The following is a 57,671-nucleotide window of genomic DNA, read 5'->3' as shown; positions in this document are numbered from 1 at the left end:
TTTCGCTATCGTATTGATAAGAAAGGATATAGAAATGGAAAATTTCTTGGTGGAAATAGTTGGAGGTTAAAAAGGAATGCCTATTTTTGTAGCTGAAAAATGACGAATTTAAACGTACGTTTTCGTTAGTCATTTTTCCTGCCTTCCCAACTTGCTATTTATCAATAATTTATAATCATATTTCCCCGATTTTGGCAATGTAAGAATAACAATTTTTAAGATTGGTCAGTTTTGGCTATTCCGTTATTATTCAGTGTGTTAAGTTTTTTGGTTTCGACTGATGAAAAGGCTGTTTTCGGGTATTTTTCGAGCAAGGTAACCCCTCGTGTCTTTTTTTGTTAATTTCCTACGCTTCCATTTGCTTATTTTGTATTATCGTTTTCCGTTCCTATTGGATAATCAAGTTATATCGGGATAAAATCTTCCCTTCCTATGCTGATCCGGCAGAGGGGTTATTGTAGAATATTGTTTCGTTAACAACAAAACACATTCTTTGTGAATAACTGCAAATACCGGTTCTTTATCAGGCAAAAAGGGTTTTTTACTATGAGGTGTGCGGTTTTTTGCCGCAAAGACGGTCGTTATCGCCGCGAGTTGCCGGGGGGATATGCCATGAAGACGGTCGTCATGCCGGTGAAGACGGTCGTCGCGGTGGTGAAGACGGTCGTCATGCCGGCAAAGAGGTAAATTTCTTTTGAAATATTAGGGTCTGCCGGTAACATTCGTTTGCTACAAACGATTCTCCGGGAGTTTGGCTTTTCCATAATGTCAGGATTTTTTACTTTTCAGTGACAATGAGACTTCGTTTTTTCTATTTCCTGCCGACCTCTTTTTATTTGCTGCTTATTAATTCCGGTCAAAAAGAGGGAAACGTCAAACACGAATTGTCCGAGATTTCATTCCAAATAGAAAAACGTCCCAATAAGGGTTATTGTCTGTTTTTTTAATAACCAGATTTAGGAGATTTATTTTATTCTTCATTGATTTGGCAACGAACTTATAGAACTTGTGCAAAATCTCAAAAACTACTGGCAGGAAGAATTCCCGATCAGGCAAGCCAGTATGGAAAGGATATCGAGGCGCACCAAGTGGTTGCGTATCTCGCTCAATGCTTTGGATATATGTTTTTCTACCGCCTTTTCGCTGATTTCCAGTTGGGCGGCTATTTCTTTATTCCGCAAGTTCTTTTCGCGGCTCAGCTTATAGACTGTCCGGCATTGGGGCGGAAGAGTGTCGACAAACCGGTTGATCTCGTCGGTGATCTCTTTCAGCAAGAGCGTGTCATGCTGGTTGTAGCCGAGAATCTCCTGGTTGATCAGTTCGTCTATCGTATCGATGCCTTCGATGCGCTTCTGCATCAGGGCTGAATTCAGGTAATTGATGGAACGGTTATAGACGGCGCGGTAAAGGTAGGGCTTGATCGGATCGTTGAAGTCGATGTTCTCCTTCTTCTCCCAAAGTGACATGAAAACATCCTGGGTGATATCTTCGGCGGCTTGCCAGTCGCCCACGAAGCGGTAAGCGTAAGTGACTGAAATTTTGAAATAGGCCTCAAACAGTTCCCGGAATAGCGACAGGTCATTTGCTCTGTCGTGTCTTTTTTTCAGACTGTATTCTTCCGGTACTTTCATGATATTCTGCTTCTCTCTCTGGATATTTTTTTAGCAAAAATATAATTTTTTTCAATTCGGAGGTAGGGATGTCCGCTTTTGTTTTGTGATAGGTATAAAGAATGCAATCAAAAATGAACGATATAATACTAAAATATTTACAAGGAAATGCTTCGGAAAAGGAGAAGGAAGTTCTTCTTGGCTGGCTGAGGGCCGGTGAGGAGAATAAGAAAGTCTTTTCCGAAATAAGAGATCGGTGGCTGGAAAGCGGTGCAGCTCCGGTCTCGGATCCTGAATGGGTGAAGCGGGCTTTCGGGCGTTTCATGGCCGGGATCGAGGCGAAAGAGAGAGTACGGAAACAGATACGCCTCTCTTATTTCGTGAAAGTTGCCGCATCTGTCGCCCTACTGTTGGCTTGCTCGCTGGGTGGGTATTTTGCCGGACAAAATCGGTTTTTCGATTCTTCAACTCAAGAGCAGTTGGTGATGAACCGTGTCATTATGGGAAAAGACAGCAAAGGGCCTGTGAGCTTGCCGGACGGGACGACCGTCTGGCTGAATGCCAACAGCAGGTTGATCTATCCGGAACGTTTCTCTGAAGATAAGCGCTTTGTGAAGTTGGAAGGAGAAGGTTATTTCGAAGTCGTACGCAATGAAAAGGCGCCTTTCTTTGTGGAGACGGACGGGATGGTCGTCAACGTGTTGGGCACTCATTTCAATGTTAACAATTATGAGAATAAGGAAACGATCGAAACAACCTTGCTTTCAGGTAAGGTGGAAGTCCTTTTGTCCGGTATGAGCAAAGGGATCATCCTGAAACCGAACCAACGGATTTCCTGCAACAGGCAGAACGGAACCTATAGTCTGGCTGAGGTGGATGCCTCCGATTATATCATCTGGATCGGTGACAGATTGGTCTGTACGAACGAAAAGCTGTCGACCATCCTGCACCGGATGAAGCACTGGTATAATATGGATATAGAATGCAGGAAAGGAGTTCCGCTCGATCATCGCTTGTCGTTGACCATCCGGAAAGAGTCGCCGGAAGAAATCTTGAAGTTGTTGACTTTGATCAGCCCGATCCGCTACACGATCAAGGGAGATAAAATAATAATCAGTCCTAAATAGTAATCGATAAATAAATTGCCTATGATCTAAGATTCAGAAAAACATCAAAAAAATCAGGCAGATGTTACCAGCATCCGCCTGATGTAAAACTAAACAAACTGCTCTCAAAGGTAAGAGCGTGAGAGCAAAATGTAAAACTTTAAACATTCAAATGTATGAAAAAAAAGTCCACGAATGGGATAGCTATCCCCATTCTTAACATTAATTTATTCAGGAAAATGAAGCTAATACTTTTATTTGTTGCCATTTCCTTTTTCCAACTGTCCGCAGTGGAAAGTTATGCCCAGAACGCGAAGATAAATCTGAGCCTGTCTGATGTGACGCTTGCAGAAGCGATCCGATCCATTGAAGCGAATACGCAGTTCGTGTTTTTCTTCAATAACTCCGCCATTGATATGACGAAACATGTTAACCTGAATGTCAAGAACGGAAATATCAAAGAGGTTTTGAACCAGATTCTTTCTTCTTATACCTATCGTATAGAAGACAATAAGATCGTCCTGTTGGGCGAAGTGCAGCAGGATGGCAAGATCACGGGTGTCGTTTCGGATGCTTTCGGCCCGATCGCAGGCGCCAACGTGGTGGTGAAGGGCACGACAAACGGAACGATCACCGACATGAACGGAAACTTCTCCCTTGACGTTCCGAAAGGATCCAAACTACAGATTTCATATATCGGCTACATCACGAAGGAACTGACTGTGGGCGATAAAACAAACTATTCCATACAACTGGCCGAAGACTCGCAGGCGTTGGACGAAGTGGTCGTTGTCGGCTACGGTACGGAAAAGAAGGTCAACGTGATCGGTTCGATCGCCCAGATCGGCAGCGAGAAACTCGAAAACCGTTCGACCCCGCAGTTGTCGAATGCCTTGACCGGACAGATGGCGGGTGTGACCGTCATCCAGCGTTCGGGACGTCCGGGTAATAGCGGCGGTGAGATCCGTGTGCGTGGTGTCGGTTCTTTTGGCGGTGAAAGCAACAAATCGGATGCTTTGGTCCTGATCGACGGTATCCCCGGCAAGCTGAACGATGTCAGCTCGGAAGATGTAGAATCCATTTCCGTATTGAAGGATGCTTCGACGGCAGCCATCTACGGTTCGCGTGCCGCAAACGGCGTTATCCTGGTGACGACGAAAACGGGTAAGGAAGGGAAGGTTTCTGTCGGTTATAACGGATATGTCGGTTTCAACACGCCTACGGCATTGCCGGAATTTGTCGATACCTGGCAATATGCGACTCTCTACAATGAAGCGGTAGGCCGTGAGGCTTATACGCAGGAGGAAATCCAGAAGTTCAGAGACGGCAGCGATCCGGATCATTATGCCAATGCACGTTATCTGGATGAAGTTTTTTCCCGCAAAGGTTTGCAGACCGGGCATGACGTGACGGTTAACGGAGGTAACGCACAGAACCGGTATATGGTTTCATTCGGTTATCTGAAACAGAACGGTATCGTGGAGAAAAACGATTACCAGCGCTACAATGCCCGTGTGAACCTGATCAACGAAATCCTGCCGGGACTGAAGTTGACCAGCCGCCTGTCCGGCGTATATGGCAATCGGAAAGAACCGATGGCTCCGGGTGGTGACGATGCCGATAATATGTTGATCCTTATTCAGAAAGCCTTGCGTTTCCCCGGACTTACGCCAACTGTCTTGTCTGACGGTACGTTTGGCGCCGGACGTGAATTGCACGGAACGCCTGCCGGATGGATCAAGAGCGATTCTTTCTATGAGAATCCGGAATTTTCTTTAAATGCCAATGTCCGCCTGGATTATAATCCGATCAAAGATTTGCAATTGTCCGCTATCGGCGCATATACTTATACGAACGGTGAAGAACGCACTTACCGTTCGACGATGAAGCTTTCCGGCGACCGTGTGTTGGGTCCGTCCGAGTTAAAGCATAAGATGGGCAAGACGATTTATAAGACTTTCCAGGCGACTGCCGAATATAATAAGACAATCGGCGGACATACTTTCGGCATCTTGGCCGGTTACTCCTGGGAGCAGGAAGACTATCGTTATGTACAGGGGTCGCGCGATAAATTCCCTGGAAACGACCTGCCTTATCTGAATGCCGGTTCACCGGATAACCAGAAATCGGAAGGAACCGGGAATGCCTGGGCGATCCAATCCGGTTTCGGACGTCTCCGTTATAATTTCAACGAACGTTACCTGTTTGAATCTACGGTTCGTTATGACGGTTCTTCCCGTTTCCCTCAAAGCAAAAAGTTCGGTTTCTTCCCGTCTGTTGCAGCCGGCTGGAGATTGTCGGAAGAAAATTTCTTTAAGGAAAACGAATCGCTGGGCTTCATCTCCAACTTAAAACTGAAAGTATCGTGGGGACGCCTCGGTAATCAGAATATCGGTAACTACCCGTACCAGTCCGTATATGAACTGGGACAGAACTATCCTTTCGGAGATACTTATACGCAAGGTGCCGCTGTCACGACGGCTGTAGATCCGACCATCAAATGGGAAGAAACGGAAACCGTCGACGGTGGTCTGGAAGCTGTCTTCTGGAACGGTTTGCTGAGTGTGAACGCTTCTTATTTCAATCGCCGTACATACGATATCCTGTATAAACCGAGTGGAAGTGTCTCTACTATTTTAGGACAGAAGATATCGGAGATGAATACCGGAGAGTTGAAGAATTTCGGTTGGGAATTTGAGGTAGGACATCGTAATAAGATCGGGGAGGTCTCTTATAATGTGAATGCCAATCTGTCTATCATTAAGAATAAGCTGGTGACTTTAGGTGTCGGTAATGTGGAACAGTTGAACGGTCTGGTTGGAAATGGTAGTGATTTGTTCATCGATTATCCGATTCAGATGTATTACGGGTATGTTTCCGATGGCGTTTTTCTGGATGAAAAAGACATAAAGTCCTGGCATGACCAGAGCAAGGTTACGCCTAATCCGCAGCCGGGAGATATCCGTTACAAGGATATCAGCGGACCGGACGGTGTGCCTGACGGCAAGATCGATCCGAATTATGACCGTGTGTATTTGGGTTCCCGTATTCCGAAATTCACTTTCGGGCTGAACTTGGGTGTGGAATATAAGGGGTTGGACCTGTCGGTATTGTTGCAAGGGGTTGCCGGTGTGACCGGTATGTTGGACGGCTTTGCCGGCTGGGCCTTCAGAGGTGACGGCAATATCCAGAAATGGCAGGCCGAAGGACGTTTTGACCCGGCTAATCCGACCCGCTATCCGGCTTATCCGAGATTGGAGGACTTGAGTAACTCCACGACGCCGAATATCGTCACTTCCGATTTCTGGACTCAGGATGCCTCTTATATCCGTCTGAAAAATATTCAATTGGGATACACGTTCCCGAAGAAGATGTTGCAGGCTGCCAAGATCAGCAACTTGCGTGTGTATGTACAAGCCGAGAATCCTCTTTGCTGGAATAAGTATAAACCCGGATGGGACCCGGAAATCAATACATCCGGAAACTATTACCCGATATTGGCAACTTATACATTTGGTGTAAACTTTAAATTCTAAAAGACATGAAACGAATTAAATATTTTATTTTCACTTTACTGGCGGCTACGACAACCTTCGTATCGTGTGACCTGGACCGGAATCCGCTGGATAAGTTTGCAGAAAATGATTTCTGGACCAGTGAAGACAATGCGGAATTGGCGTTAACCGGTGTTTATAAGGGGAATATATTGTTTAACTCTCCGGAATATACCCCGACGGACTGGTGGTCGTATGGCGGTTTGATTTTTATGGAATTTCCTACGGATAATGCCTACGACCGTCGTGGGACGAACTCGAATTTCCATAAGATGACAAACGGTACTTTGTTATCGAATAATGCTTATACAAAAGCGTATTGGGAGAATTCGTATGCCAAGATTGCCCGTTGCAACCGTTTTCTGGAAGGTATCGGCAACCTGAGCGATCCGGCTGTCGTAGCTCGTTTCACGGCAGAGGCTCGTTTTATCCGGGCTGCCCAGTATTTTTATCTGTCTCAGTTTTTCCAGGATGTACCGCTGGTTACAAAAGTGTTGACGAAAGATGAGGCGAATACGGTAAAGAAAAATACGAAAGCGGAAATTACTGATTTTATTATTAAAGAGTTTACGGAAGCCGCTGCCGACCTGCCTCGTTTCAAGGATTTGAAAGGTTCTGAAACCGGACGTGCGAGCAAGCAAGCTTCTCTTGCGTTCTTGGGACGTACGTTATTGGCTGCCAAGAAATATAGCGAAGCGGCAGCCGCTTATAAAGAGATCATAGACTTGGGCGACAATGCGATCGACCCGGATTATGCTTCCCTTTTCTTGCCGTCGAACGAGAATAGCAATGAAAACATTTTCTCTATGCAGTATCTGCAGGACCAAGCCGGAAATGCACTTCCTCAGCATGCTTTCCCCGTAAAAGACGGAGGCTGGTGTCTGATTAACGTCGCTGCAGGCCTGTTTGAAGCTTATCAGTTCAAGGATGGTACGCCGTTCAGCTATGACAGCCCGCTGTATAACCCGGATAACTTGGGCGAAAACAGAGATCCGCGCCTGGATTATACCATTTATTATAATGGTTCTGCTTTTAAAGGTTCTGTCTATGACTGCCATCCGGATTCTCAAAGCCCGGACAAAGTGATGGGAGGACAGACCACGCAGACCGGTTTTATGATGCGTAAGTATTTTGATGAGACTTTCTCCGGTGACCTGAACAGTTATGGAGGAAACGTTCCTGTTATCCGTTATGCGGAAGTTCTGTTGAGCTATCTGGAAGCCAAACTGGAAGCCGGTGAGGGGATCACGCAAGCCTTGCTGGATGAAACCATCAATAAGGTAAGAGGTCGGGCATCTGTACAGATGCCGGCAATCACGGAAGTGAATGCCGCGAAGTTGCGTCCTATTTTACGGAACGAGCGTCGCGTCGAACTGGCGATGGAAGGTATCCGCTATTGGGACTTGCTGCGTTGGGGTATTGCACATGAAGCATTAAATGGCGATATTTACGGTGCTCCTTTCCCCGGTTCGAAACGCGTAAGTGTCAAACCGGCCGGCGAACCGGACAAATATGGCAGATGGTGGGTGAACAGCCGTGCTTTCCGCCAGGATCAGGATTATAAATGGCCGATCCCGCAATCGGAACAGGATATAAATCCGAATTTGCGATAGGGTGTAGTCATGTGAAGCGACATAAATAAATTATTATCATGAAATCAACAATCGTATTAGGAATAGGGGCCACCTTGCTGGCCTCCTGTTCCGGAAACAAACAAAAGGCGGAAGAGAAAGTAGCGCAGCAGCAGAAACCGAACGTTATTTTCCTGATAGCCGATGATATCGGTTATGGCGACCTGAGTTGCAACGGATCGAAAACGATCCATACGCCGAATGTGGAAAAACTGGCGGCGCGGGGCGTCCGTTTTACGGATGCACATGCGGTAGCTGCGACCAGTACGCCTTCGCGCTATTCCCTGTTTACCGGACATTATGCCTGGAGACGAAACGATACGGGGATTGCCGCCGGAGATGCCGGTATGGTGATCCGTCCCGAACAGCCGACCGTTGCGGATATGTTCCGCGAATGCGGCTATACGACCGGTGCGATCGGGAAGTGGCATTTGGGATTGGGCGACAAGACCGGTACGCAGGACTGGAACGGCTTTATCACTCCGGGGCCGACGGATATCGGTTTCGATTACTCCTATCTGATGGCGGCTACAGCCGACCGTGTCCCCTGTGTTTTTGTCGAGAACCAGCGGATCGTGAACCTCGATCCGAATGATCCGATTGCCGTCAGCTATAAGGAACCGTTTCCCGGCGAACCGTTGGGGAAAGACCATCCGGAACTGCTGACAAAGCTCAAACCGAGCCCGAACCACGGGCATGACATGGCGATCGTAAACGGTATCTCCCGTATCGGGTATATGAAAGGCGGCAAACAGGCTTTGTGGGAAGACGAGAACATAGCGGACAGTATTACTTGTAAGGCTGTCCGGTTTATCGAGAACCACAAGGACGAACCGTTCTTCCTGTATGTCGGAACCAATGATGCGCATGTTCCCCGTTGGCCGCACCCCCGCTTTGTAGGGAAGAGCGGTATGGGTCCCCGTGGCGATGCTTTGCTGCAATTCGACTGGACGGTCGGACAGGTTATGGATGCATTGGACAGAGCAGGCCTGACGGAAAACACCCTGATCGTTCTGAGTAGCGACAATGGGCCTGTGGTCGATGACGGCTATGCAGACCGTGCCGTTGAACTTTTGGGCGACCATAAGCCTTGGGGACCGTTCCGTGGCGGCAAATATAGTATTTTCGAAGCCGGAACCCGCATCCCGATGATCGTGAGCTGGCCGGCGCAGGTGAAACCGGGTGTCTCCGATGCATTGGTTTCGCAGGTCGACTTGTATGCTTCTATGGCAAGCCTGATGGGCAAGACTCTTGAAGCGGGCGCCGGTCCTGACAGCCAGGATTATCTGGATGCTTTCTTGGGTAAAGACCGGAAAGGACGCGACTATGTGGTCGAAGTGGCCGGTTCTCTTTCTGTTTCCGACGGCGAATGGAAGTATATTGCTCCGAGCAATGGCGCCGCCTATCAGAAACTGACCAATATCGAGTTGGGCAACAGCAAGGAAGAACAGCTTTACAACTTGAAACAGGATATCGGCGAAAAGAAGAATTTGGCAGCCGAACATCCCGAAATCGTTGCAAAGTTGAAAGCTATTTTAGAAAAGGAAAAGGCTAAATAGTCTTTTTGCATAAAGTGTGAAAACGCCTGTAGGTAATCTAAAAAACATTCCTGCAGGCGTTTTTTAGTTAAAAAGGACGAGTTCATTTTATTCTGCTCCCGGTTTGCGTTATCTTTGCAAATCATTAGGCAGAAAATAAAAGGATAATGCTGGGATTGATAAGTAAAGGAATTGTGATTGGCGTACTGGTTTCCGCCCCGATGGGTCCGATCGGTATGCTGTGCATACAACGAACGCTGAACAAAGGACGCTGGCACGGGTTTGTCACCGGATTGGGGGCTGCTCTGTCGGACGTGATCTACGCTGCACTGACCTGCCTGGGGATGGGAGTCGTGGTGAATTTCGTGGAGGCGAACCAGGCTCCCTTGCAATTGATCGGCAGTATCGTACTGGGCATTTTCGGCTATTATATTTTCCAGTCCAATCCTGTCCGGAATCTCAAAAAACAACGGGAGAAAAAGTTATCCTTCACCCAGGATTTTATTACGGCTTTTCTTCTTACCTTTAGCAACGTATTAATCGTATTACTATATATTGGTTTGTTTGCCCGCTTTGGCTTTGTCCTGCCGGAACATTCTGTTTGGATGTTGTTGGGAGGCATCGTCTTTATTGGGGTGGGAGCTGTTCTCTGGTGGTTCGGAATCACTTATATAGTGGCTAAATTAAAGAAATGGTTTAACGTGCGAGGTATATGGCTGTTGAATAGGATAGTCGGATCGGTCATTATTGTCTTGGCGGTCATCGGAGTTTTATCCGTATTGCTGACTTCCTATTTACATCTGCCATTGCTCCAAATCTATAATTGAAATGAAGAAACTGAAAGTCCCTTATTTGGAAACGCTGGACGTACTGGACCTGTCGTCCGTAGGCTTTTTGATGGAAAAAGCCCAGCGAGAGTCGATCGACGTGATTAACTGGGAGGAGTATCCCTATAAGCCGATCGTGGCTTTCGATATCGCAAGATCGAAAGTGAATCTGTATATTCGTTACTTTGTAAAAGGCAATTCCCTGAAAGCTCTTTATGAAGCGGATGGTTCGCCTGTCTACCAGGATAGTTGCGTGGAGTTTTTTATGAAGCGGCTGGATGATCCCAATTACTACAATTTCGAGTTTAACTGTATCGGTACATGTGATGCTTCCTATCGGGAATCGCGTGATTCGAAGAAATCGCTGACAGCCGAAGAATATGCTTCCATACGTCGTTTCTCAAGTCTGCCTCATACCGCTTTTACAGAGAAACTGGGTATCTATAGCTGGGAGTTGGTGGTTGCCATTCCTTTCCGGTTGATGGGCCTCGATCCTGACAACCTGCCGGAAAAGATAATGGGCAACTTCTATAAATGTGCAGACGATACGGAATTTCCGCATTTTGTCAGCTGGAACCCGATCGATCTTCCTACTCCGAACTTCCATTGTCCGGAGTTCTTTGGGGAAATCTATTTGTAAATTAAGAATTAAAAATTAAGAATTAAGAATTAAGAAATGAATGCATAAGACACCATTTCTTAATTCTTAATTTTTAATTCTTAATTTTTCAACTCCTTGATTTTGACTTCCGAAATACTTGCATTGCCGGAGGTTATTACGATACGGATATCACTGGCGGTCGTGCCTTTGAACCGGTAATTCTTCAGTTCGTTCGTAGCCTCTACTGTCCCTTCATATACGGTCAGGAACTGGCCTCCGCCACCGGAAAGCTGGATTTCAAATTTTGCATCTTTGCTTTTTTCTTTCCAAGCGATCGCGATGCTGTTCGGCGAGGCGTTGTTTTCAAGTGCGAATGTGATGTATTCGCCTTTGTTGGCTTTCCAGGCTGTGGACAGGTTCCCGTCCAATACCAGCGGGGCAGACGCTTGGGATGAGCTGGCAATAACTGATTTCTGCTGCCGGGAAACTGCCGACGCGCTTGCCTGCTCTTTACCATATTCCACCACCGTGAAACGGTCGTTCAGACGGATATCTTCGGACGAGGCGCCGACCATGACCTTGAAATCTCCCGGTTCTACCACCCAATGGTTATCACTGTTCAGCAGTTGCAAGTCGCGCGGTTCGATCGTGAAGGCAAGCTCTTTCGTTTCTCCCGGATTCAGATGGATACGGTCGAAGCCGACGAGGTTCTTTTCGTAGGTCGTAACGGAGCTTAGGATATCGCGTACATATAGCTGTACCACTTCGTCTCCGGCGCGTTTGCCTGTATTCGTTACCTTGCAACGGACGGTGACCGGTTGAACCTGCGTCACGACAGCAGGCTGAATCGAAATGTCGGAATATTCGAAAGTCGTATAACTCAATCCGTAGCCGAACGGATACAACGGGCCGTTCACACGGGACATGTTGCCGTCCAACCCTTTATTGCGTCCGCCGTCGACCTGTGCATTGGGCTTGGTGGGGAAGTTGAAGGGAATCTGTCCGACTGTCTTGGGGAAGGTGACGGTCAGTTTTCCACCCGGATTATAGTCGCCGAACAAAGCGTCTGCGATGGCCGTACCGCCTTGCGACCCCGGATACCAGGCTTCGAGGATGGCCGGAACATATTTGTCCGCCCAATTGATAGACAACGGACGGCCGTTGATCAGCACCAGTACGACCGGTTTGCCTGTGGCAACGACCGCTTGCAGCAAGTCGAGCTGGCGGCCCGGCAGTTCGAGGCTGGAACGTGATTTGTTTTCCCCGCACGTGCGGTTGCTGCCGCCCAGCACGACAACGGCCACATCGCTCTTCTTCGCGTTTTCCACCGCTTTGTCGATCTCGCTCTGTTCTTCGGCTGTCAGCGGGTAACGGATCAGTTCCGATTCCGGCCAATTGGCATCTACCAGGTCGCAACCTTTGGTAAAGAGCACTTCCGTATCCGGTTTCACCTTGTTCCGAATACCTTCCAACACGGTGGTCACCTCTACGGCAAGCGGACCGTAGTGCGTCAAAGCGTATGCCTCTTCATCGGCATTCGGACCGCATACGGCGATTTTGGAAACGTTGTTTACGTCTAAAGGAAGAACAGCATCTTGGTTCTTCAACAGAACGAGCGATTCTTTCGAAGCCTGCAAGGCGACCTGCTGGTTTTCGACGCTGTTCACCTCTTTATCCGCTTCTTTCAGATCGATCTGGTACGGATGGTCGAACAATCCGACGAGGAATTTGACGCGCAGGATGTCGCGCACGCGGTCGTCGATCGTGGACATCGGCAGCGCCCCTTCCGCGATCAGTTCGCGAAGCGGCAGGACGTATGAATCCGGGGAACGGAACGTACAACGGATGTTCAATCCCGCCAGTACGCTTTGCAACACGGATTCTTTCATATCGGCGGCAGTCCCGTGCTTGGAGAAAAGATACTCGACGGCGTCGCTGTCCGATACCACATACCCGCGGAAACCGAACTCGCCGCGCAAGCGTGTCGTCAGCCAGTAATAGCTGCTCTGTACGGGGAATCCGTCATAATCGTTATAGGCACTCATGACTCCGAGGATGCCGGCTTCCTTGATGACACGTTTCCAGGGATATACATGGATCATCTCGACTTCGCGCGGTGACATTTGCGGGTCTACGCGTGCCATCCCTTCACGCCCGCCTTTGTTGTTGCTGTAAGCGATATAGTGTTTGGAAGTGGCGGCTACCTGATGATCGGTCTGCATCCCTTTTGCCATTTCCACGCCCAATTCGGCTACGAGGTACGGGCTTTCGCCATACACCTCTTCATAACGTCCCCAACGCTGGTCGCGGCCGACATCGAGTATCGGGGCGTAGACGTTGGTATATCCCAACAACCGTCCTTCGCGTCCGGTGATATAACCGACTTTGTGGACCAGGTCGCGGTTCCAGGTGTGTCCCAATCCCAACTGTGTCGGGAAGTTGGTGGCGATGTAGCTTTCCACCCCGCGTATGCCCTCGTTCGTGAAGTCGGTCGGGATACCCAGGCGTGTCTCTTCGATAAAGAACCGTTGCACTTCATTCAAAGCCCAGGCATGGCGCGAAGCCGGCCAGACATACGGGTTGTCGGAAGGGGGAAGTCCCCATTGCTGGAAACCGTTCAGATGTTCGTCGATCGCTCCCATGCCGTCTTTCCAGAGCTGGTTTTTCCATTCCGGCGTCGGCAAGTCGTCTTTCAGTACCCGCTTGTAGCCGTAGAGCGTGACCATCTGACACGTTTTTTCCTCGACGGTCATTTGCGAGAGAAGGTCTTCGACACGTGCGTCGATCGGGGCCGCAGGATCTTCATATACATCCTTTTTCCCATTCTTGTTGAAGTCTATCCAACCGTTCCGGTAGATGGACTTGTTCGTCAATTTGTAGGTATCCGGTATCCGGATTTCCTGTGGCGTTTTGTTGTTTTGCGCCTGCGTGCAGAATGTCCCGGCCAGGACAAGGCACGACGTAAAGACGGCCAGTTTGTTTTTCTTCATGGATTATAATTTGATGTCGTTTAGTTCAACTAATTTGTTAACAATGGCGTAGACGGTCAGACCACTGGCACTGTGTATCTGTAGCTTGCGGGCGATGTTGCGTCGGTGCGTGACAACGGTGTGTGTGGAAAGGAACAGGCGGTCGGCTATTTCGCGGTTCGTCATGCCTTTGACCACGCAGACCACGATTTCCTTTTCGCGTGTGCTGAGCGTCTGTTGTTCTTTGTTTTCAACTTCTTCAACCGGTGGCGTATGGAGGCGTTCCAGCTTGTGACGGATCTCGTCAGGGCTGTCGTAGATGCTGATCTGGTCGTCGTAAGGCCGCAGCAGGGCATGATCGGCGACGGCATAGAGCAAAGCTATGCACTTCATCTCCGTACAACCGGTTTCCTCCCTGAGAAGCTGCAGGGTGTAGCAACCGGGGAGCGACGGGTTGACAATCAGCATATCCGGTCTGTGCGAGCGAAGCGTCTCCTGCAAAAGCTCCGCGGTGGCTATTTCGATGATCTGGATGCGGAATCCGGGAAGCCGCTTCAATACCGCTTCGAGCCCGCTTCGGATGATGGCGGACGGTTCGGCGATCGCTATGTTTAATAGGGTGCTCATAGGCGCATCACTGTATTGTTTTTTCGAGAGCCAGAATCGCCGGCACGAAAAGATAGTCTTCTACATGATTATGGGACGCCAAGTCCTGTTCGGTCGCGAAGATGTCGAACAAGACGCTGTTCAGCAGGTTGCTTCCGGGCCCCGGATAATATTTGATCAGGATGTTTTTCAGCTCGATGATCTTCATCTCGATCTGATCGTGATGTTTCCGGAAGATCGTTATGTTGTATTTCGGATCTTTCACGCCTTTCAGCAATCCCCGTACGTATGGGAATACCGTCTTTTCCTCATACGACATGTGTTTGTTCACTTCCGCGGCATAGTTGTCGAAAAATTTGGTAATGACGAACGCCACGTCTTTCGGGCAGTCGGCAATCGCCTCTGTCAGCTTGCGGCGGATATGGGGCAGCCGGAAGTCCAGGAAATAGGCGTGTGCGTTATGCAGATAAGTGATCAAAGCCTCAATCGACAGGCATTTGTCAATGTTCGTCACCGGCGCGGATACCTCTTCCGTCAGAAAGTTCACGACGGTCAGGAACGTGCAGGGATCGACACCGTTTTGGCGGCACACCTCTCCGATGTTCTTTTCACCGAATCCGAGTGCAATCCCGAAGCGGCTCATGACGAGCACCATCGGATAATTATCGCAGATCAGATCGCTCATTTTATCGGTCTCCCGATATTTACCATTCTTGTACATAGGCTTTTCTCCCTTGTCTTGGTGTTTGAATAGCCAAAGATACATAAAAAATAGATTCCCGCAGGCTGCGCTGACGGAATTACAGGGTAACCGCACTAAAATATTCTATTGTGCAAATGATTCGCAACTGGCAAGACGTAAAACTGAATCAGCCGGAGTGCTTGAATAGATAACACCCCGACTGACTCTACCGATAAAAAACGGTCGATTACAACTCGTTAATTTCTTTCACCGACAAGCCGGTACATTGAGCAATCGTCTCGACATTGATCCCTTGTCTTTTGAAATTGGCAGCGATAAGACGTTGCTCTTCCGCTTTACCCTTTTCCATTCCATGCTTCATGCCTTGTTCGATTCCGTCCTTCATGCCTTCCGCCTTGCCTTTTTCCAATCCTTTTTCCATCCCGTCTTCGAAGCTGGTATCGAGGGCGGCGGAGAGGTCGCGTTCGACGGAAAGGCTCAGTTCGTATTCCAGGCGTTGGTCGGGCGTCATGCGCTCTACCTCCACGATGCTCTTCAGCTTGCGGAATATCTGATTGTTCAGTTCTTTCGGTAATCGTTCCATGATCTCGATGTTGTTTAAGACATATAACCACTTCTTGTAAAGTGTATCACACTCCGACAAAGGTAATACAAATTTCGGCATTTCGATATAGATTTCGTTGAGCGTCTCGCTAAAAGGGATCTTCAATTCCCGGTCCATGCGCACGACATCCCAGCGGTATTTATCAGGACGGGACGGGTCCATGATGTAGTTCAGGATGCACACGACATATACTTTATTGATCTGATAGTTCCAGCGTTTGCGGACTACTTCGTCCGGTTCCCTTTCGAGCCTTTCCTTTACGATCATGGATTGTTGCTGGATGGCGAACGAGGCATAGTATAACACCCTGTCGGAGAAGTACTTCTGCCGGCTCTTCTGCATTTCAACAATAAAGACTTCCCCCTTTTCATTCTCGCAGAAGATGTCGAAAACAGCCCGGCGCTGGTCTTGTTTCAAACCGAGCATCTCGACATTGCGGAACGTGATGTCGACGATGACTTCCTGTTGGATGACTTCATTGAGGAAACTGATGATAAGATCTTTGCTTACTTCACTGCCGAAAATCTTTTTCCAGCCGTAATCAGAGAAGGGATTGATAAATTTGTCCATAATTAATTGTTTTAGTTGCAACTGTTATTACTACAACGACAAATATAGGTAAACATATCGTAAATAAAAGGCAAAAGATCAATTATCTTTCCTATTTCTTAAAAAACAACAACTAAACCCCTGCGATCAATGTCTGCAAGGGATGCTCCTGCTCTGGCACCTGATCGACTACGTCCTCCTTCACGAACTTTGCCACACCATAGAGATGAACCACAGCGATCGTTTTTGGGCACCAATGGACAAGGTCACGGACGGGAAAGCGTTAGAACTGAGGAAGGAGTTGAAGAAGTATCATATGCTGTAAGCCGGATTATCTTGTATCAAAACAATCCGGCCGGTTCAATGGATGGAGCATTAACAGGTTATAACCCGCTGATCTCTTTTAACGACAAGCCGGTACATTGAGCAATCGTTTCGATGTTGATCCCTTGCTTTTTTAAATTGGTTGCGATAAGACGCTGTTCCTCGGCTTTGCCTTCTTCTTTTCCTTTTTCCATTCCATGCTTCATACCTTGTTCGATTCCGTCCTTCATGCCTTCCGCCTTTCCTTTTTCCATCCCGTCTTCGAAGCTGGTGTCGAGGGCGGCGGAGAGGTCGCGTTCGACGGAAAGGCTCAGTTCGTATTCCAGGCGTTGGTCGGGCGTCATGCGCTCTACCTCCACGATGCTTTTCAGCTTGCGGAATATCTGATTGTTCAGTTCTTTCGGTAATCGTTCCATGATCTCGATGTTGTTTAAGACATATAACCACTTCTTGTAAAGTGTATCACACTCCGACAAAGGTAATACAAATTTCGGCATTTCGATATAGATTTCGTTGAGCGTCTCGCTGAAAGGAACTTTCAACTCCCGATCCATGCGCACGACATCCCAGCGGTATTTATCCGGACGGGACGGCTCCATGATGTAGTTCAGGATGCATACGACATATACTTTATTGATCTGATAGTTCCAGCGTTTGCGGACTATTTCGTCCGGCTCCTTTTCGAGCCTTTCCTTTACGATCATGGATTGTTGCTGGATGGCGAACGAGGCGTAGTATAACACCCTGTCGGAGAAATACTTCTGCCGGCTCTTCTGCATTTCAACGATAAAGACTTCCCCCTTTTCATTCTCGCAGAAAATATCGAAAACAGCACGACGTTGGTCCTGCTTCAGACCGAGCATCTCGACATTGCGAAACGTGATGTCGACGATGACTTCCTGTTGGATGACTTCATTGAGGAAACTGATGATAAGATCTTTGCTTACTTCACTGCCGAAAATCTTTTTCCAGCCGTAATCAGAGAAGGGATTGATAAATTTGTCCATAATTAAATGTTTTAGTCGAACTATTGATACTTCGCGGACAAATATAGGCAAATATTATATATAGGAAAGGCGAAAACAAATTTATTTTCACAAGATTCAGTTTTTCTTAAATTATCCTCTAAATCCTCCCAGGTTATTTTATGTAATTAGGGCTCACACTGTTTGGAGACTCGATTTTGAAACCTATATGTTTTGCAATCATAAGAATATCCGACCGTTCTGTTTCCTTCAACTTAAATGGAAAAGTTTCAGCCGAAAAAAAGTTTGAAACTAAAGTTTCATACATTCGCTTGCTTTGAAACTTTAGTTTCACTTAAGGGAAACTTTAGTTTCATCGGTCGAAACTAAAGTTTCAAGCCGTGAAACAAAAGTTTCGACCGTGGAGACTTTTGTTTCGCGGCAGGAAACAATGTCGTTTCACTTATCTTCCTTTTTATCCCCGGAACCTGGGGAGTATGTTGCATAAACGGCATTGTTTTGTTCTGTAACCCATATATTTTGGAAAATAGTGGGCGTTTTTTCTTGTTGATTCGGAAAACCTATTTACCTTTGCAACGATTCCGTAGTGGGCAGCGGCTCACAGTGCGCGGGATCGTTTACATATTGTAAGCATTTTACGAAGATTATTCCTAAGTATAAAATCTGGAAAATTTTAAGCATAACGGGATAATGGACAGTAAATGCTTGCGCTGGTTACGTATAAATTCATCTACCATTCTTATGGGAAAATTGTTTTATATCGTATAAGGCGCGGGCTATTGTTCTATTATTGTTATGCGGGCTTTTCCAGATGCCTATACTTAAATAATAGACAATAGACCCGCGTTTTTTTATGCCCGTTCATAATCATTCGCGGGGAGTTGCTCTCCCCTTCGTGAAATTAGTTGTTGGATTTTTAAACACTATTTTATTAACAATTAATTTTTAATGATTATGAACAAGAGATTTTCTACTCTTTTGGCTGCCGTTCTGGTAGCCGGTGGATTGTCTGCTGTAAACGCAAGTCCAGCGGATTTATCTGCAAAGAAGTATTATCATTTGAAGGAAGCGACATCTAACAAGTATGTTGGCCTGTCTGATGAGACTCTAAAGGCCGATAGCTTGTGCCTGTATGACCCTGCAACTTTAACAGTAAAGCAGGTTGATCAGCTGTTGTGGAGCGTTTCAGAGAAACGTGTTGCTACTGCAAACGGTGGTGTAGTTTATCAGTATGAGTTTACAAACAAATATACTGGTGAAAAACTCTCTATGGACCCGAGTCGTGCTAATCACAACTTAGATGCTACAGCTGCAATGGGTGTTCGTCCGGGTAGTGTAAAGGTTTGGTCACAAAGTACTCAGATTACACAAACAGAAACGAGTTTCAATTTGACTTATACTGTAAAAGCAGATAAGGCTGCAAAAGACTCTGTTTTGTGGTTGGCAACAGGTGCTAACACAATCAAGTTGATGTCTGTTGTAGGTGCTGGTGCAACTGCCACTTCCCCGGCTAATTTCCAATTAGTCTCTCCGGCTCCGGTAGTTTTGGATGCTACTGCTTTGGCTGCAGTTATGTCTTCTGAAGGCTTTAAACTGAACTTCAAGACAAATGCAACTTCGGACGCTTATGAAAATCCGTTTACGAAGTATACGTTGAAGGCTGTGGCTGCTACTGAAATAAATGGTACTCATCCGATTCATGCATTATTGGATCCCGACCCAAGTTTTAGTGCTGCAAGAGATGCTGCACTTGAAAAAATGAATACAGCAAAAACTACTGTAGAAGCTGCTATTTTACTATTAGATCAACGTCTTAAATCGTTTATTAATGGTGCACCTTATAACACAGGTGGTGGTGCTGAAGTTACATTTGGAACGGCAAATACTGATAATGGGTATACTACTGAAAACGCTACTGCAGATAAAAAGGCTCTTGATGCTTTAAAAGCCAGTGGTTCTGCCTATGCATTATTGGGGTCTGGTGATCAGACAAAAATAGACGCTGTTACAGATTTGGCTGCTGCTGTTAAAACACAAGCCGATGGAACTGTGTCTGAAACAGAGTTGGACGCTTACACTGCTGCCGCTGCAAAAATCGCAATAATAACTGCTGATGCTGCAACTTTGACTACTACAGCTGACTGTTTATCTTTAGGAGCTTTATTTGCTGCCCCTGAAGTTGAAACAAGCTTTGATGCATTTAATAATGCTATTTGGGCCTGGAATCCTACTTCTACAACGGACAATTTAACAACAGCGAATCCAGCTAATTTTGTAGGATCAACTCAATATTCTGCTGCCGCTTCTGCTTTAAATGCATTGTTTGATGCAGCGTTGGCTACAGCTGATGCAACGATAGCAAAAGCATATACTACTGCCGCAGGCAAAACGACTTGTGCTCGTGGAGCAACTACATCTACTATTTCAAATGCTGTTTACTTGGAGGCTGTAGGACAGAAATCATCTGATGCAGATGCTGTTCGTCCTCAGATGTATGTAGTCGCTGATACGGTTCGTTTAACACCGACTCAGGATTATGTACGTTTTTCTGTGGATACATTGGCTTATGCCTCTTATGGAACGACGAACACTGGTAATGCTGCTGCAAAAGGAAGAAACAGTTTGTTACCTTATGCATTCAAATTTACAAAGTATGTAGATAATGTAAATGGTGACTCTTTAGCAATTGAAACTTGGGCTCCTAAAGCTCCTTATAATGACCAGTTGTGGCGTGAAGTCTATTTTAATGATTTTGCAATAATAGATCAGGCGGCCGTTGTCGGTTACCGCAAATCTCAGAACCAGATCCAGATCACTCCGATTTTGAAAAACTCTTCAGATTATTATCCTGATAATGTTGCAGACTTCACAACCGTGATCTCTTTCAACATGGGTGATGCAAAAACAGATCTGGACACAAAAGCTTACTACTTCATTATTTCTAAGAATAATGCAGACAAGGCTGATGCAAGCAAGTTGAATGCTAATAGAGACAAAGCATTCTATACTACAACAGCCTTTGGTGATTCTTCTGTTTTGGTATCTCGTTCACAGTGGACTGTTGAACAAGAAGTTGCCGGTACAAACAATTATGTATTTATGAACCGTGAAACAGGTGTGACATTAGGTGGCAAGCTGTTTACTGTCGATGCAGATAATAATATCTATGCGATGGGTTCGGATACGATCCAGTTGGCTGTTGTTGCTCTTCCGGAGGGTGAAGCCGGTAAATATGTTGGTTACAAACATATTACTGATTTCAACCAGGTAAATACAAAATATGCATTGCAGGTTAAATCATTCCTGAGCGGTGATGCTGCCGGCTATATGGTCATGAAGAAAGATTCTTCTTTGGCATTCGTTAAGGGTGAAATTGGAGATGCACAGATGGTTAAGATGACACAGGAATCTATAGAAGCTATGGCAGACGATTCTTCTCATATCGCTTCTTACAGCTTGATGGCAGACGAAAAGTATTATCTGGTTAAAAACACATCGAATCAGCTTGTATTTACAACTGTAAAACCGACTGCTGCTACAGTATTCGCACTGCGTGCAACAAAGAACGAAGGTCAGTATGAAGTATTGGTTGGTGCTGTTGCTGCTAAGAAATTTACTCCTGCAAATCAGCTGACAGTTGATCAGAACGGTAACGTTTCATTGGTTGCTACAACTGCTACAAACGCTTATGTATTCGACATGGTTGAAGAACCGTCTCCTGCTTCTTTGATCACGCTGCCGAAGCATGTAACTATCAAAACATCTACAGGCGACAATTTCGCAATGGATGCTAAGAATAATGGTGTTGCTGTTCGCGAAGGCGACTTGAAGGCTGCATACGCTGAATCTGACTTCGTTTTCTGGTTGGATACTGCAAAATATGAAGACCAGGCTGTTCCTTCTTATTATCTCACAAAGGGTGTTGCTGCTACCGAAGGTGTTGAAGCAAGCCGTCTGTTCATGTACAACGCAAAAGATTCAGCAGCTGTTACAGCTTTGAAGGATAAATATACGGCTTATAGCGCAACTCGTTTTGTATTCCGCGAAGCTAAGACTTATGGCGCCGATTCTCTGATTGTCATGAATTATGACAGCAAGTTGAAAGAAATGGCTCCTGATACTGTAACAATCGATTCTAAAGCAGGTGCCGGTAAGGGTGCAAACAAGACTACATTGTTGAAGGGCATCAATAACTTCCGTTTCGAATTTGTACAGGCTAAGGATGAAGCTGAAGGTGTATACAACGTGAAGAATGTAGCTTCTTCTGATTACGTTCGTAATTTGAATGGTGTTCTGGTTGTAAGTTCTGCTGCAGAAGGTGTAAAAGTAACTGTAGAAAATGCTTCTGCTCCTACTTCAAACGAAGCAATCAACGCATCTGAAGTAGCTGTAATCACTCAGAAGGGCGCTGTAAGAATCGCTAACGCTGAAGGCAAGAAAGTTGTTATCACTAACATCTTAGGCCAGGAAGTAGCTAACACAGTTATCACTTCAAGCGACGCAACAATCGCTGCTCCGGCAGGTGTGGTAGTAGTAGCTGTCGAAGGCGAAGCTGCTGTAAAGGCAATTGTAAAATAATAGAAACAAACAAATATCCCTTGCCGGGGGATTCATCTCCCGGCAACAGGAAGATTTTTATAATCAAATAATTCTAAAGTGTTTGGCCGTGTGCCCGTTAAACGGCAACTACCCTGCGACAGGCGAACAGGCGGCCGGATTTAATATTAATAATACTAAAGTATATTGAATTGAAAAGTTCAATGTAGCCTTTCCCCTGTGAAGGATGAAGGCGTACACAAAACAAGCCTCGGAGGTGGAAACGCTTTCGGGGCTTCGTCGTTTATTTCTCTTCGAACTCTTCCGGCAGATTCACCAGGTAGAGGCGGTGGGTTGCGCGTGTAAAGGCGGTGTAAAGCCAGCGGTAGAAATCTTCCCCAAGCATTTTTTCCGTGATATAGCCGATATCCAGAAAGACATTCATCCACTGTCCGCCCTGTGCCTTGTGGCAGGTGACGGCATAGGCAAATTTGACTTGCAGGACGTTGTAGTGCGGATCGGCTTTCATCTTTTTCATCTTCCCGGCCTTTGTCGGTATGTCGTCGTAATCTTCGAGGATGGTATAGAAGAGCTTGTCGTTCAGCTCTTTCGGCAGTGCGGGGGCATCTGTCTGCAAGGTGTCGAGGAGGATCTTGACCTCCATTTCGAGATCGTAATCCTGGAAACGGATCGATACGTCGGCAAAACGGAAACCGTAGAGCTCGTAAGTCCTTCGTACACGCAGCACTTGTATGATTTCGCCGTTTGCGATGAAGTCCATCTCTTTATTATCGGCAGTCCAGAAATAGTTATTCTTGGCAACCATCAGCCGGTCGCCGGACGAAAGTTCTTCTTCCCGATACAGGATGCGGTTGCGGATACCATTATTATAGATGGTAGCCCGCTTGTTGGAACGCGAAATGATCATGGTCTCTTCGATCCCGTCCCGGCTGTAGGCCGAGGAGATCTCTTCGATCAGTTCGTCCCCGTTTACCTTCCTGAAGTCGGTGAAGCCTTTCAGCCTTAGTTTGGGGAAAATCTCGACCGTCTCGTTTCGCAAAGCATCCCGTAGGCGGGTAGCGTTGAACAAGATCCCGGAGTCTTCGCTTTGGCGTACCACCTGGGTAAGCGTGATTTCCTGTACCTTCAGATTATATCCCCGCAGTATTTCCGGGTTGAGAGCCGGGCTTTCGGATTGCATGACGGGAGGCAGCTGTGCCACATCGCCCATCAGGATCAGGCGGCAGTTTTCACCGGAATAGACATACTGGATCAGGTCGTCCAGCAGGCGTCCGGTACCGAAAACGAACGAGTCCAACCCTTCGTTGGCGATCATCGAGGCTTCGTCCACTATAAAAAGCGTGTCTTTATGCAGATTATCGGCCGGATGAAAACCTGTCGGTTCGTTGGAAAAGGCTTTCTGGCGATATATCTTCTTGTGTATCGTGAACGCTTTCTGCCCGGCATAGCCGGAAAATACCTTTGCCGCCCGTCCGGTCGGGGCGAGCAGGATGCTTTTCTGTTTTAGCTCCGCCATCGTCTTCACCAAGGCTCCGACCAGCGACGTTTTGCCCGTTCCGGCATATCCTTTCAGTAATAAAACCGAATCCGGTTCTTCCGAAAGCAGGAAACCGGATAGGACATTTAATGCTAAAACCTGGTCTTCGGTCGGATTATATGGGAAATTTTGTGTAATTTGGCGGCTTAAATAACTATTTATCATTTTGATCGTAATAATTTTCGCGATAAAGGTAGTGTATTAAATATTCTTTTTTAAATTTGCCGAACGAAATAAATTCAAAAAACATATAAACCATGAAAGTTACATTAAAGATTTTATTGGCTGTGGCAGTATTACTGCTTGCGTACATGTGCTACAGAAGTATTATGACACCGAAGGAGTTTGATGCTGAAAAGGAACGGCGCGAGACTTTGATCAAACAACGTTTGATTGATATCCGTAAAGCTCAGATCGAGTACAAGAACATTCACAAGGTGCATGCCGCTAATTTCGATGAACTGTGTAAGTTCTTAAAGGACGAAAAATTGCCGTTCCTTATCAAGGAGGGTGTGTTGACGGACGAACAGCTTGAAAAAGGTATGACTGAAAAGGAAGCTGTCAAGAAAGGATTGATCAGACGTGACACTATTTGGGTGACAGCTGTAGATACATTGTTCGGCAAAGGCTATAACGTAGACGATTTGCGTAACGTGCCGGAAACAAATGTACAGTTCACTATGGATACGGCTACTTTGACTTCCGGTTCCGGTTATACGGTGAAAGTCTTCCAGTGTGGCGTTTTGTATGATGATTATTTGGGCGACCTGAACAAGCAGTTGGAGTACAACTTGAAGGATAAGGCTGAAAAGATGAACAAATATCCGGGTCTGCGCGTAGGTTCCGTAGAAGAAATCAATAACAACGCAGGTAACTGGGAAGATTAATGATTGCCTATGGCTATTAACCTGTCTGATAAGTTAACAGCTGATAATTCGGAAAATTACATAATGTCCATCCGGCTCCGGTCGGGTGGACTTTCTTTTTCCGCATACAGCCCTTCGGTGAACGAGAGTTTCTTCTATAGAGACGTCGAGTTCAACCGGACAAAACCTTATGTCTCTTCCTTGAAAGAATGTTTCTTCGAAAATGATTTCCTGACCTGGTTCTACAAACAGGTCAATCTGGTTTGTGTCACTCCTCAGTACACGCTTGTGCCGAAAGATGTTTTTCAGGAGAAACAGAAGGCCGAACTGCTCGCCTTCGCGTTTTCTTCCCCCGAAGGACGTTGCCTGAGCAATGAACTGAAGGATGAACAGGCGGAATTGATATTCGGGGTGGAGGAGGAAGTCTATGAGTTTTGTTCCCGTTCGCTGGTCAATCCCCGTTTTGTCCATCATGTCAGTCCGCTGCTTTCGTTGTGGAAGAGGCAGAGCCGTGCACGTTTGCCCCGCCAGCTATATGTCGTGCTGCATCGGCGGAGGATGGATGTGGCGTGCTATGCGCAGGGAAACCTGCTTTTCGTGAACTCGTTCGAGTATGAACATACGGACGATATTTTGTATTATATATTATATGTATGGAAACAGGCCGGAATGGATCAACAGAAAGACCAGTTGCGTCTTTTCGGCGATGTGCCTTTACGGAGTGCTATAACAAGTACGTTGCGGAATTATTTACAATACATCGATCCGCTGGAGATCCCTTCCGAAGCCTATCTGCTGGGGCCGGAAGTGTTGCAGGCTCCGCTGGATCTTATAGCTTTATCATTATGCGAATTATAAGTGGAATATACGGACGGCGACGTTTTGACGTCCCGTCTACCTTTAGCGCCCGCCCGACGACGGACTTTGCGAAGGAAAATATTTTCAATGTGATCTCCAACCATATCGATTTTGAGGGATTGGATGCGCTCGACTTGTTTGCCGGGACGGGAAGCATCTCTTTCGAACTGCTCTCACGCGAATGCCGGAGCGTGACGGCTGTCGAGAAGAATAATGCGCATGCTTCTTTTATCGCCAAAGTCGCCAAGGAACTGAAAACGGATTCGCTGACGCTGATCCGCGGCGATGTCTTCCGTTATCTCCATTCGGCTCCGGCTCAGCGTTTCGATTTCATCTTTGCCGATCCTCCTTATGCCCTGAAAGAATTGCCCGAAGTGCCGAAGCTTGTCTTCGAACGCGACCTGTTGCGGGACGGCGGAATCTTCGTGATGGAACATCCGAAGACAAATGATTTCTCCGGGTTGCCCTATTTCTACCAGCACCGCGTCTACGGTTCGGTGAACTTTTCCATCTTTATCAAAGAAGGGGAGAAAACAGGCGCATGAACGATTCGGCTATGCGCTGCTTGACCGGGCGCTTCAGCCAGCGTGACGGGACCAGCCGTTCGCAACTGTGCATGTCGTGCAGGAACACCTTCTTCATCTGCTGGGCGAAAGAAGGCTGGTAGATAAACGCGTTGATCTCGAAATTATGCTCGAAGCTGCGGAAGTCCATATTGGCGGAACCGATGCAGGTCAGCTCGTCGTCCGCCACCATCAGTTTCGAGTGCAGGAATCCCGGTTTATAGAAATAGACCTTGACGCCCGCCTTTACCATTTCATCAATGAAAGAGTGGGTCGCCATGTTCGCCGTACGCGTGTCCGAACGCTTGGGGAGCATCAGCCGCACGTCGACGCCTCCCAAAGCCGCTATCTGCAAAGCCTGGTTCAGTCCTTCGGTCGGAAGGAAGTAAGGAGTCTGGATAAATACATATTTCTTGGCGTTGGCAACCGTGAAGATGGCCGCTTGCAAGAGCGTACGCCATTGTCCGACGGGCCCGCTGGTGCAGATCTGCATGATGTTATCGTCCGAATAGACCGGAAGCGGCGGATAATAGATCTTCTCGTTCAGGAGTTTCTTGCTGACTACATACCAGTCGATCAGGAAAGCGGCCTGTAAACCGTGCACCCCTTTTCCGATGATCTTGAAATGCGTGTCCCGCCAGGTTCCCCAGCTGGTCCCTTTCGTATAGCGGTCTGCAATGTTCATGCCGCCCATAAAGCCGACTTTACCGTCTATGACCACTATTTTCCGGTGGTTCCGGTAGTTTACCTTGCTGGTGAAGACCGGGAATGCTACTTTCAGGAAAGCATGGACTTCGATGCCGGCATCCGACATTTCCTTGAAGAACTTGTCTTTCACGTTCCAGCAGCCCACATCGTCGTAAAGGACACGGACTTCGACGCCTTCTTGGGCTTTCCTTATCAAAAGTTCTTTGACCTTGTTGCCGACTTCGTCGTCGCAGAAGATATAATATTGAATATGGATATGATGGGTTGCTTGGGCAATCTCTTCCAGCAGATCGTGGAACTTGTCTGTCCCGTTTGTGTAGATCGTGATGTCGCTTCCGTAGAGCAGGGACGACTGGTTGCTGTTGGTCAACAGTGTGACCAATGGCTGGTAGTGGGCCGGGACGGAACAGGTGTCTTGCGGGAGCTTTCCTGCCTGCGGACGTTTCATGATGCGTTTGTAGGTGCGCCGGGAGATGATCCGTTGCTTCCGGTTATCCTGCCCGAAGAAGAAATAGAACAGGAGCCCGATACCGGGGGCAAGCAGCAACACGATCACCCAGGGGATCGTTTTCAACGGATTCCGGTTCTCCGTGATGATAACCAGCACCAATCCTAAAATGGTGACGCAGTATAATATGATGAATATTATACCTACTATCCACTGTATATGTATGTGTATGAGTGCCAGCATTCCGGATGTTTTTATATCTGTCAGTATGTTGTAATTCGTAAAGATAGGAAGCTAAAACGGAAATAGCAAATGCAAAAGCTTTGTTTTTGTAAACCATATAAGGGAAACATTGTTCAATCTTTACTACATTTGACGTCATTAATTAGAGAATAGACTATGATTACTTATGTTATTATCGGGATCACGGTTATCGTGTCCTATATCTGTTTCGGCAACCATGGGTTGTTCCGGAAGTTGGCTTTCATTCCGTATCGTACCGTTCATAATAAGGAATGGTACCGGTTGGTCACGCATGGTTTCGTACATGCCGACATGACGCACCTGCTTGTGAATATGTTCACTTTCTGGTCGTTCGGGACGTATATGGAGCGTGCTTTCGGCTATTTGGGGTTCGGTACGGGCGGCTATTTAGGATTGTATTTCGGCGGGATGGTCGCCGCTTCGCTGTATGACCTGATCCGCAGGCGGAATGATCCTTATTATGTATCGATAGGTGCTTCGGGAGCTGTATCGGCTGTCTTGTTCACTTCCATCTTCCTGGACCCGTGGGGAAAGATTCTGTTTTTTGCCGTACTGCCGATTCCGGGGATTGTCTTTGGCGTGATCTACCTGGCCTATTGCCAGTATATGGCGAAAAAGGCGGGAGATAATGTCAATCATAACGCCCACTTCTACGGAGCGCTTTACGGTTTGATTTATCCGGCGATATTGGAGCCTTCGCTGATCAAAAGGTTCTATCTGTCACTTTTCTCTTGAAAGAAAAGTAACCAAAAGTTCAAGGCCGAACCTGCCTCGCTACTCCGTTCCCTTCGTTCGCTGTCGCGTCTGAAACTCGCTTCGCTCAAACAGCAGACGCTCCGGGCGCTCACTCCGGTCACTTCGCTTAACGCTCGCCAGCTTAGGCCGGAAGTAGAGCCTGACGGCTCTTTGGGGATGGCCGATACCGACACCTATGTAGCAGGCAGTATCGGCCATCCTAAGAGAAAGCGTAGCTTTCTATGAAAGGCCTAAGCGGACAGGCGTAAAGCGGAGGGGAAAGGCGGAGCAGCCAGAGCCTGCGCTGTCTGAGCGAAGCGAGTTTCGCAGGCGACAGCGTAGCCTTTGCCCGGAGTAGACCGGACGGTTCAGCCTTGATCTTTTGGTTACTTTTGGATCAAGCCAAAAGTAACGGATAAATCATTAGAATCTTCCACCCGGAGGCGGCCCCATCGGACCGCCATGTCTCGGCCCTCTTCCGCCCGGTCCCTGCACGTCGTTCATGCTGGCTCCTCCTTTAAAGATACTGAAGCGGTAGATGAAGTGTACCATGAAGTAGCTACCTAATGTGTTGTATTCGGAATCCTGTGTATAACTGGCGGTCACGCTGCGGGAGATGTTGCTGCGTTGTTTTAGGATATCGTATATCTTGAAACGGAGTGTCGCTTGGTTCCCTTTCAGGAAAGATTTGGATGCAGAGGCGTTCCATAGTACTTCGTTTTGTTTGAACCCGTCTGAATAGCCGGAGTTGGTCGACCAGTTGATGTCGCTTTCCACCTTGAAGTCGAGAGGGAGATAGATCGTAGTCGTTCCGCCCACCCCGTAGTTGAAAGCGTTCAGTTCGCTCTGTCCCTGGAGTGAGTTCTGTGTCCCGTTGTAACGGATGTTACCGTTGAGTCCGAGGTCCAGGTAGTCGGAACGGAAATCGATTCCGGCGCGTTCCATCAGAATCAGGTTCTTGTTCGTATTCTTCTCCTCATTGATAAAACCGTTTTTGTTGGCATAAGAGGCCATTGTCATGGAGTTGATCGAGAACTTCCGGTTCTTGAACGGTGTGTTGAACAGGACGCGGATGTTCCCGTTGTAGTTCCCGTTTACGTTGTCGTAGGTCGTCATCTTCTTACCTGTATTGCCGATATAGGCGGACTTGTTGACGATGTCGTTGATTATATAGTTGAAATTCAACATCACCATCAAAGCCGTTTGTTTGTCCGGCACGAATTTCTGGAAACGGACGAACAGGTCGTTCGTATAAGTCGGCTTCAAATCCGGATTACCCATTGTCGTATTTAGCGGGTCGGAGATGTCGGCCACGGGTTGCAGTTGCGTCATGCTGGGCTGGCTGGTACGTCCGCGATAGTTGATGCGGAGGTTTGTCCGCTTGTCGAATTTATAGTTGAAGCGGACCATCGGTGAAAGGTTCACCACGTTGCGCGACAGCTTGGAGAGAACCGTGTCGCCCACGAAGTTCTCGCTCGTGCTATGGGACGGGTCTACCGTCAAACCGACCGTGTAATCATATTTTGCCCGGACAGCTTTGAAGGCGAGGCTGACCTGCTGGTTGATGAAGTTGTTGCGGTAGCTCTTGCTGTAAGCCGTGTCCAACACATTATACTCTTCGTTTCCTTCTTCACGGGTGTAAGAGTTTTTCAGAGATTCCTGTTTGTTTTGCCGGATGCTGTAGGTGGCCTGGATGAAGTTGTTGTGGCCGATCGGTTCTACCCAGGACAGATAAGCCCGGTAGTTGAACCCTTTGTTGTCGTAACGGAAACGCTGGTCCACCAGTTCGTTGTCCATGCCGTCCGCCATCATCAGGTATTCTGTGTTCGAATAGTTCAGTCCTTTATTATAGGAATCGCTTAGTCCTCCCGACAAAGATCCGCTGAAAACACGTCCTTCGCTGTTCAGCTTCCGGCTGAATTCCAGGCGGGCGTTGAGGTTGTATCCGCTTCCGTCGGAGAGATAGTCGGATTCGCCGATGTTGACCGTGTCGCGGTTTCCGCTCAGCGTGTTGAAGGTGCTCCCTTCGCGGCTATGGCTGTCGCTATAGCTGAAACTCGGACGGAAGATGATCTGGGTGAGCGAGTCCGGTTTCCATTCCATACGAAGGTCGGCGGCCACATTGTCGCTGCGCGTGTTGCTGTTGTTGTTTTCGTTATAGAAGGAGGTGCTGTCGCCCGGTAGGATATTCTGCCTGTTGCTCTTGCTGATCGCGTCGTTGTCGGAATGAGAATAACGGAGGTTGCCCCCGACCGTCAGCTTCGGGTTAAACTCCTTACTGAAGTTCAGGCCGATGTTGCCGGATGTCGTGATCCCGTTGCCGGCCCCTCCGCCCCGGCGCCCGCGCGGTCCGCCCATCCCTGAGAACATGCTGGAGGCAAGGTCCGAGAACCCCATATTGTTCGTGTTGTTGACGCCTCCCATCAAGGTCAGCTGGTCGTTGTTGATGAAGCGGTTCACCATGAAGTTCCCTTCGTACCGGTCTTCGCTGCCGTAGCCGGCAAAAGCGTTCCCGAACCAACCCTGCTTCATGCCGGGCTTGACGGTCAGGTTGATGACAGTCTCCTCTTCCCCGTCATCGAAGCCGGTCATTTTGGCCATATCGCTCAACTTGTCCAACACCTGTACTTTGTCGATCATTTTCGACGGCAGGTTCTTGGAGGCCACTTTCGGGTCGTCGGAGAAGAACTCTTTTCCGTCGATCAGTACCTTTTTGATCTCTTTCCCGTTGACCGTGATCTTCCCTTCGCTGTCCACTTCCACACCGGGCATCTTTTTCAGCAGGTCTTCCAGCGTGGAACCTTCCGTGGTCTTATAGGAATCGGCGTTGTACTCCATCGTATCGTTGCGCACGGTTACTTCCGGCGCTTTCCCGACCACGACAGCTTCGCCCAATAGGATCGATCCGTCGGCAAGTGCGAGTTTGCCTAATTTGACAGGATTGGTTTTCCCTGTGATGCGCAGGGGTTGGTAGAGCGGATCGAATCCGACAAACGACACGTGCAGCAAGTAGCTGCCGTTCTTAATGTTCTTGAGTACGAAACCTCCGTTGCGCGATGTGGCGACTCCTCCGATCATGGAGCTGTCTTTGACGCTTAGCAAACGGACCGTTGCTTGTTCGATCGGTTCATTGGTCCCCTCCTCAATCACCGTTCCGGTGATGTCTACACCTTTTTGTGCATATGCAGGCATAGTCAACAGAATTAAAAACAGAATAAAAAAATACCTTCCCGATTTCATAACTTTTGTTTTATCTTATCTGATATTAAGTACGAAAAGATAGACGCGGAAGTTTTCGGGAAGTTTAATAAGGTTTGGTGCGATTTTGATTTATTAACGAATTTGGAAATGCGCCTTTATCCCAGAATGTTTATCAGAAGCGGCAGATAATCTTTCAGTTTAAGGCGGAGTATCTTAAGTGCCTGCGATATCCTGTACTCGACGGTTTTTACCGATATTCCGAGCTTTTCGGCAATCTGCACATTCGTCTTTTCCCCGAATCGGCTCATGGCAAATGTTTCCCGATAGGTTTCGGGCAGGTTCTCGATCGCTTTCTGTATGTTTTCCGTCAGTTCATTCACGAAATAGTAGTCCGGATCTTCAAACTGGTCTTTTATCTTCTCATAGATCTGGTTATGGATACGTTCGTGATACAGGTTTTTCCTGATCGCATTGAGGCAACGGTGCTTGGTGGAGATAAACAGATAAGATTTCAAGGACGTCTCGATCACAAGATTTTCCCGTGTCTCCCAGAGAAAAAGCATCAACTCCTGCACAAGCTCTTCCGAATCATCATCGGAAATATACTGGGACGCATATTCGCAAAGGGGGGAGTAATACTTGATAAACAGTTGTTTGTAAGCATTTTTGTCTCCTTGTTGTAATAGTATTATCAGGTTATTTTCATCCATATCCCTTTACATTATTAATGAAAAAAAGCGTGGAAATGTTTTCGGCTTATTAGGAACCCGAGGCTCTGGTATGCCCAATCCCCCATAATAAGCCTGAACATCCCACGCCTATAAGGGCGCAGGCATCCAGACTATTATTTGGGAGATGAGAAATTTACCAGATTTCGAGTTCCAAAATAATATCTAAACGCTTCTACGTTATTTTCGATTTCTTTGTACAAATGTAAGGAAAAATGAATTAAAACGCCAATATGGGATTGAATCTTTTTGTATGTTCTTTCTGTGTAAAAAGCAAAAGTCGTCTTATTCGTTTATAAAGCATGCTAAAATTCAGATTTGAAAGGTCACAGGAGAATGTATGATGAAAACTGTTTAAATTAAAAATTTTGATATAATTCGGCAAAACCGTTTAGGGTGTATCTTCTGAAGATTTGTCATATATATAGAATGGAATCAGAGAGTACATATATTATAGCTAACGGACCGGATAGTTCTGCTGTTTTAAGATATATTCGGAATATTGCTTCTGAAGAAGAGAAAGCACAAGTCGGTGTTTGGTTGAAAGAGGATCCGGAGCACGAAAGAGTGTTGTTGCAGATTGCCCGTATTTACTATGCTAATCGGACACACGAACGGGTTGCTTCGCGTAATTGGTTAAAGGGATATCGGGCAGTTGAGAAAAAAATTAATAATAGGAGGCGGAGATTGTGGTTTTATAGAGTTTCAACCATAGCTGTTTGCTTTATTGGTGTTTTGACAATCATTACAATCATTTCGTTTTTTTTGAGGGAATCTTCAACTGCTGTTCCGCAGCATGTAACGGTTTGTGCGAATAAAGGTGTGCGAACTTGTCTGGAGTTGCCTGATGGTTCTGTTGTCTATTTGAATTCAGGAAGTACACTCTCTTATCCAGTGGCATATGATGAAAAAGAAAGACGGGTCATATTATCCGGAGAAGCTTATTTCTCTGTAAAACATGATCCGGATCATCCTTTTGTTGTCAGCGTGTCAGGTGATAGGATGAATGTGAAAGTTCTGGGAACTGAATTTAATGTTCAAGCCTATGAAGGCGAGGATATCATACAAACAACGTTAGTAACGGGATCGATTGATATCGAAATGAAAGATGCGAATGGAATGTCGAAAGAAGTAAATTTATCTCCGTCTGAAAAAGCCATTTATGATTTGTCTAATAACGTATTGGACGTTTTGAAAGTTGATGTTATGAATGAGATAGCTTGGAAAGAGGGACGTTTGGTTTTTAAAGAGACGCCTTTGCCTGAGGTTTTGAAACATTTGGCTAACTTTTATAATGTAGATTTTAAGATACAAGATACTATATTGAATTCGTATCGCTTTACCGGCACTTTTAAAAATCGGGAACTATCACAAGTTTTGGATTATCTGCGGATATCTTCTCGCATTGATTATATGATCAAACGGATGGAAACTGATGATAGTTCATCCGAGCAACGGGAGTTGGTTTTGCTTCGAAAAAGAAGAAAATAGTCATGGAAGTTCAACTTAATTTTAATGCTTATGGAATAAATTGTAAAAAATAATCATGAAAGTGGAAAAACTGACAAGTAAATCTGAATGTTTTTTTGTCAAATAAGTAATAGCCTGTCTGTATAGGCTGAGTTTTAATCTTAAATCAATAATAACAAATATGGTTAAAAATGATGTTGGCCGGTTTGATAAGATATCTTATCAAATACCAGATTTTGCAAAATCTGGTATTTACCGCGTATTCAATTTTGTTTTTTTACTTCTAATTATCTCTGTTGAAATGGCATATTCTTCGAATTATTATGCCGAAAATACAGTACTATCCATTCGTGCTGAAAAAAAGAGTATAGCAGAAGTGTTAGATGTTATAGAAAATAAATCGGATTTTCACTTTTTCTATAATAGTAAGTTGGTAAATGTAAATCGTAAAGTAACACTTACGGTAGATCGTAAAGATATCTTTACGATATTGGATGTTTTGTTTAAAAATAGCAATATCGCATATAAGGTTGTTGATAAGGATATTATTTTAACTGCTGTAGATTCCCCCAAGACAGTAGTTCAGCAAATAAAAAAGAAAGTGACAGGTGTGATTAAGGATCAAGCAGGAGAGCCTGTTATTGGGGCAAATGTTATTCTTAAAGGGGAAAATACTATAGGTACAATCACCGATGTTAATGGTAAATATAGTTTGGAGGTTCCTGAAAATGCAATTTTAGTTATTTCTTATATCGGGTATTCTTCAATGGAGATCCCTGTAAAAAACAAGTCTATAATTAATGTGACATTAGAAGAGGATTCACAGGCTCTGGAAGAGGTAGTGGTGGTTGGTTATGGTGTACAGAGAAAAGAAAGTGTTGTCGCATCTATATCTCAGGCTACAGAGGATGAATTGAAACGAACTGGTAACTCTGGAAATTTGACTGAAGCTTTGACCGGGCAACTTCCTGGGTTAGTGACGATGACTTCTTCTGGAGAACCAGGTGGTATTACTACGGGTGATAGCTCTACTAATATGTTTATTCGTGGGCAGAATACATGGAATGGTGGGTCACCTCTTATCCTTGTCGATGGAGTAGAACGAAGTATGAACAATTTGGACGTAAACGAAGTGGCGAGTGTCTCTATTTTGAAAGATGCATCAGCCACAGCTGTTTTTGGTGTAAAAGGGGCTAATGGGGTAGTTTTGATTACAACAAAGAGAGGCGAACTAGGAAAAACTCAGCTAAACTTCAATTATACAGCTACGGGAACCATGTTGTCGAAACAACCGGATAAATTGGATTCTTATGACGCAATGATGGCTAAAAATGAGATGATTGAACGCGAAGTTGTTTTGAATGAACCATCATGGGATGCCTATATGCCGTACGAAATAGTACAACGTTATAGAGGTCCGCGACCTCAAGAATATGAGATGATCTATCCTAATGTAGACTGGGAAAAAGAAATGTATAAAACGATGGGTTTTTCGCATCGCGCCACTTTGAGTGCTCGTGGCGGTAATAAAAATGTCAAATATTATGGTTTGGTCTCTTATTTGCATGAAGGGGATATGTTTAATAGGATAGATAATGGAAAAGGGTATGATCCGAACTATAATTTTGACCGTTTTAACTTCCGTAGCAATATCGACTTCAATTTGACGAAAACTACTAAATTGTCAGTTGATTTTTCAGGATTTTATTCACAGAAGAATACCAACTTCAATAATGAAGGTAGTACCAGCCGAGCAGATCAATGGATTTGGTCTGCGACCTATTTTCTTGCTCCGAACCTTTTTGTCCCTTATTATGACGATGGTTATTGGGGGGCTTATCAAGAAGGTGGAAACAATACGGTCAATCCGTTGGCTGTTATTTATAATCTCGGTATCCGTCAGACAAAGAGGACTCAGTTGAATTCTAATTTTACGATTGAACAAAATCTTGATTTTATTACCAAAGGATTGTCTTTCAAAGCGTCTCTTTTTTATGATAATGAAATAAGAAGTGAAGGCGGTATTTATGATATTCAAAATGCAGTTAGGCCGGGAGAAGAGAATACCAATGTAAAGTATCGACAGATCTATCCTAAATTGTATGAAGGACCAGAGCAGGATCCTTCCGAATATATGGTGTATCTGCCGGTCAGCACGAGTGACTACGATTGGATTATCCGCCCGTGGACAATTCGTAATGAAGATGTGAAGGCTGCGAACTGGGATTCCAATATTCCGGTAAAGCGTCGTTCCATGTATCAGTTTCAGTTGAACTATGCTCGCCGGTTCGATCTGCACAATGTCAGTGCAATGGCGATTATGAAGCGTGAAGAGTATGCGTATGGCAATATGTTTAAAAATTATCGGGAAGATTGGGTCGGACGTATCACATATGATTATGATTCTCGTTATTTGCTGGAATTGAATGGAGCCTATAACGGATCGGAAAAATTCGGCCCTGGCTATCGCTTCGATTTCTTCCCCTCGTTTGCTTTGGGCTGGTATGTGACAAACGAGAAATTCTGGAAGATAAAATGGATTGATCGGTTGAAACTTAGATATAGTAAGGGTTGGGTTGGTGACGATAATGGTGGAGGGCGTTGGATGTATGCCTCCCAAATGGCCTATGGTTCAACTGCACGTTTGAACAATGCTTCTAATGGCTCAAGTCCTTATACGATGTATAGAGAATCGATGGTTGGTAATCCGGATGTACATTGGGAAAAAGCCGTAAAAGACAATTATGGATTTGAAATTGGTTTTTTCAAAAGCCAGCTAGGTTTGTCAGTTGATTATTTTACAGAAAAAAGGACAGATATCCTTATTGGGGGTAGTAGCCGTTCTGTTCCAGTTTTTTTTGGTACGACTCCCCCTAGTGCGAATCTCGGAAAGGTTAATTCAAAAGGGGTTGAGGTTGAACTTAGTTTGAATAAGAAAATCAATAAGGATTGGGATATATGGTCTAAACTGGCGATTACCCATAACCAAAATGAGGTAATTTTCAAAGATGACCCTTCTTTACAATTTAAACATTTGAAAGCAGCCGGTTACCAGATTGGACAAGCACGGAGTCTTGTTGCCACCGGATTTTATAATAACTGGGATGAGGTTTATGCTAGTGTTCCGACCGAAACGAATGATTTGGCTAAATTGCCAGGTTATTATAATTTATTGGATTATACGGCTGATGGTATTATCAAAAACTCAGAGGATAATGTCCCTATTGGTTATTCGGAGGTACCGCAAAATACAGCTACACTCACGATTGGCGCAAGCTATAAGGGATTCAGCATCATGTGTCAGTTGTATGGTGTAAACAATGCGACTCGTATTATATCTTTTAATAATTTCAGAAATGATACGGATATCGTATTTGGCCATGTAAGAAATTATTGGTCTAAAGATAATCAGAATGCCACTTCTTTTCTTCCAAGATGGAAAACTTCTGGTGAGAATATCGGAGATTATTATGTGTACGACGCCTCTTTTTTGCGTTTTAAAACACTCGAATTGGGATATTCATTTGATAAACAAAATTGGGTGAAAAAGATGGGTATTGAAAATATGCGAGTCTTTTTGAACGGGAACAACCTGTTTTTTTGGTCTGATCTTCCGGATGATAGAGAGACTACTTATAGCGGCGGATCTGCTACAGACGGTGCATACCCGACGTTGAAACGCTTTAATCTTGGTATTGATATAACTTTCTAATAAGGGATGAATATGAAAAAAATTAATTATATCATAAGTGTTTGCTCAATGTTGTTATTAGGCATTGGGCTGGTCTCCTGTGAAGACTATTTGGACAAATCTCCAGAATCTGATATAACCGAAAGAGATGTGTTTGGTAATTTCAACAGTTTTCAGGGATTCATTGAACAGATGTATAATTGTATCCAAGATCCGGATAAAGGAGGAGCTTGGAATCGTTGTTTGTTTGCAGATGAAACTTTAGGCCCGTCTCCGTATCCATTCGACCAAGGAAATTACTGGAGTAATGAAACTTATTTTTTTGGACATGCAGCTTCTCCGACAAGCGGGAACCCTCGTGATAAACGAATTTGGGAAAATGCTTGGTACGCGATTCGTGTAGCTAATTTGGCTCTTGCTAAATTAGATGAAGATGGTTTGTTTTCTGGAACAGATCAAGAAAGAAATCATTTGAAAGGTCAAGCATTGTTTTTTAGAGGTTGGTTCTATTTTGAAATTTGTCGTTTTTGGGGTGGAATGCCTTATGTGACCAAAGTAATAGATCCGGTGGAAGATATGTTTGCCGAAGAATATAAACGGTTGAATTTTAAGGAAACGGCTCTTAAAATGGTAGAAGATTTTCGTAGAGCTGCTGATTTGTTACCAAACCATTGGGATTTGTCAGAGCCTGGGCAGGCGACAAAAGGACATAACCGTGACAGAATTAACAAATTTCATGCTCTTGGTTATTTAGGTAAGGCTTATTTGTTTGCGGCGAGCCCGATGATTAACGAGGAGGCTACCGGTAACAGTTCTTTTGATCCTGAATTGTGTGCAAAAGCAGCGCAAGCATTTGGTGAATTACTTCAGTTGGCCGATGAAACAGGTCTTTATAAGATGCAGTCATGGAACAACTGGACTGATTGTTTTTGGAGATGGAGTTATGAACGTCCGGGTGGAACTGAATGTATTATGATGCCTACGATTTATGATCGAGGTCGTGTCCGTTGGTCTACAACAGGAGGTATGGTTCCTTCTTCGATTGGTTTAAATAGTGGTTCAAGTGCCGATGTGCCAACTCATAATTATATCAAAAATTATGCAATGGCAAACGGCCTTCCGATCGATGACCCGGAATCTGGCTATAATCCGAACGATCCGTGGAGTAACCGTGAACCTCGATTTTATAAAGATATTCTTTATGATGGATGCCAAATTTGGAATCAAGAAGGGGCTGACAAATATGCTCAACTATATAATGGTGGTCGTCATCGCAATGGAATCAATCCAGCAAGTGCCACTGGTTATTACTATTTAAGATATGCACCGTTAGGAAAGGATTTTACCACGTCTAAAGCGGATCAGTTGCAATCTTACAAACCATATTTGAGGTTGGCCGATATTTACTTAATGTATGCTGAATCTGTTAATTTCAGTTCTAATGGGGGACCGACAGCTACGGCATCCAATTATTCGATGAAAGCAGTCGATGCATTGAATGTAATTCGTAATCGAGCACAGTTGCCGAATCTTGCTGATAAATATTATAGTAATAAGGATGTTTTTTTTGAAGAGATCGTTCGTGAACGAGCAGTAGAACTCGCTTTTGAAGGACAACGTTTTGATGATTTACGTCGTTGGAATCGCAATTATGATCCTCGCTATTTGGAAAAGACTGCAATTGATTTCGACCGCGATGAAGATGGAAAACCGATTAATGTAAAAGAACGTGTTGTGATCAAGCGTGCTGTTAGCAAAAAACATAATTGGTTGCCAATTCAAACTAAATATACGACACAATATTCAGGGTTTCCACAAAATCCGGGATGGTAAAATTTTTATAATTCTAAAAATTTATACTATATGAATAAGAATATAATATATACCATTATAGCATTGTTTATTTGGAATTTTTTCCCAAATGGACTTTGGGCGCAAAATCAAAGCTTGACAACAATTCAATCTAAAATAGTAGATGAATTGGGTAAGCCTTTAGCGAATGTGAATGTTTATAGTGATAATAGACAGACTCAAACAGGAAAAGATGGCACTTTCACGTTGAAAGTCAACAATGATTCAAGAATAACAATCGAAGCCGATGGTTATCAAAATAGAGTCCTTTTAGTTAATGAAATAGAGGAAGAAACTCAATTGGAGCAGTCTTCTCTATATTATGATGATGAAGATTTGGTGAATTTGCCTTTCCGTAGTGTAAAAAAAGGAGACGTAGTTGGTGCTGCGAATAGTCTTGACGTAAATGATATCAGTTCATATGATAATTCGATTTGGTTGAATGGCGTTTTGAGTGGTCGAACGTTAGGTATGCTGGGTTCCAATAATATTCGTGGGCTTGGCGTGAGTTTAGATATTGGATCGCTTATAGGCACGCAAACAGGAACAGCGATGGTTGTGGTAGATGGAATGCCTCGTGATATCAATGGCGTTCGTCTTTCAGACATTGAAAGTATAACGGTTTTACGTGATGTCAACTCGGCTGTTTTATATGGTACGGCTGCGATGAATGGCGTGGTTCTTATAACTACCAAACGTGGGGAGGCTTATAAAAGGACTGCTGATTTTTCTGTGAATTATGGAGTTGCGTTTCCTCGTTCGATTTCCAAGCCGGAGTATTTAAGTTCTGCCGAATATATGGAATATTATAACCAAGCAAGAATTAATGACGGTTTTGTTCCCACTTATTCGGAAGAAATGATTAATAATTATCGGAATGGAAACAAATATCGCTATCCGAGTATTGATTATTATTCTAATGAATACTTGAAATCATCAAGAAATTCAGTGGATTTGAATGCTCAATTTTCAGGAGGAGACGAAAGGTTGAAATATTTGGCAGACTTGGCATGGAATTCTCAAGGGAGTATTTTGAATTTTGGTGAAGGCAAGAATGCTCGGTCTAACAATTTTAATGTGAGGGCTAATATTGATCTGAAAATTAATAATTGGTTAAATACAGCTGTTGATGTAACGGGATTATTTTACAATTCGAAAGGACCTCGTGGTAATTTTTGGGGAAATTCATCGACTGTTCGTCCTTTTGAATTTTCACCGCTTTTACCGATAAGCATGATTGATCCTGAAAATAAATTGTTACAAGGACGAAAAAACGATGTCGATGGAAAGTACCTGATCGGTGGTAATAGCAATTATGTAACACATGGTATAGCTGATGGTTATGCAGCCGGTATCAATAATTCGGTATGGCGTACATTCAGTTTCAACAACCGTTTGAATGTAGACTTGGGGATGATTACAAAGGGATTGTCATTTCATACAAATGTGAGCTTTGATTATTTCTTGCAATATAACCAAGCTACACCTAAAGAATATTCCGTTTATGAACCGGTGTGGGACGATAATGACCAGATCATAAGTCTTAAACAACATGGAAAAGATTCTAATCCAGGAACGCAAAATGTGGAAGGACGTTATTTTAGAAGACGAATGGCTTTTTATGGTTTGTTGAGTTATGATCGCACGTTTGAAAGTCTCCATCATGTGACAGGGTCTTTGCTTGGTTATGGGGCTACATTTAAAGATAATGATGGAGCTAATGATGATTTTCAAGGTGTAAAATCTTCTCATATAGGCCTTCAGTTGGGATATGTCTATGCTCGGAAATACATGATAGACTTTAGTAGCGCATTTGTTAATTCTGTGAAATTGCCTAAATCGAATAAAGTGGGTTTTTCTCCTTCTCTTGCTTTAGCTTGGGTTATCAGTAACGAAGATTTCTTTAATAAACCTGATTTTTTGGATTATTTGAAATTAAAGGTTTCGACAGGTGTTCTTAAATCGGATATTCCGGTGGGAGGTTTCTTCTATTATGATGACCGATACACAACCTCCGGCAGTTACAATTGGTACGAAGGTGGGAAAAGCCGTTCGGGAGTGATTTCAAGTTGGCCATCTAATCCTAATTTGACTTTTGCTACACGTAAAGAAGTTAGTGCAGGATTTCAAGCGTTACTATTTAAGTCATTAGAAGTAGAAGCTAATTACTTTTATGATATTTATGATGGTTTGGTGGTTCGTCCTTCTTCGGCGTATCCGAGTTTTTACTCTAACTTTGTTCCGTATGAAAATTTCGAGAAAGATTCATACAAAGGTGTTGAGATAGGGATAAACTTTAATAAAAAGTTTGGTGATTGGAGTTTTTATGCAGGTTTGAATTTTCTGTATTCTGTGTCAAAACGGCTGAAAGTAAATGAAATATATGCAAATGATTATCAATATCGGAAAGGGTATGGAAAAGATGCCACATTCGGATTGGAAGCTCTTGGCTTTTTTGAATCTCAAGAAGAAATAGATAAAAGTCCTTTCCAAACATACGGAGTGGTGAAGCCGGGTGACCTTAAGTATAAAGATCAAAACGGAGATAATGTAATCGATTCGAGAGACGAAGTTTTTTTACGTAATTGGCAAGCACCATGGTCTGAAGGCTTGGAAGTAAGGATAGGCTATAAAAATTTTACATTATCTCTGATTGGAGAAGGACAACAGGGTGCTAAAAATTTTAGAGAAAATTCTTACTATTGGATGGATGGGAATGATAAATATTCTGTTATAGCGAGAGATTGCTGGACCCCTGAAACAAAAAATACAGCCAAATACCCGCGTTTAAGTTCTGAGGCAAATAGCAACAACTTACGTCGTTCTTCATTTTGGTTGTATGATAACAGTTACTTTAATATGAGACGTGTTCAGTTGAATTATAATATTCCGATGAGTATCACGGCCTTTTTATTAATGAAAGATTTGGATGTATCGTTGGATGCCACTGATTTATTCCAAATCGCTCCCAACTTAGAAGAACGTAGTTTGCGTATAGGAGCGGAACCTTATTATCGTACATTTTCAGTAACATTAAAAGCTAAATTTTAATAAAATGAAAAAGGTGAAATTATATTTAGTATATCTTATGTCTGCTTTAATTTTTAGTGGATGTGAATGGGGGTTGAATCCGGAAAATGACAATCATAGTGTGTTTGACCGTGTATATGGTGATCCTGCGTATGCCGAAGGCTTATTGATTACGGCTTATACGCTTCTTCCTACAAATAACTATCGTTTTGATGAAGTAGCTACAGATGATGCTGTTACGAATAATCTGACGAATAATTATCTGTATATGGCTAAAGGTATGTGGACTGCTCAATACAATCCGCAAAATTTGTGGGATAATTGCAATCGAGGAATTTTGTATATTAACCAGTTCTTGGATGTTATAGATGAGGTTGCTTGGAAACCTAAAGATCCTGAGCTGAATAGTTTGTTCATTAGACGGCTCAAAGGTGAATCGTTTGCGTTGCGTGGTATTTTGAAATATTATTTGCTCCGTAATCATGCCGGACCCGGAATTTCCGGACAAATGTTAGGAATTCCTATTTATGATACATTTGTTGAAACTTCTGATTTTGTAAAACCTCGTGCTTCATTTGCTGAATCAGTACAAAATGTATATGATGATTTCGGAATTGCGTTATCTTTATTACCAGTGGACTATGGAAATAAAAATGACGTCCCTAATGGATTTGAAGAAGTGAAAGAGATAGATTCTTATAATTATGTAATGGGCGATGCTGTTCAACAACGTATCAGCGGACGTATTGTCAAAGCTTTTAAAGCACGATTAGCTTTGTTAGAGGCTAGTCCAGCATTTAATGTAAATAATGATGTGGCATTGTGGGAAAAAGCAGCAAAGATGAATGGTGAATTACTTGATTTGGCTAATTTTGATCCGAAAGGAAATCTGTTTTATCTGAAAGAGCAAATCAATGCTGGTAACATTACGGCTAATGATAAATTGGATAATAAGGAAATTGTATGGAGACGTCCGATTTCTTCTTCGCGGAATATGGAAGTTGATAATTTTCCGCCATCTCTGTATGGTAATGGACGGATGAATCCGACGCAAAATTTAGTGGATGCATTTCCGATGAAAAATGGGTATCCGATTACGGATCCGAAATCGGATTTTGATCCGGATAAACCTTATGCGAATCGAGATCCACGGCTTGGCCTTTATATTATATATGACGGCAGCACCTATAAAAGCAAAAAAATAAATACAGGTGTCAATTCCGGAGATAATGGTTTGAATGCAAAAGTAAATTCGACGAGAACGGGTTATTATATGAAAAAACTTTTGAGGGAAGATGCGAACCCGAACCCTGCATCGACATCAGACCAACAGCACATAATTGTACATATTCGTCAAACGGAATTGTTTTTGAATTATGCAGAAGCTGCAAATGAAGCTTGGGGGCCAACGACTACTTCCGGTAACGGATTTTCAGCTAAAGATGTAATAGCCGCTGTTCGTAAACGTGCTGGAATTTCACAACCGGATATGTATCTGGAGTCAATAACAACAAAGGAAAAGATGAGGGAACTTATTAGGAACGAACGTCGTCTTGAATTGTGCTTCGAAGGTTTTAGATTTTGGGATATACGTCGTTGGAATTCGGATCTAACGGAAACGGCTAAAGGAGTACGTATTGAAAATGGGCAATATAATTATTTTACAGTTGAGGATCGAGTTTTTGATAATAGTTATATGCACTATGGACCGATACCGTATGATGAAGTGCTCAAATATAATCTTGAGCAAAATTCAGGTTGGTAAAAATATGATTGTTGATTTTAATTGATAAAACAAAATGAAACATATATATAAGCTAATATTAGCAATAAGTATTGTCGCTTTATTTTCGGCATGTGAGAATTTTGATGTGGAATTTGAAGATTATGAATATACAGCAGGCTATTTCCCTTATCAGTATCCTGTGAGAACTCTTATTTTGGGAGATTATATTTATGATAATTCGAATGATAATGCTCATAAGTTTGTCATTTCAGTAGCAATGGGGGGAGTATATAAGAATAAAATAGACAGAGCATTCAAGGTGGCTGTCGACGAGAGTCTATGCCGGAACTTATTGTTTACTTCCGGAGGGGATGAAATAAAACCTCTTCCTTCTAATTATTATTCATTGAACTCTCCGGATCAGATTGTTATACAGAAAGATAAATTTAATGGAGGTGTAGAGGTTCAATTGACTGATGAATTTTTTAATGATCCGTTAGCCATTAAAAACTCTTATGTTGTTCCGATGAGAATAATTTCATCTTCTGATGTGGATTCAATTATTCCTGAAAAGAATTTTACATTGTTTGCTGTGAAATTTATAAATGAATATCATGGAACTTATTTCCATTATGGTACAAGTAGTGTGAAAGATGTAACCGGCCAGACGATCGAAGAAATAGCTTATAACACACAAAAGTATGTTGAAGATTGTCCTAAAGTGAACTTGGTTACAACCGGACGATATCAGGTTTCGTTATCCTTAGGCTTTAAGTCTGAGATATTTAAAGGGAGTTTACCGCTCTTGTTAGATTTTAATGGAAATAGTTGTACGATATCCTCTCCTGCCAATTCGGCTTATTCGATTACTGGAAATGGAGAATTTAAGCCGAAAGCCTATTCATGGGGAAATAAAGAACGTGATGGAATTGTGCTTAATTATACGGTGAAAAAGGAAGACGGTTCAGTCTATGTGGCAAATGATGTCTTAGTCATACGGGATCGGGATGTTGTGATGGAGGTCTTTTCTCCTGTGGAAAAAAATTAATCAACTTGAATAAGGAATGAGTATGAAAAATAAATATATCGTATTTTTTCTTTTTATGTTTTGTGCCATTGGTCTAATGGCGCAAGAAAAAGAGGATATCCCGAGGTTGGAAAATCCGATGTCGGTTTATTATCTGAAAAAGAAACTGAAAAAGACACATCCTCGTTTGGTGCTTAATTCATCGATTGAAAAAAATGTCAAGAAAAAGATCCAATCAGATCCTGTTACGAGAAATTATTATGCAGCTATAAAATTGAATGCGGAAAAGATAAAAGAGATGCCTTATTTGGAGCGGATCGTTATAGGTCGTAGGCTTCTTTCTGTGTCGCGTGAGATGTTGTATCGAGTTAATATGTTGGGCATGGTTTATCGTATAGAAAGAGATCCAGAGATATTAAATCGTTTGAACAATGAGTTAGTGGCGGTTTGCAATTTTACGGATTGGAATCCGTCCCATTATCTTGATGTAGCCGAGATGTCTCTCGCGGTCGCTTTGGCTATTGATTGGGGTTGGGATGCTTTGCCTAAAGAAACGATAGAAATGGCTATTTATGCATTAATAGAAAAAGGGATAGAGCCAAGTTGGCCCAAAAATGGAAAGAATCCAGGTTGGGTGTTTGGTACTAATAATTGGAACCAAGTGTGTAATGGTGGAATGATTGCGGCAGCTATCGCTATTGCTGAAAAAGATCCGGAACTTGCTGCAAAAACGATTAAAAGATCGTTGGATGGTATCCCGAAAGCCTTGTCTTCTTATTTGCCGGATGGTATTTATCCGGAAGGTTCCACTTATTGGGGATATGGGACCGGTTTCTCTACGATTACATGTGCAATGTTGGAAAGCGCATTTGGCACCAATTTTGGACATACAGAACATTATGGTTATATGGAAAGTGCTATGTTCAGAGTCATGTGTAATGCTCCTTCCGGTATGTATTTTAATTATGCGGATTGTGGAGATCGGAGAGGGCAAAGTGCTGATGTCATTCTTGCTTGGTTCGCTTCTAAAACAGGAAACAAGGCTTTCTTTGAAGCAGATCGTTTACTCATAAAGCCCGAAAAGATGGGTAAATTGTCCAGACTGGGAGGCGCTGCCTTAGTCTGGATTTCTCAATTTGAGGAAAAAAGTGATACTGATGTGCCATCTGTTTGGTATGGTCGAGGGCATAATCCGATAGTGGTATTTACGGGAGACAATGGCTACTATTTTGGAGGAAAAGGAGGTCATGCTACGACAAGCCATGGTAATATGGATGCCGGTTCTTTTATTTTCGAGCTTGATGGAGTTCGTTGGGTTGTCGACCCTGGAAATCAGGATTATCATGAGTTGGAAAAAACGGGATTCAATCTATGGAGTAGTTGCCAGAATTGTCAAAGGTGGACATTGCTTACTAAAAATAATTATGGACATAGTACGCTTACGGTCAATGGACAATTGCAGAAAGTTAATGGGCATGCAACATTGGTTGAAGTGAAAGAGGGAACACAGCCAGAGGCTGTTTTTGATATTACGGCTCCTTATGAAGGGCTATTGAAAAGTGCTCGACGTTCGTTTACAAAAGAAAGTTCAACTTCACTTGTTGTAACGGATGAGATAGAACCTCTTACCGAAGCAAAACTGATAACATGGCAATTGATGACAACAGCCGATATTACGATAACAGAAAGAGGGGCTTTACTTAAACAAGATGGTAAAGTTTTGAAAATAGAAAATCTGTCACATCCCGATTTACGGTTTTCTGTTATTTCTCTTGATCCGGCTCCATTGGCGCTTGATAGAAGGATAAAAGGATTGAAACGTATAGAGCTACGTGTTCCTTCATGGACAATTAAAGGAGAAAAAGATATTATAAAAATAAAATTGACTAAGTAAAATGCCTATCTTTAAAGTTTGAAGATTATAGAATACTAAAGCTTTTTCGTTATTGAAAAGTTAATAATGAGAAAGCTTTAGTAAATAGAACTTTTTAGAAACCAATAATACCATCGAAATGAATACACACTTATTAAAATGGCTGTTATGCTTCGTCTTTTTGTTTAATGGGTTGTATGGCATGGCGAATCATAGCATGCATCCATTAAAACAAATAGCCTTTGTAAAAAAAATGATAGGACGGAAACAGGAACCGTATCATACGGCGTATGTGCAATTGATCCGTTATGCAGATTCCATTCAACAGGTCACTCACCATGCACGAAATGACTTTGCTGTTCCCGGCTACTATGTGAAACCCGAAGAGCACCGGGCCAATTCGTTGGCGTTGCAACAGGATGCTTTTGCCGCTTATTGTTCTGCACTGGCTTACCGGTTGTCGGGAAAGAAAAGGTATGGAGAAAAAGCGTGTTATTTTATGAATGCATGGGCTACCATTAATAAGAAATATTCGGAACCGGATGGACCATTGGTGATGAGCTATTCCGGGTCGGCATTTTTAATGGCAGCTGAGTTAATGGATGATACCTCGGTATGGGACGCCGATGAGAAGCGGCTTTTTAAGGATTGGGTGACGTCCGTTTATCGGAAAGCGACAAATGAAATTCGTGAACGGAAGAATAATTGGGCTGATTGGGGACGTCTGGGCTCTTTGTTGGCCGCTTCTTTTTTGGATGATAAAGAGGAAATCGAACGTAATATCAAGTTGATTAAAGGTGATTTGGGTGATAAGATCGCAAGTGACGGTCACATGCCGGCAGAAGTGGTTCGCGAGAAGAATGGTATTTGGTATACCTATTTCTCGTTGGCTCCTATGACTGCTTCTTTTTGGGTCGCCTATAATTTGACGGGTGAGAATCTGTTCTTATGGGAACAGGAGGGAAAGTCGGTCAAAAAGGCATTGGACTATCTGCTTCGCTATCAAAAATCTCCATCTGAATGGAAGTGGTATGAAGGACCGAATGTTGGGACGCATGCCACTTGGCCGGACAATTTGCTGGAGGCTATGGCGGGTATATATGGGGAGTCTGCATATGGGGAATATGTTGAAAATAGCCGCCCTCATATTTATCCGGTACACCATTTTGCATGGGTTTTCCCGACATTGATGCCGCTCTCTTTAAATGGGTATAATGAGGGAGGGCAATCGTCTGTGGCTAAAAAAGATGCCGATATAGAGAAACTCAGAAAACGTTTTGCCATGCAATTATTAGGCGCTCCGGTTTCTGACGGCCGGATCAAGACATTGGTGGAAACGCTTCAGCCGGATGGCAGGTGGCCGGGGATAGACTATGTCGATACCACCCGTACGGCTTTCCAACACGAACGGCATCTCAGCAATATGTTGGCGTTAAGCATCGCTTATCAAAAGAAAGGATCCCCTTACAAAGGAAATAAACAGGTAAGGAAAGCCGTTCATCAGGCATTGGCTTTCTGGTTGGAAAATGATTTCATTTGTGAGAATTGGTGGTGGAACCAAATTGGTACGCCTAATACGATGGTGAGCATGTTATTGATACTCGACCGGGATTTGTCCCCGGAAGAATCGGGCCGGATGTTGAAAATAGCGGAACGTGGAAATATCAATGCTTGGGGAGCACGTCCCAGCGGTGATCGCATAAAGATCGCAGGTCTGCAAGCGAAAGCGGCTCTTTTTAAAAGAGATGCCCAAGAGGTTGCCATGTTGATGAAAATTATAGAGGGAGAAATCAAATTCTCGACTGAAAAAGGCATGCAACATGATTTTAGCTTCCATCACCGGACAGATTGGGTGAACAACACGCTCTCTTATGGTTCCGGTTATGCCAGCGCTTTTATAGAGTGGGCTTCGAATGTGGCGGATACGAAATTCCGTTTTTCGGAACAAGCTGTCCGGTTATTGATTGACTATTATTTAGACGGCATTTGCAAACAGATGGTTTATGGAAGGATTTCGGATCCGGGTATCTTGAACCGGGACATCACCCGGCCGGGTGAAGAAAGGGTGTGGAGCCCTTCCGATCCTGAAAAGTTGAGAAACCTGACTGATTACAGGCAAGCGGAATTGGATAATATCATCTGTTTAAGAAAAGGGGATTCCTCCTGTCGGCCGGGCTCTTTTGCCAAATTCTTTTGGAGAACGGATCATTTTGTGTTCCAACGTCCTGACTTTTATACTTCTGTCAGAATGTATTCTACCCGCAATGCCAATATGGAAGAACCGTATAACGGGGAAGGGTTGATGAATCATTTTAGAGGCGACGGGACAAATTATCTTTCTGTCAGGGGAGATGAGTATAAAAGATTGACACCTGTTTATGATTGGATGAAGATACCAGGGGCAACGATTGTGCAATTGGATAAGATGCCGGGTGAGAATGAAATTCAGAAATGGGGATTGACCGATTATGTCGGGGCGGTTACAGATGGAACATATGGGGCGGTTGGTTTCGATTTCAAAAGTCCGCACACAGGTTTAGCGGCCAAGAAAGTATGGTTCTTCTTCGATAAAACATACGTTTGTTTGGGGACGAACATATCAAGCCGGATGAAGAACCAGGTTTTGACAACAGTCAATCAATGTCTCTTGAATGGAGAGGTGACCGTAAGCGATGCTGACGGCATTCATCCGCAAGAACAGGGTTCTCGTATGAAAAAAGAGGTACGATGGGTAGTTCATGACAAAGTGGGCTATTATTTCCTCAATAAAGAGAATGTCATATTATCCAATCAGCGTACGGAAGGAAGCTGGAAGATTGCTAACCGGCAGACTACTACACCTACAGACATTATTCAGCAAGATGTGTTCACCCTTTCTGTCGATCACGGTAGCTATCCGAATAATGAAGGTTATGCCTATATGGTCGTTCCTTCCGCCGATCCGTTGTCTATCGAGAAACAGGTAGAAGAGGAAGGAGTGGTTGTTTTGGCGAATTGTCCTGATGTGCAGGCTGTCCGGCATGACGGATTAAATATGGCTTATGCGGTCTTTTATAAAGGTGGAACGCTTCGGATCCATGACAAGATCGTGGTGGAGATGGATGCTCCCGGAATGTTGATGGTGAAATATAACGATGCCGGTGAAATACTTACATTGGGCGTCTCTGATCCGACCCGTTTCATGAAGAAACTCCATCTGTCTGTCAATCAGAGAATCGTTGGGACGGCACAAGAAAATATACAAACCGAATGGGACGGAAAACAGGCTTTAACCCGGATTTCCGTAGATCTGCCTCAAAATGAATATGCAGGAAAGAGTGTGATATATAATAAGTAACTTAAATTTAAGAAGGATGAAAGCACGTATTTTGGTATGGTTAGTGGCCTTACTTTGTTGTCACAATGCATCATTTGCACAAAAAGAGTTTGTGAATGCTTCTGCCCGCTTGTCCGGGCATCCCCGGATTCTATTACAGAAGGGGGAAGAAAAAGCGTTGAAAAAAGTGATAATGAAGGATGCTGTTTGGAAAGATATTCATCTGTCATTAGTGGACGAAGCGGGAGAAATCGTCAAACTGCCCTTGAATGAACGGATAAAGACCGGCAGACGCTTATTGAGTGTATCGAGAGAAAATCTACGCCGTATTTTCATTCTGAGTTATGCCTATAGAATGACTGGGAAGAATGAGTTTTTGAAACGGGCGGAGAGCGAGATGTTGAAAGCGGCCTCTTTTTCTGACTGGAATCCTTCCCATTTCCTGGATGTGGGGGAAATGACGATGGCTTTAGCGATCGGATATGATTGGCTTTATCCTCAATTGTCGGTACAGACAAAGGAGGTAATAGAAAAAGCGATTGTCGAAAAAGGTCTGAAACCTTCCTTCGATGAACGATACAATTGGTTTGTCAATGCTGTCCACAATTGGAGCCAGGTTTGTCATGCAGGCGTTACTTATGGTGCTTTGGCTATATGGGAGAAAGAACCGGAGTTGTCACGGACTGTCATAAACCGGGCTATCGATAAAATCTCGATTCCTATGGGGCACTATGCCCCTGACGGAGCTTATCCGGAAGGTATTGGTTATTGGGATTATGGAACATCATTCAATGCCATGTTTCTTAGTGCTATAGAAAAGGCCTTTGGAACGGATTATGGATTAAGTGAGTTGCCCGGTTTCTTAAAGACAGGCGAGTACATCTTACATGCCGTTACTCCAAATCTGAAAAACTTTGCTTATTCAGACAATGGAGGGACTGCATTTTTAGCACCGACTATGTTTTGGTTTTATGATAAGACAAAAGATGCCTCTATCTTATATAACCAGGTGCAACTATATAAAAAAGACGGACAAAAACGGATCAAGAAGAATCGTTTGGCTCCGGCCATGTTGATTTGGGGCGCTTCTGCCTCATTGGCGAATCCACAGATACCTGCTCGACTATCATGGAAGGCACAAGGGGATAATCCGGTTTGTTTCATGCGTTCTTCCTGGGATGATTCGTCTGCCGTTTATGTCGGTATGAAAATGGGGTCGCCTTCTGTCAATCACGGACATATGGATGTCGGTAGTTTTTTATTGGAAGCGGATGGTGTCCTTTGGGGAATGGATATGGGAGGAGAAGAATACAACAGATTGGAGACGAGAGGGGTTGAACTGTGGAATTCGCGCCAGAATTCTCAACGTTGGGATGTTTACCGTTATAATAATTTTGCCCATAACACATTATCATTTAATCATAAATACCAGGATGTAAAGGGCAAAGCTCAGATTGACGGTTATTCGGATCAGGAAAATAATATGTATGTTATTTCGGATCTGACCCCGGTGTATAAGGATCAGATAAAAAGTGCAAAACGGGCTGTTTCCTTAGTCGATAAAGAATATGTGGTGGTGGAAGATGTGATTGAGGCAACCAAGCGGTTTACGATGATGACGTGGACGATGGTAACTCCGGCTTCTGCTAAGATTGTAGCTGATAATGTCATGTTATTGGAAAAAGATGGCAAGAAGTTGTATATAAAGGTGGAAGGTCCTAAAAAAGTTCGCTGGCATATTTCACCTGCCCAATCTGAATTTAGCTATGATTCACCGAATCCGGGTATTTCAATTATCGGATTTGATACGGATTTGGAGTTGTCTGCCAAACAGAGTATTAGAGTATTCCTTTTACCGGGAGAAAATAAAAATGTCACATATAAATCGGTATTATGAAGATGAAAAAAGCATTCTCTTTTATATGTGTCGGTTTGATGGCTCTTTCCTGTACAGGAGAAAGAGCGGGTGATTGGGTCAGTCAGGATTTTGCTTTCGCAGACCAGCAATTGCGCTATGCTTTGACAGAAACGGAAAATGTCCGGAATTCTCTGGGCAAGACGCCGGAAGAACTGCCATCTCCACGTAATATCCAGTCTGACGGCTCCCTGCGATTGGTTCGTGCCAGGGACTGGTGTAGTGGCTTTTTCCCCGGTGAACTTTGGTATATGTATGAATATACAAAAGATGATTTCTGGAAAAAAAAGGCGGAGTTTCAAACTGAATTGTTGGAGCCTTTAAAATCATACAGGGGCACTCATGATTTGGGCTTTATGCTCTATTGCAGTTATGGCAACGGATACCGTATGGGGCAATCGGATAAATATAAACAGGTATTGCTGGAGGGGGCGAACTCTTTGGCCTCTCGTTTTAACCCGGCGGTCGGTTGTATTCGTTCTTGGGACCATAATGGAGACAAATGGCAATATCCGGTTATTATAGATAATATGATGAACCTTGAATTTTTGTTTTGGGCAACCAGAGCATCGGGTGATTCTACATTCTACAAAATTGCGGTGACTCATGCCGATAATACGATGAAGAATCATTTCAGGAAAGATTATAGTTCTTATCATGTGATTGATTACGATACGATAACCGGTAATGTCCGAAACAAACATACCCATCAGGGATATGCTCATGAGTCTGCTTGGGCGCGTGGACAGGCATGGGGTTTATATGGCTATACGATGTGTTATCGGGAGACTGGAGACAGGAGATATTTGAATCAGGCGGAACAAATCGCTTCTTTTATCTTTCATCATCCCAATCTTCCGTCGGATCTGATCCCTTATTGGGATTATAATGACCCGGAGATCCCAGCCTCTCCCCGGGATGTGTCGGCTGCTACGATAACCGCATCTGCTTTATATGAATTGTCGGCTTATTCGGATAAGGGTGGACAATATAAAAAATGGGCTGATACCATTTTGGAAAATCTGACGGAATCCTATAGGGTTCCCTTGAATCGGATGCATGGTTTTTTATTGCGTTCAAGTACCGGCCACAAACCGGCAGGAACAGAGATAGATGTACCGATCGTTTATGCTGATTATTATTTTCTGGAAGCGCTTATTCGGAAAATGAATTTGGAAAAGTAGTTTTTTGATCCGACTTTAAGGTTGTTTTATAGCCCATTTCGGCATAAAGCTGCAATGGACTATTCTTTTTTTCATAAAAGTAAGCAGATAATTCCACCGACATCCCCGTGTAGCTATCCGATACACCCGGGTGTACCGGCTCTCTTGATCCGGGTGTAAAAGATGGTAACATGGGGGTGTTTGCGAAATTATCTGCTTGTTTTTGCTGAAAAAAGAGATGATTTTAATTCTATGATAAAAATAGTGTATTTCAGGAGTGATAGAGGAGTGATACTGTAGTGATAGAGAAAAACGTCATGTATCACTGCTTCTGACGCTTGAATATCAATGGACACAATCTTCATAGTGATAGAGTGATAGATGATTTGCAGAAAACTTTATTCAGAAGTCACAACTTTGGAAAATTTTGGTACGGTTGCCTGCTCGGATAAAAAGATTAATTTTGTAGTTCAGTGTGATACAGTTATCATATTGAGCTAACTTAAATTCAGATATCTATGAAGTCAAGTATTCTTATTTCCCTTTGTTTGGCATTTCTTTGTTCTTGTCAGGAACCTCCGGTAGAAGAATATGCCGTGATTCCCCAACCGGCGGAAATCGCCTACACTTCCGGGTTTGTCAATTTGAAAAGTCAGCCGGTTGTCGCTTATCCTTCAGAACTGGCGAATGAAGCGCAACTTCTTCAATCCTATTTGTCTTCCGACTTTTCAGTCGAAGCCGTATTGAAAGAAGGTGGTGGAAAGGCAGATATAACCTTACAGTTGGACCCCGCGGTTTTGCCGGATAAAAAGGAAGGCTACGTGTTGGACGCTATATCCGGAAAGATCATGATAAAAGCCAATTCACCGGCCGGTATTCTGAATGGTGTCCAGACTTTACGGCAGGTGATCAAGGAAAAAGACGGCAAGTTGATGGTACAGAAAGCGACCGTTACGGATTATCCTGCTTTTTCCTGGCGTGCCTTTATGTTGGATGAAGGACGTTATTTCAAAGGCAAAGAGGTGGTGAAGCAATTGCTGGATGACATGGCAGACCTGAAAATGAATGTTTTCCATTGGCATCTGACGAATGATCAGGGATGGCGTATCGAGATAAAGAAATATCCGAAACTCACGGAAATAGGAGCTTTCAGGGACTCTTCCGAGATTAATCATTTTGGGAGTGACGTATATGACGGTAAACGTCATGGCGGTTTTTATACGCAGGAAGATTTAAAAGAGATTGTGGAGTATGCGGCTAAACGTCACATCACGATAGTGCCGGAGGTAAGTATGCCGGGACATGCCAGTGCGGCAATCGCTTCTTATCCTTGGCTCGGTACAAGCGGGAAGCAGATCAAAGTGCCGGGTAAATTCGGCGTGCATTATGAAGTTTTTAATGTGGCCGATCCTAAAGTAATGCAATTTTTGGACAATGTGACGGATGAGGTGATTGCGATCTTCCCCGGAGCCGTGTTCCATATCGGAGGCGATGAAGTGAAGTACGACCAATGGAAAAACTCCCCTGTGATCCGTGCTTATATGGCCAAACATAACCTGAAGACTCCGGCTGAGCTCCAGGTCTATTTTACGAATGAGATATCCAATATGTTGGCAGCAAAAGGCAAGAGAATGATGGGATGGAATGAAATTACCGGAGATAAATTGCATGAATATCAATCGGATGCCGATACGGAAGGTGTAAAACAAGAGTTGGCTTCCGGCACGGTTGTCCATTTCTGGAAAGGAGACACGGCTCTTGTTAGGAAAACAATAGAAAAAGGATATGATGTCGTGAATTCTTATCATGAATATACCTATCTGGATTATTCATACGAGTCGATTCCTATGGAAAAAGCTTATTCGTTCAATCCTGTACCGGAAGGCCTGACGGATGATCAGAAAAGTAAAGTGTTGGGATTGGGATGCCAGATGTGGGGAGAATTTATTCCGACAGTCGAGAGCATGAACCTGAAAGTCTACCCCCGCCTGGCCGCTTATGCGGAAACAGGGTGGACAGATGCTTCGAACAAGGACTATCAACGTTTCCTGAACAAGTTGGATTTCTTCCTGCAAAAATGGAATGCAGAAGGAATTACCTGTGGGCCGGTTCAATAGTAAATCATTGTTAAATAATAAAATAACATCGATCCGGGTTAAACCTTTCGTCCGTCTCCAAGTCTATTATCCAGAAGCGCTTCAAAAACAAATAAGTTTAATATTAATAACAGGTAATTAGTTTATGAAGAAGGTAATAGGATTGTGTTTGGTTCTCTTGATCAGTTCGGTTTCAGTTTTTGCCCAGGGTGGCAAACGAAGTGCAAAAAAAGGAGGTGATCCGGCACAACGTTGTGAAAAGATGATTGCCGATCTGAAATTGAATGAGAAACAGGCGGCAGATTTCCGCAAAGTAGAAGCTGAGTTCAGAGATAAGATGAAAGCGGAAAGAAAACAGGCTGATTCGGATCGCCGGAAGATGCGCGAAAAGATGATCACCATGCGGAATGAGCGGGATGCGGAGATGAAAAAGATATTGACGGAAGATCAGTATAAACAATATCTCGAAAAGCAACGTTCCCAGTCTCCTCGTAAAGGACATGGTCGCAAGGGATGAAAAAACGACTCCCGTCTCATCTTGTTTGGGACGGGAGTTGTTTTTTATGGGAAAGTAGTTATAATGTTTTTACTTTCAGGTTTCTCCAGAGAACCTTGATACCGCCTCCATCATGAATTTGCAGAGCAATGCGTCCCTGTCCGGCTCCGATCTTTTCGTCGTTGATATTGACCATCTCTTGACCGTTCAACCAAGTCTGGACATTGTCTCCTTGTACTTTGATACGCATGGTGTTCCAGTCGCCTTCTTTCAGGATATTTTCTTTTTCATCCGGGATTTGGATCAGCCAGCCGCGTCCGTATGATTCGTAGATGCCGCCTGTGTCATGGCCCTTGGGAGCTACTTCTACCTGCCAGCCGTTTACTTTTACATCTTCTTCTATAAAAGAACGGATAAATACGCCGGAGTTTCCGTCGGCTTCTTGTTTGAATTCTACCGTCAGGTCGAAATCGTCATAATAATCGCGTGTAGCCAGATAGCCGTATTTTTTATCAGGGCCGCTTTCGCAGATCAGCATGCCGTCCTTAACGTACCATTTCTCTGTGCCGTAAGCTTCCCAGCCTTTCAGGTCTGTTCCGTTGAATAAGGTCACTTCTCGTGTTTTGCGGGGTAGTTCTTTAATCTTGATATTACGGAAAGAAGCAGGATATCCGTGGTCTTGCAGACAAAGGACACCTTTTTTTGCCAAACCGTATTCCGGAGCATTCGCCCATTTGCCGCTGTTCTTTTTGGCATGCCAGTCGTCTGTCCATGCTTCGAATTCCAGAATTTTGACTCCGTTCAGCCAATGTTCTACGTGCCCGTTGTCGAATACAATCTTTGAATTGTTCCATTTCCCTTGCGGGTTTACTTTCATTTTCGACTTGTCGGGAAGATGCATAGCATAATCCACGCCTAACTTTTGCCATTCTTCCAGCGGTTCCGGGAAGTTCGGTTCGTCTATTAACTGGTATTCCGGGCCTGTGACATAAGGAACGGCAAACTGAGGACGTTCGACTACGTGGTATAGCATACCGCTGTTACCTCCTTTGGATAATTTCCAGTCCCAGGATAATTCGAAGTTCTCATACTGTTTGTCGGTTACGATATAACCACTCGCATCGCTGCCGTCTCCTTTAGCCTGGATGCATCCGTCGACCACGTGCCAGGGTTGCGTCAGGGTGGTTCCGTTGTAGTCTTTCCAACCGTTCAATGTGTTTCCGTCGAAGAGGAGTTGCCAGCCGTCTGCGATTTCTTCGGGCGTAAGCGTATTGGGTTCTACGCCGGTGCACGAAGAAAATAGGGCCAACGATATGGCACAAGTGGCCAAAAAGCCGGTGGCTGTCGTTCTTTCCATTACTGATTCCATTCTTGAATTAAGTTTTTTAGGTGAATAATTGATATGGTGACAAAGATACATCATAGTAATGAGTTCCCCAATTCATACCTATGATTTGAGATACTCAAAAGTATAGTATCTCTTTTGCCTGTAGGCTGTTTTTCTTGTACATTATAATACGCATTAAACGCCGTGTGTAAAGCCTGAAAATAGAGATGTGGATAAAGATGAAAAAAAGTTTCTATTGTAATAGTCAGTGGTTCAGAAGTTAACGTAAAAAGGTTACAAACGGGAGAAAAAATAGTTGCAAAAATGTTTGGTGCGTATGTTGTAAAGCACTACTTTTGCATCCGCATTCGAGAGAGAACGCAGGTGGTTAAATGATGAAACAAAAAACTTTTGAAAAAAGTTCCGAGAAAATTTGGAGGTTGAAATAAAAAGTTATTATCTTTGCACCCACGTTCGCTAAACGAAAGCGAAAAGTTCTTTGAAAGATTTACATATCAACAAGTAGTACAAGAGACGTAGAAATACGAAACATACCGTCAGTACGGACTACGATAAATCACGAGATTCTGAGCAAAAGGTATAAGAAACAATTTAAC

35 protein-coding genes and 1 pseudogene are annotated in these 57,671 nt (G+C 44.1%); 25 read left to right on the top strand and 11 right to left on the bottom strand.

What is annotated here, in order from left to right; genetic code table 11:
* The first annotated feature begins 546 nt into the window (after positions 1-546).
* Positions 547-687, top strand: coding sequence for a hypothetical protein (locus ACW6QF_RS12295; protein WP_456088050.1), 141 nt, complete (start codon positions 547-549; stop codon positions 685-687).
* A 338-nt stretch (positions 688-1,025) separates the two neighbouring features.
* Here the strand turns inward: ACW6QF_RS12295 and ACW6QF_RS12290 are convergent, their stop codons facing one another.
* Entirely contained in the window at positions 1,026-1,631 is a 606-nt protein-coding gene (locus tag ACW6QF_RS12290) for an RNA polymerase sigma-70 factor (protein WP_456088049.1), read from the bottom strand.
* A gap of 113 nt (positions 1,632-1,744) precedes the next feature.
* Here ACW6QF_RS12290 and ACW6QF_RS12285 point away from each other — a divergent pair, with 113 nt between their 5' ends.
* The 6 genes from ACW6QF_RS12285 (at position 1,745) to ACW6QF_RS12260 (ending at position 10,906) form a co-directional block, all read left to right on the top strand.
* Complete coding sequence (locus ACW6QF_RS12285) at positions 1,745-2,737, top strand: FecR family protein (protein ID WP_456088048.1); 993 nt, start codon at positions 1,745-1,747, stop codon at positions 2,735-2,737.
* 218 nt (positions 2,738-2,955) lie between these two features.
* Positions 2,956-6,252, top strand: a complete 3,297-nt coding sequence (locus tag ACW6QF_RS12280) for a TonB-dependent receptor (RefSeq protein WP_298551361.1) — start codon at positions 2,956-2,958, stop codon at positions 6,250-6,252.
* A 5-nt stretch (positions 6,253-6,257) separates the two neighbouring features.
* Complete coding sequence (locus ACW6QF_RS12275) at positions 6,258-7,883, top strand: RagB/SusD family nutrient uptake outer membrane protein (RefSeq protein ID WP_456088047.1); 1,626 nt, start codon at positions 6,258-6,260, stop codon at positions 7,881-7,883.
* Positions 7,884-7,921: 38 nt separating this feature from the next.
* On the top strand, positions 7,922-9,460 hold the full coding sequence (locus ACW6QF_RS12270) for a sulfatase family protein (protein ID WP_456088046.1): 1,539 nt from the start codon (positions 7,922-7,924) through the stop codon (positions 9,458-9,460).
* 146 nt (positions 9,461-9,606) lie between these two features.
* Positions 9,607-10,266: a LysE family translocator gene (locus ACW6QF_RS12265; RefSeq protein ID WP_298551355.1), complete on the top strand. Its 660-nt coding sequence runs from the start codon at positions 9,607-9,609 to the stop codon at positions 10,264-10,266.
* Position 10,267: 1 nt separating this feature from the next.
* On the top strand, positions 10,268-10,906 hold the full coding sequence (locus tag ACW6QF_RS12260; protein WP_298551353.1) for a carbohydrate-binding family 9-like protein: 639 nt from the start codon (positions 10,268-10,270) through the stop codon (positions 10,904-10,906).
* Positions 10,907-10,986: 80 nt separating this feature from the next.
* Here ACW6QF_RS12260 and ACW6QF_RS12255 read toward each other — a convergent pair whose 3' ends face one another.
* From ACW6QF_RS12255 to ACW6QF_RS12240, 4 genes are all read right to left on the bottom strand, one after another.
* Complete coding sequence (locus tag ACW6QF_RS12255) at positions 10,987-13,857, bottom strand: glycoside hydrolase family 3 C-terminal domain-containing protein (protein WP_456088045.1); 2,871 nt, start codon at positions 13,855-13,857, stop codon at positions 10,987-10,989.
* Between the two features lie 3 nt (positions 13,858-13,860).
* The gene (locus tag ACW6QF_RS12250) at positions 13,861-14,463 is read right to left on the bottom strand and encodes a response regulator transcription factor (RefSeq protein ID WP_456088044.1); all 603 of its coding nucleotides are present in this window, start codon (positions 14,461-14,463) and stop codon (positions 13,861-13,863) included.
* Between the two features lie 7 nt (positions 14,464-14,470).
* Complete coding sequence (locus ACW6QF_RS12245; protein WP_456088043.1) at positions 14,471-15,163, bottom strand: hemerythrin domain-containing protein; 693 nt, start codon at positions 15,161-15,163, stop codon at positions 14,471-14,473.
* 208 nt (positions 15,164-15,371) lie between these two features.
* Positions 15,372-16,319 (bottom strand): Rpn family recombination-promoting nuclease/putative transposase, encoded by a 948-nt coding sequence (locus ACW6QF_RS12240; protein WP_456088042.1) that lies wholly within the window; start codon positions 16,317-16,319, stop codon positions 15,372-15,374.
* A 142-nt stretch (positions 16,320-16,461) separates the two neighbouring features.
* Between ACW6QF_RS12240 and ACW6QF_RS12235 the strand changes: the two are divergent.
* A pseudogene (locus ACW6QF_RS12235) lies at positions 16,462-16,623 on the top strand (YgjP-like metallopeptidase domain-containing protein); the annotation flags it as partial.
* A 58-nt stretch (positions 16,624-16,681) separates the two neighbouring features.
* Here the strand turns inward: ACW6QF_RS12235 and ACW6QF_RS12230 are convergent.
* Positions 16,682-17,629 (bottom strand): Rpn family recombination-promoting nuclease/putative transposase, encoded by a 948-nt coding sequence (locus ACW6QF_RS12230; RefSeq protein ID WP_456088041.1) that lies wholly within the window; start codon positions 17,627-17,629, stop codon positions 16,682-16,684.
* 933 nt (positions 17,630-18,562) lie between these two features.
* Here ACW6QF_RS12230 and ACW6QF_RS12225 point away from each other — a divergent pair.
* Positions 18,563-22,186: a DUF6383 domain-containing protein gene (locus ACW6QF_RS12225; RefSeq protein WP_456088040.1), complete on the top strand. Its 3,624-nt coding sequence runs from the start codon at positions 18,563-18,565 to the stop codon at positions 22,184-22,186.
* 262 nt (positions 22,187-22,448) lie between these two features.
* Here the strand turns inward: ACW6QF_RS12225 and ACW6QF_RS12220 are convergent, their stop codons facing one another.
* Entirely contained in the window at positions 22,449-23,867 is a 1,419-nt protein-coding gene (locus tag ACW6QF_RS12220) for an ATP-dependent DNA helicase (protein WP_456088039.1), read from the bottom strand.
* Positions 23,868-23,959: 92 nt separating this feature from the next.
* Here ACW6QF_RS12220 and ACW6QF_RS12215 point away from each other — a divergent pair, with 92 nt between their 5' ends.
* Genes ACW6QF_RS12215 through ACW6QF_RS12205 form a run of 3 tightly spaced genes read left to right on the top strand, consistent with a single transcriptional unit; the run spans position 23,960 to position 25,971 of the window.
* On the top strand, positions 23,960-24,589 hold the full coding sequence (locus ACW6QF_RS12215; RefSeq protein ID WP_281714874.1) for a hypothetical protein: 630 nt from the start codon (positions 23,960-23,962) through the stop codon (positions 24,587-24,589).
* A gap of 9 nt (positions 24,590-24,598) precedes the next feature.
* Entirely contained in the window at positions 24,599-25,426 is an 828-nt protein-coding gene (locus ACW6QF_RS12210) for a DUF3822 family protein (protein ID WP_456088038.1), read from the top strand.
* On the top strand, positions 25,414-25,971 hold the full coding sequence (locus tag ACW6QF_RS12205) for an RsmD family RNA methyltransferase (RefSeq protein ID WP_456088037.1): 558 nt from the start codon (positions 25,414-25,416) through the stop codon (positions 25,969-25,971). Before ACW6QF_RS12210 ends, ACW6QF_RS12205 begins: the two co-directional genes overlap by 13 nt.
* Here the strand turns inward: ACW6QF_RS12205 and cls are convergent.
* Positions 25,943-27,388: a cardiolipin synthase gene (gene cls, locus ACW6QF_RS12200; RefSeq protein ID WP_456088036.1), complete on the bottom strand. Its 1,446-nt coding sequence runs from the start codon at positions 27,386-27,388 to the stop codon at positions 25,943-25,945. The two genes, ACW6QF_RS12205 and cls, sit on opposite strands and share 29 nt — an antisense overlap.
* 156 nt (positions 27,389-27,544) lie before the next feature.
* Between cls and ACW6QF_RS12195 the strand changes: the two genes are divergently transcribed.
* On the top strand, positions 27,545-28,144 hold the full coding sequence (locus ACW6QF_RS12195; RefSeq protein WP_456088035.1) for a rhomboid family intramembrane serine protease: 600 nt from the start codon (positions 27,545-27,547) through the stop codon (positions 28,142-28,144).
* A gap of 423 nt (positions 28,145-28,567) precedes the next feature.
* Here the strand turns inward: ACW6QF_RS12195 and ACW6QF_RS12190 are convergent, their stop codons facing one another.
* Together ACW6QF_RS12190 and ACW6QF_RS12185 are read right to left on the bottom strand one after the other, a co-directional pair.
* Entirely contained in the window at positions 28,568-31,384 is a 2,817-nt protein-coding gene (locus ACW6QF_RS12190; protein WP_456088034.1) for an outer membrane beta-barrel protein, read from the bottom strand.
* Positions 31,385-31,500: 116 nt separating this feature from the next.
* Positions 31,501-32,055: an RNA polymerase sigma-70 factor gene (locus tag ACW6QF_RS12185; RefSeq protein WP_456088033.1), complete on the bottom strand. Its 555-nt coding sequence runs from the start codon at positions 32,053-32,055 to the stop codon at positions 31,501-31,503.
* A 447-nt stretch (positions 32,056-32,502) separates the two neighbouring features.
* On the opposite strand from ACW6QF_RS12185, the gene ACW6QF_RS12180 reads away from it, so the two are divergent.
* The 12 genes from ACW6QF_RS12180 (at position 32,503) to ACW6QF_RS12125 (ending at position 55,748) form a co-directional block, all read left to right on the top strand.
* Positions 32,503-33,564, top strand: a complete 1,062-nt coding sequence (locus ACW6QF_RS12180; protein WP_456088032.1) for a FecR family protein — start codon at positions 32,503-32,505, stop codon at positions 33,562-33,564.
* A 160-nt stretch (positions 33,565-33,724) separates the two neighbouring features.
* The gene (locus tag ACW6QF_RS12175; protein WP_456088031.1) at positions 33,725-37,255 is read left to right on the top strand and encodes a TonB-dependent receptor; all 3,531 of its coding nucleotides are present in this window, start codon (positions 33,725-33,727) and stop codon (positions 37,253-37,255) included.
* Positions 37,256-37,267: 12 nt separating this feature from the next.
* A complete protein-coding gene (locus tag ACW6QF_RS12170) occupies positions 37,268-39,067 on the top strand; it encodes a RagB/SusD family nutrient uptake outer membrane protein (RefSeq protein WP_456088030.1) in 1,800 nt (599 codons plus the stop codon).
* 30 nt (positions 39,068-39,097) lie between these two features.
* Positions 39,098-42,136: a SusC/RagA family TonB-linked outer membrane protein gene (locus ACW6QF_RS12165; protein ID WP_456088029.1), complete on the top strand. Its 3,039-nt coding sequence runs from the start codon at positions 39,098-39,100 to the stop codon at positions 42,134-42,136.
* 4 nt (positions 42,137-42,140) lie between these two features.
* Complete coding sequence (locus ACW6QF_RS12160; RefSeq protein WP_456088028.1) at positions 42,141-43,880, top strand: RagB/SusD family nutrient uptake outer membrane protein; 1,740 nt, start codon at positions 42,141-42,143, stop codon at positions 43,878-43,880.
* A 34-nt stretch (positions 43,881-43,914) separates the two neighbouring features.
* Positions 43,915-44,889 (top strand): DUF5627 domain-containing protein, encoded by a 975-nt coding sequence (locus tag ACW6QF_RS12155; RefSeq protein WP_456088027.1) that lies wholly within the window; start codon positions 43,915-43,917, stop codon positions 44,887-44,889.
* Positions 44,890-44,911: 22 nt separating this feature from the next.
* A complete protein-coding gene (locus ACW6QF_RS12150; RefSeq protein WP_456088026.1) occupies positions 44,912-46,762 on the top strand; it encodes a heparinase II/III domain-containing protein in 1,851 nt (616 codons plus the stop codon).
* A gap of 232 nt (positions 46,763-46,994) precedes the next feature.
* A complete protein-coding gene (locus ACW6QF_RS12145) occupies positions 46,995-50,078 on the top strand; it encodes a polysaccharide lyase family 8 super-sandwich domain-containing protein (protein WP_456088025.1) in 3,084 nt (1,027 codons plus the stop codon).
* 16 nt (positions 50,079-50,094) lie between these two features.
* Positions 50,095-51,954 (top strand): heparinase II/III domain-containing protein, encoded by a 1,860-nt coding sequence (locus ACW6QF_RS12140; RefSeq protein WP_456088024.1) that lies wholly within the window; start codon positions 50,095-50,097, stop codon positions 51,952-51,954.
* On the top strand, positions 51,951-53,156 hold the full coding sequence (locus tag ACW6QF_RS12135; protein WP_298555054.1) for a glycoside hydrolase family 88 protein: 1,206 nt from the start codon (positions 51,951-51,953) through the stop codon (positions 53,154-53,156). The genes ACW6QF_RS12140 and ACW6QF_RS12135 overlap by 4 nt, the downstream gene beginning before the upstream one ends.
* 497 nt (positions 53,157-53,653) lie before the next feature.
* Positions 53,654-55,252, top strand: a complete 1,599-nt coding sequence (locus ACW6QF_RS12130; RefSeq protein ID WP_456088023.1) for a beta-N-acetylhexosaminidase — start codon at positions 53,654-53,656, stop codon at positions 55,250-55,252.
* A 124-nt stretch (positions 55,253-55,376) separates the two neighbouring features.
* Positions 55,377-55,748: a hypothetical protein gene (locus tag ACW6QF_RS12125; protein WP_298555075.1), complete on the top strand. Its 372-nt coding sequence runs from the start codon at positions 55,377-55,379 to the stop codon at positions 55,746-55,748.
* Positions 55,749-55,806: 58 nt separating this feature from the next.
* On the opposite strand, the gene ACW6QF_RS12120 is transcribed toward ACW6QF_RS12125, so the two are convergent.
* Positions 55,807-57,096: a 3-keto-disaccharide hydrolase gene (locus ACW6QF_RS12120; protein ID WP_456088022.1), complete on the bottom strand. Its 1,290-nt coding sequence runs from the start codon at positions 57,094-57,096 to the stop codon at positions 55,807-55,809.
* Positions 57,097-57,671 lie beyond the last annotated feature (575 nt).

It is taken from the genome of Parabacteroides sp., assembly GCF_977054455.1.
The sequence above is the reverse complement of the archived record's forward strand: the minus strand, read 5'-3'. Positions and strand labels throughout refer to the sequence as shown.

Bases quoted from the DNA above. Each gene is read 5' to 3' on its own strand.
- ACW6QF_RS12295 (WP_456088050.1), top strand. From the start codon at position 547: ATGAGGTGTGCGGTTTTTTGCCGCAAAGACGGTCGTTATCGCCGCGAG.
- ACW6QF_RS12290 (WP_456088049.1), bottom strand. From the start codon at position 1,631: ATGAAAGTACCGGAAGAATACAGTCTGAAAAAAAGACACGACAGAGCA.
- ACW6QF_RS12285 (WP_456088048.1), top strand. From the start codon at position 1,745: ATGAACGATATAATACTAAAATATTTACAAGGAAATGCTTCGGAAAAG.
- ACW6QF_RS12280 (WP_298551361.1), top strand. From the start codon at position 2,956: ATGAAGCTAATACTTTTATTTGTTGCCATTTCCTTTTTCCAACTGTCC.
- ACW6QF_RS12275 (WP_456088047.1), top strand. From the start codon at position 6,258: ATGAAACGAATTAAATATTTTATTTTCACTTTACTGGCGGCTACGACA.
- ACW6QF_RS12270 (WP_456088046.1), top strand. From the start codon at position 7,922: ATGAAATCAACAATCGTATTAGGAATAGGGGCCACCTTGCTGGCCTCC.
- ACW6QF_RS12265 (WP_298551355.1), top strand. From the start codon at position 9,607: ATGCTGGGATTGATAAGTAAAGGAATTGTGATTGGCGTACTGGTTTCC.
- ACW6QF_RS12260 (WP_298551353.1), top strand. From the start codon at position 10,268: ATGAAGAAACTGAAAGTCCCTTATTTGGAAACGCTGGACGTACTGGAC.
- ACW6QF_RS12255 (WP_456088045.1), bottom strand. From the start codon at position 13,857: ATGAAGAAAAACAAACTGGCCGTCTTTACGTCGTGCCTTGTCCTGGCC.
- ACW6QF_RS12250 (WP_456088044.1), bottom strand. From the start codon at position 14,463: ATGAGCACCCTATTAAACATAGCGATCGCCGAACCGTCCGCCATCATC.
- ACW6QF_RS12245 (WP_456088043.1), bottom strand. From the start codon at position 15,163: ATGTACAAGAATGGTAAATATCGGGAGACCGATAAAATGAGCGATCTG.
- ACW6QF_RS12240 (WP_456088042.1), bottom strand. From the start codon at position 16,319: ATGGACAAATTTATCAATCCCTTCTCTGATTACGGCTGGAAAAAGATT.
- ACW6QF_RS12230 (WP_456088041.1), bottom strand. From the start codon at position 17,629: ATGGACAAATTTATCAATCCCTTCTCTGATTACGGCTGGAAAAAGATT.
- ACW6QF_RS12225 (WP_456088040.1), top strand. From the start codon at position 18,563: ATGAACAAGAGATTTTCTACTCTTTTGGCTGCCGTTCTGGTAGCCGGT.
- ACW6QF_RS12220 (WP_456088039.1), bottom strand. From the start codon at position 23,867: ATGATAAATAGTTATTTAAGCCGCCAAATTACACAAAATTTCCCATAT.
- ACW6QF_RS12215 (WP_281714874.1), top strand. From the start codon at position 23,960: ATGAAAGTTACATTAAAGATTTTATTGGCTGTGGCAGTATTACTGCTT.
- ACW6QF_RS12210 (WP_456088038.1), top strand. From the start codon at position 24,599: ATGGCTATTAACCTGTCTGATAAGTTAACAGCTGATAATTCGGAAAAT.
- ACW6QF_RS12205 (WP_456088037.1), top strand. From the start codon at position 25,414: ATGCGAATTATAAGTGGAATATACGGACGGCGACGTTTTGACGTCCCG.
- cls (WP_456088036.1), bottom strand. From the start codon at position 27,388: ATGCTGGCACTCATACACATACATATACAGTGGATAGTAGGTATAATA.
- ACW6QF_RS12195 (WP_456088035.1), top strand. From the start codon at position 27,545: ATGATTACTTATGTTATTATCGGGATCACGGTTATCGTGTCCTATATC.
- ACW6QF_RS12190 (WP_456088034.1), bottom strand. From the start codon at position 31,384: ATGAAATCGGGAAGGTATTTTTTTATTCTGTTTTTAATTCTGTTGACT.
- ACW6QF_RS12185 (WP_456088033.1), bottom strand. From the start codon at position 32,055: ATGGATGAAAATAACCTGATAATACTATTACAACAAGGAGACAAAAAT.
- ACW6QF_RS12180 (WP_456088032.1), top strand. From the start codon at position 32,503: ATGGAATCAGAGAGTACATATATTATAGCTAACGGACCGGATAGTTCT.
- ACW6QF_RS12175 (WP_456088031.1), top strand. From the start codon at position 33,725: ATGGTTAAAAATGATGTTGGCCGGTTTGATAAGATATCTTATCAAATA.
- ACW6QF_RS12170 (WP_456088030.1), top strand. From the start codon at position 37,268: ATGAAAAAAATTAATTATATCATAAGTGTTTGCTCAATGTTGTTATTA.
- ACW6QF_RS12165 (WP_456088029.1), top strand. From the start codon at position 39,098: ATGAATAAGAATATAATATATACCATTATAGCATTGTTTATTTGGAAT.
- ACW6QF_RS12160 (WP_456088028.1), top strand. From the start codon at position 42,141: ATGAAAAAGGTGAAATTATATTTAGTATATCTTATGTCTGCTTTAATT.
- ACW6QF_RS12155 (WP_456088027.1), top strand. From the start codon at position 43,915: ATGAAACATATATATAAGCTAATATTAGCAATAAGTATTGTCGCTTTA.
- ACW6QF_RS12150 (WP_456088026.1), top strand. From the start codon at position 44,912: ATGAAAAATAAATATATCGTATTTTTTCTTTTTATGTTTTGTGCCATT.
- ACW6QF_RS12145 (WP_456088025.1), top strand. From the start codon at position 46,995: ATGATAGGACGGAAACAGGAACCGTATCATACGGCGTATGTGCAATTG.
- ACW6QF_RS12140 (WP_456088024.1), top strand. From the start codon at position 50,095: ATGAAAGCACGTATTTTGGTATGGTTAGTGGCCTTACTTTGTTGTCAC.
- ACW6QF_RS12135 (WP_298555054.1), top strand. From the start codon at position 51,951: ATGAAGATGAAAAAAGCATTCTCTTTTATATGTGTCGGTTTGATGGCT.
- ACW6QF_RS12130 (WP_456088023.1), top strand. From the start codon at position 53,654: ATGAAGTCAAGTATTCTTATTTCCCTTTGTTTGGCATTTCTTTGTTCT.
- ACW6QF_RS12125 (WP_298555075.1), top strand. From the start codon at position 55,377: ATGAAGAAGGTAATAGGATTGTGTTTGGTTCTCTTGATCAGTTCGGTT.
- ACW6QF_RS12120 (WP_456088022.1), bottom strand. From the start codon at position 57,096: ATGGAATCAGTAATGGAAAGAACGACAGCCACCGGCTTTTTGGCCACT.